Genomic DNA, 57671 nt, shown 5'->3' with positions numbered 1-57671 from the left:
GCGCGCGCCAACCTGGAAACGGAAAGTCGGTTACGCGCGCAGTCCGAGAATGCGCTGGTGCTGCTGGTGGGCGAGCCACTGCCGGATAACCTGCCGCCTGGCCTGCCGCTCAACAGCCAGGCCTTGCTGGCCGACATCCCGGCGGGCCTGCCGTCCGACCTGCTGACCCGGCGCCCGGACATCGCCGCCGCAGAGCAATCGCTGCGGGCAGCCAACGCCAACATCGGCGCGGCGCGCGCGGCGTTTTTCCCGCGGGTGACGCTCACCGGCAGCGCGGGCACGCTGTCGCCCACGCTGGGCGGCTTGTTCAAGCCGGGCTCAGGTGCCTGGTCGTTCGCGCCGCAGATCACCCTGCCGATCTTCCAGGGCGGCCAGAACATTGCCGCGCTGGACCTGGCGCAGGTGCAGAAACGCATTGAGATCTCCACCTACGAGAAGGCCATCCAGACTGCCTTTCGGGAGGTGTCCGATGGCCTGGCGGCGCGCGGCACCTATGACAACCAGATCAAGGCGCTTGAGCGCTTCACCGGCTCGCAAGAGCGGCGGCTGGTGCTGTCGGACCTGCGCTTTCGCAACGGGGTGGACAGCTACCTGAGCGTGCTGACCGCGCAGAACGACCTCTACAACGCGCAATTGCTGCTGATCAACGCCCGGCTGCAACGGCTGAGCAACCTGGTCGATCTCTACCAGTTCCTCGGCGGCGGCTGGATCGAGCGCGCCGGCGACACGCCCCGCCCCTCGGACGCGCCGGTCGACTACAGCGCGAACGCACCGGGCCCGGCGGGCGCGCCGTAGCGCGCCGCCGCTGCGGGTCCGCTGCGGGCCCGTCCGTTAGGCCAGCCGCTGGCAGCTATACGCCTCGGTCCGGTAGGGAAACGCCACGCTGGCCTTGCCGGCCAGCGCCGGGCTGCCGTCGATCACAGCCAGCAGCCGGGCGCGCACCGTATCCTGCTCCACGGCCGGCAGCGAGGCAATGAAGCTGACCGACATCACCCGGTCCACGATCACCTGCTGCGCGGGGCCAACGTGCTCGTAAGGCAGGCTGGCCAGCCCCAGCTCGCCGAAGCCGCTGKCCGGGAACACCTTCTTCCAGTCGCCCTTGTAGAAGCGCGGCGCGTCGCCCTCGAACGGAGTCATGATGGCGGTCAGCTGCGCCACCCAGTCGACCGATTCATCGCGCACGTTCCACACCAGGCCGAGCTTGCCGCCCGGGCGCAGCACACGGGCGATCTCGGCCATGGCCGCGGCGTTGGCAAACCAGTGGAACGCCTGCGCGCAGACCACCGCGTCGACGCTGGCGCCGGGCAGCGGGATGGCCTCGGCCGTGCCCGCCAGCGCCTGCACGGCGGGCACGGCGGCGCTTAGCTGGGCGCGCATGGCCGCCACGGGTTCCACCGCGATCACGCTGGCGCCGGTGGCCAGCAGCAGGCGGCTGAACTTGCCGGTGCCGGCGCCCAGGTCCAGCACCGTCTTGCCGGGCTGCAGGCCGAGCTCCGTCGTCAGCCAGGCGCCCAGCGCGCTCGGATAGTCGGGGCGCCCGCGGGCGTAGGTATCGGCCTGGCTGGAAAAGCCCTGGGCGGCGGCGTGGTGGATGTCGGTCATGGCTGCGCGTCTCTCGTCTCTCTCGTGCGTTGGACAAGCACTCCGGAGCCAGCCCGTTGCCGCAGCGGCCCTGGAAGTGGAGGAAGTGGAGGAAGTGGAGGAAGTGGAACTAGAACGAAGGCACCGGGTTCTCGCCCTGGCTGACCAGGTACTTGCCGTCCTGGAAGCGATAGCGCACCACCGCATCCAGCGATTTGCGCCGCGGCTTGGCCGCGCCTCCCGGTACTTTGACCTCCTGGCCCTGGAACGTCACGGTCAGGTCACCCGGCGTGTCCGCGCCAAGGGCAAATGCCGGTTTGCCCTCTACCGAATAGCAGACCTGCTCGCCGGCGTCCTGGCTATCCGTGCCGCGTTCCGCGAGCACGTCGGACTTGCCTGACAGCGCCTCGTCGCATGGCTCATGCGCGCCGGAATTCTCCGCGCTCATGGCCACGCCGCCCAGCAGGGTGGAGATCTGCCCCGGCGCCAGGCGATAGAACGACGCCCAGCTGCCGCAATAGCCTTGCCAGCAACTGCCCCAGGTCAGGATGAGCGCAAAGTCCGTGGCCGATATCTTTGCGACCGACGACTCGCCGAGCGAGCCTTGCCCGCCTGAGAAGTCGTAGCCGTCGACACGCCGGCTGAGCCGCCAGCCGCCATGGCTTTCGCCACTGGCCGTGGCATCGCGCGTAAAGAAGTACGCGCCCAGCCAGGCACCCGCCGCGTGGCTATTGTTGCGCGTGCCGCCTTCCTCCACCACCATGCCCTCGGTCAGCATCACCGCATGGGTGTCGTCCAGCCGGATCACCTGGATCGGCTTGATATCGATGGTGCCCTCCACCAGCGGCGCCTCGCCCGTGCCCTTGTAGTCCGGGTCCGGCAACGCGGCACGCACCACGCGGCCTTTGTCGTCGTCGCGCCAGGCGGGAAAGGCCAGCAGGATCAACGCCTCGCGCTTGAGGGTGTCGGCCTGCGCCACGGCGGCGRAGGCCGGCGCGGCCTGCGCGGACGAAGCGCCAGCCGCCGCGGGCGGGGTCTCATGCCGCGAGCAGGCAGACAAGCCGAGGCAAAGCGCCAGGGCCGGCGCCAGCATCCGCCTGGCAATACGTCGGGAATCCGCGGAAGAGGCACGAAGCGAGCAAAAGGTCATGTTGACGGCGGGCGCAAGGGCCGCAGCTGCACGGCCAGGAATAGGGAGGCAAAGCGAGAATCACGAACCGCAGGCACCGCGGGAACCGTGGGAACCATGGGAAATGGCCACGCGGATGCCGCGCACCGCACTATCCGCGAGCCGGCCCGCGCCGTCAAGGCGGGCCGGCTGCAATCCGCGCCCTCAAGCCGGGGCGCCGGGTGTAGAGGCGGAGCCCATGGAGGCCTCCAGCGCGGGCAGGTTGCCCTCGCCGAAGCCATGGTAGTTGTCGCGCTGGACGATTTCGAAGAAGAATTCGCCGGCCTCGCGGCGGGCAAAGGCTTGCAGGAAGGTCTCGCGCGTGCCGTCGGCGCGCAACGCGCCGTCCACCAGGATGCCGTAGCGCCGCAAGGCCGCCAGATCCAGCCCGTGGCCCGGCACGCGCGTGTCGACAGTGTCGTAGTAGGCCGCGGGCGGCTCGACAAAGCGCACGCCATTGCGCGCCAGGGCGGCGGCGCTGGCCACCAGGTCGTCGGTCGCCAGCGCAATGTGCTGGATGCCTTCGCCGTGATGCCCCGACAGGTAGTGCTCCATCTGGTCGTGGCGCTGCGTGCCTTTCTCGTAGATCGGGATGCGGATCAGGCCGCAGGGTGAGAGCAGCACGCGGGAATCGCTCGCGACATGCCACCCGGCATTGACCTCATGGATCTCGCGAAAGCCCAGCACCTTGCGATAGAAATCGAGCCACTCTTCCAGGTGCCCGGGGTCGACCGCCTGCGTCACGTGATCGACGCGGGCCAGGCCGGCGTCAGCGGTAGTGGCGGAAGTAGTGGCAGTGGCAGTGGCAGTGGCAGTGGCAGTGGCAGTAGCCGTGGCGGCATGCGCCAGCGCGCGGAAATCCACGTCGTAGATGGAGATGTCGCCCACGTCGCCGGGCCGCCCCTCCTTGCCGCGCCAGCGGTCGATAAAGTAGATGATGGAGCGGCCGATGCCCTGGATAGCCGGGATATTCAGCTCCATCGGCCCGACCGTGCCGGCCTCGAACGGCCATGCACCGGCATCGACCGCGCGCGCGAATGCCGTGGCGGCATCGTTCACGCGGATGCCGACCGCGCAGATCGAGAGGCCATATTCGGAGGCATAGCGGGTGGCGAAGGAATCCGGCTCCGCGTCAACGATGAAATTCATCTCACCCTGGCGGAACAGCTTCACGTTCTTGTGCCGGTGCTGGGCAATGGCATGAAAGCCGAAACGCTCGAAGGTACGCCCAAGCGCCGCGGGATCGGGGGACGCAAATTCGACGAACTCATAACCCATGATGCCCAGCGGATTCTCCCAAGGCTGGAAATCGTCGGCGCGCGGCGAAAAAACGTCTGCCGGTCGGCTCATGTCTGCTCCTTTTTATGTGGTCCGTGGTGGCTGCGGGTGTTAGCCATCATAGCAAGGGCCATGGCTTCGCTCTAGCCCRGGCGCCGTGCCCCGCCGTGGCGCCGTGCCGGGTTCGGCTAGCGGCAGCCGAAGCGTAGCGGGCGCCCCGCGCGCCAACAATGGGAGCGCCCCCGCCTGTCGCGCTATGCGTGCGCCGGCGTGCGATGAACGCACAAATAAAGGGTAAACCCTTAATTTCGATGCCATCCCCGCAATATGGTCTCATCCACCGGGGGCAAACCCGAATTTCGCCCCATAAGCGCGCACATACGTCCGTCTATCGCGCATAGTGCGCATTACACCTCTTGGTTCGCCTCATTTCACCCCTTAAGCTTGTGCTACCCACCTCGCTTCCGCCTTGCGGAACAAACTGCAACAGGCAACTGGCAACTGGCAACTGGCAACACGGACACCACCATGATCGACGGCAAGACCACCCTCATCGCGCACATCGGCTACCCCACCGAGTCCTTCAAGGCKCCGATGATCTACAACCCCTGGTTCGCGCAGCGCGGCATCAATGCCGTCGTGGTGCCCATGGGCCTGAAAGCCGAGCACTTCGCCGATGGCTTGCGCACGCTATTCCGGCTGACCAACCTGCGCGGCGCGCTCATCACCATGCCGCACAAGGTGTCCACCATGGAACTGGTGGACGCGCTCACCCCGACGGCCCGCATCGCGGGCGCCTGCAACGCAGTACTGCTGCGCGACGACGGCACCTTGCTCGGCGATCAGTTCGATGGCGCAGGCTTCGTGCGCGGCATCCAGCGCAAAGGCTGCCAGCTGCAGGGGGCCAGCGTGCTGGTGTCCGGCTGCGGCGGCGTGGGTTCGGCCATTGCCGCGTCGCTGGCCGGCGCCGGCGTGGCGCGGTTAGGCCTGTTCGATGCGCGCGACGCCTCGGCGCAGGCACTGGCCGCGCGGCTGCAGGCGCACTACCCGCAATTGCAGCTCGGCACGGGCTCGAACGATCCTGCCGGCTACCAGCTGGTGGTCAACGCCACGCCGCTGGGCATGAACGAGGCCGATCCCCTGCCCTTCGACGTCAGCCGCATCGACCCGCAAGCCTGGGTGGGCGAGGTCGTGATGAAGACGGAGTACACGCCTTTGCTGCGCGCGGCGCTGGAGCGCGGCTGCCAGGTCCAGGTGGGCACCGACATGTTGTTCGAGATGATTCCCGCCTATCTTGAATTCTTTGGTTTTGGCACGGCCACGCCCGAGGAGCTGCGCGCCGTCGCCAGGATCGCCTATTGAGTGTTTGCCATCCGAATGTTTGCCATTCGCGCGGTTTTCACTGGAAATTCAACGGCTTAACTGCTTAAAGTCAAAAGCAGTTTCACCACCCCTGCGGGGCGGCGACCTACTTTTTTGTCTTGCCAAAAAAGTAGGCAAAAAAGGCGCGCCGGATGGGGCGACTACCCCCTCGGGATTCGGCGAAAAGAGCGGCCGGAACCCAAACTCGCATCGCCTTAAGGCGATACTCAGACATGGGTCCCTCTTTTCCGCCCCATACGGCCTAGGTAAACCTTGACGGCTCGCTTCGCATCGCGTTGGGGTGTGGCCCGCCCTTTGGGCGCTTCACACGGCTACCACAATGGGCTGATCAGTTGAACGGTTGATCTTGCCGCTGGTTGGCTCCCCTCTCCCGCTTGCGGGAGAGCAACCGGGGGAGAGGGAGCAGACAGCCGTCGTCAAAGCGTATGGCTTTGGCCTGTTCGGCGGCTTCGGCTCGCGCATTGGATTTGTCAGGCCGGCGTGCCCGCCAGTTTCGCTGCGATGAACTGCAGCGCCAGCCCGTACCCCTGGGTGCCGAACCCCGCCATCACCGCCTCCGCGATATCCGACAGGTAGGAGTGGTGGCGGAACGCCTCGCGCTTGTGGACGTTCGAGATATGTACCTCGACGAAGGGGATCGCGACGCCGGCAAACGCGTCGCGGATCGCCACGCTGGTGTGGGTGAAGGCGCCTGGATTGATCAGGATAAAGCTGACACCCTCGGTGCGCGCCGCGTGGATGCGATCGACGATGGCGCCCTCATGGTTGCTCTGGAAGCAGGCCAAGGATAAACCCAGCTGGCCGGCCTGCTGGCGCAGGCTGGCCTCGACATCGGCTAGCGTGGTCGAGCCGTAGATCTGCGGCTCGCGCGTGCCCAGCAGGTTCAGGTTGGGCCCGTTCAGGACGAGTACGGATTTCATGGTGTTTCCTCTGGTTTCCTCTGATGGGTCTGGTTGATTGCCGCCAGCTTGAAGACGCCCGGCTCAGGCGTCCACCGTCTCGACAATGCGCCCGCTGCGCGCAGCTTCGGCGATGGCTTCGGTCACGCGCAGATTCTGCAGCCCGTCATGCACAGTGACAAGCGGCACGGCAGCGCCGCGGATCACGTCGCAGAAATGCGCAAGCTGGCGCGCGAGCGGATCCTCGCGCATGAGCTCGACCACGCTGGCCTGGAAGGGCTTGAACCACGAGCGGTCCTGGTCTTGCGCATAGATCTTGAGCCGCATGGTCGGCACCGCGAGCGAGCCGCGCGTGCCGGCGACCACATAGCAATCCTCGTCCGGATAGCTGGCATAGTCCGCATTCTCCCGCGAAGTCTGCTCCCAACTGCGCGCCGAAGCCGCGCTATCGGACAGCATGAACGTGCCGAGCGCGCCGTTGGCAAAGCGCAGGTTGATCGCCACCGTGTCCTCGACCGGAAATTGCCGCGCGGCGTTCGACGCCATCGCCTGCACCGCCACGATCTCGCCGCACAAGGCCCGCAGGTTGCCGATCTCGTGAATCATGTTGATCAGGATCGGCCCGCCGCCAGGCTGGCGGCGCCACGGCGCCGCCGCGAAGTAGTCATCGGGCTTGCAGAACATCGCCGAGCCAACCACCGCCACGGGCGTGCCCAGCACGCCTTCCTGCACGATCTCGCGTGCACGGGCCAGCAGCGGGCTGTGCGCGCGGTGATGGCCGACCAGCAGCTTTGCATTGGCCGCCTCGGCTGCCCGGCACAGGCGCATGCCCTCCTCCAGGCTGTGCGCCACGGGCTTTTCAATCAGCGCCGGAACGCCCGCACGCAAGCAGGCCAGCGCCTCTGCCACATGCAGCTTGTTTGGCGTGGCGAGGATCACGCCATCGAGCCGCTGCGCTGCAAGGAGTGCATCTAGCGAAGCGTACAAGGGCACGCCTGTGGCGCGCGCCACCTCGGCCGCGGCCGCTGCGGGGTCGGCAATGCCGGCCAGCTCGCAGGCCGGGCTGGCCTGCACCAGTTCCATATGGCGGCGGCCAATCAGGCCGGCGCCGGCAATTCCGATTCTGAGCTTTGTCATTTGCTGTGCTGGTGAGGGATGAGCGTGGGGTGAGCCCCGCATCCGGCCGCCTGGACAGGCGCCATCGGCACAGCGTACTGTTATGCGTCGATATGATAATCAGGCGTCATGGAAACTCACAATGTCCCATCAGCGAACAATGATCCCTTCCTCCGGGATCTACGCCTGTTCTGCACCGTGGCCCGGCGCGCCAGCTTTATCGCCGGCGCCAACGAGATGGGCCTGTCCGCCGCGCATGTGAGCAAGCGCATCGCCACCCTCGAGGCCATGCTCGGCGTCAAATTGTTCCACCGCACCACGCGCCGTGTCAGCGTGACCGCCGACGGTGAAGCGGCCTTCCTGTGGGCGCAGAAGATCCTGGACGACGTCGAGAGCATGCTGGAAGCGGTTGGCGGCGCAAGCGCAGAGCCACGGGGCCTGCTACGCATCAGCACCAGCTTGCGGCTCGGGCGCGACCACCTCTGCCCGGCGCTGTCCCTGCTGCGCCAGCGCCATCCCGCGCTCGAAGTCTGGCTGGAACTGCTGGACCGCCGCGTCGACCTGATCGCCGAGAACTTCGACCTCGACATCCGCGTGGGCGAAGTCCAGGAACCTCATCTGATTGCCCACAAGATCGCCTCGGGCAGCCGCATCCTGTGCGCCGCGCCCTCGTACCTGGCCCGGCACGGCCAGCCGCGGACCCTGGCGGAACTGGCGCAGCACGACTGCCTGCCCTTTCGGGACCGCGACCAGCGCTTCGGGGTATGGCGCATGACCGGGCCCAGCGGCATGGAAACCGTCAAGATCACCGGGCCCATGGYCTCYAACCACAGCGATATCGTGCGCCAGTGRGCACACGAAGGCTACGGCATCATCATGGCTTCGATATGGGACGTGGCCAACAGCATCCGCAGCGGCGCACTGGTGCGCGTGCTGCCCGCGTACCACCAGCCGGCCGACGTATGGGCGGTGACCACGGCACGCGCTTCAGGCTCCGCCAAGATGCGGGCTTGCATCGATTTCCTCAAAGCGCAGCTGACGCAAGGACCACACGCGCTGGCAACCACCCTGGGGGCCGAAGCAGAGTAGCGTGCCGCACGTTGGAAAGGGCGTGATCTGACACCAACGGGCGCCATATGCTACAAAAATCACTTTTCGGATGAGCAGACAACCCCAGCGAGGCTGCCACGCTCCTGAGACGGACGTGGGATCCGACCTCTCTTTGCAACGGCTTGGGGGGCCACCCCGCTGGTAGAAACCCGGCTTTTGGGCGCATATCGCGCAGTCTGCGCGAATAGCGCGCAAATTGTGAGAATTCGCCTTGTCCATGATCAAGGGATCGCTTAATTTCCAGCCAACAATGATTGGAGACGAAATTGGCTACTACCCTCAATGACCGTGACCTGCACGGCAAGCGCCAAACCAAGAAAGCAACCGCGAGCGGCTGGATCGGCTCGGCACTCGAGTACTACGATTTCTTCATCTATGCGACCGCGGCGTCGCTGATCTTCCCCCAGATTTTCTTCCCCTCGGGCAACCCCAAGGTCGCCATCGTTGCTTCGCTGGCAACCTACGGTGTCGGCTATATCGCCCGGCCCATCGGCGCCCTCTTCCTGGGCCACTGGGGCGACACCCACGGGCGCAAGAACGTGCTGGTGCTGTGCATGTTCCTGATGGGCTTCTCGACCGTGGCAGTCGGCCTGCTGCCGACCTACAGCCAGGTTGGCATGCTCGCCCCGGTGCTCCTGGTCATCCTTCGCCTGATCCAGGGCTTCGCGGTCGCCGGTGAAATCTCCGGCGCCAGCTCGATGATCCTGGAGCACGCGCCGTTCGGGCGCCGCGGCTACTACGCCAGCTTCACGCTCCAGGGCGTGCAGGCCGGCCAGATCCTGGCCGCCGCAGTCTTCCTGCCGCTTGCCTACTACATGCCCTCGGACGCGTTCAATGCCTGGGGCTGGCGCATTCCCTTCCTGCTGAGCGCCGTCGTGCTGGTGGCGGGCTTCATCATCCGCCGTGAAGTCTCCGAGACGCCGGCGTTTGCCAAGGAAGCCAAGGCTGGCGAAGTGGTGCGTTCGCCCATCATTGAAGCCTTCAAGTTCAGCTGGCGCGACATGATCCGCGTGGTGTGCATGGCCCTGATGAACGTGATCCCGGTGGTGGCCACGATCTTCGGCGCGGCCTATGCGGTGCAGCCGGCGTACGGCATCGGCTTCGACAAGAGCCTTTACCTGTGGATTCCGGTGGCAGGCAATATTCTCGCGGTGCTGGTCATTCCGATTGTCGGCAACCTGTCCGACAAGATCGGCCGCAAGCCGCCGATCGTCATTGGCGCGCTTAGCTCCGGGTTGCTTTCCTTTCTCTATCTCTATGCCATCAGCATCCATAACGTGCCGCTTGCCATCGTGGCATCGCTGCTGATGTGGGGCATCGTCTACCAGGGCTACAACGCGATTTTCCCGAGCTTCTTCCCCGAGTTGTTCCCGACACGCTCGCGCGTGTCGGCCATGGCCATCGCGCAGAATATCGGCACCGCCGTCACCGCCTTGCTTCCCGCGCTGTTCGCCACCGTAGCGCCTCCGGGATCGGCCAATATCCCGATGACGATCGGCGCGATTACCCTCGCCGTGACGATCGTTGCGGCCCTGGCGGCCCTGAGTGCCCGGGAAACCCACCGCATCCCCATGAGCGAGCTCGGCGAGCCCAACGCCGCTCCCATGGACAAGCAGGACTACGACCGGCTGCGCGCCGAGGCCATGGGCGAGACGAAGGTGGCCCGGGCAGCCGCCTGAGGGCACCACGGCCCTGCTTGAGAGCAAAGCGCGCCGGTCCGCCCCGGACCAGCGCGCTCTGAAGCCAGGCCCTACCTCCGCCGCCGTCACCGAGTTGCACTTGTTGGCGATATCGGCGATATCGCCGATATCACGGCCCTGTCACGCTCCTTTCACCTGATGCCGGTGCGATCGCAGGCACCCAAGGGGACCCGTTTTTCCGAAAGCGCTGAAACACAAACGCGCCATCGAATGAAATTTAATTAAATCGAATTACCAAGCCCACGTTTTAAAGAAATCAATATCAATATTGATATCCACATGAAAAATATCTGGAGGAGTATCGACATGAACAAGAAAGCCGCCGCCCTGCTCGTTCTGGGGAGCGCCGCCCTGCCCGCATTCGCGCAGCAATCCGGCGTCACCCTGTATGGTCTCGTCGACACCACTATCCGCTACTCCACCCACGCGAACGCCGCCGGCAACAGCAAGTGGGAAATGACCGATGGCGAACTCACCGGCAGCCGCTGGGGCCTGCGCGGCACCGAAGATCTCGGCAACAACCTGAAGGCCTTCTACATCCTCGAATCAGGTTTCAGCCCGGATACCGGCAGCAGCCAGCAAGGCGGCCGCCTGTTCGGGCGCACCGCGGTGATCGGCCTGGACGGCGATTTCGGCAAGCTTGCGCTGGGCCGGCAATATACGCTCGCCCACGAAATCCTGTCCTCCTACGAGGCCATGGCATTCGCCAACAACTCCATCGTCGGCTACCAGGGCGGCAACTACACCGGCTTGCGCTACGACAACACCATCAAGTACATCAAGTCCTTCGGCGGTTTGCAGGCCGCGGCGGCCTATACCTTCGGCGAGGTGCCGGGCAGCATCAAGGCCAGCAACGCGACGGCAGGCTCGCTGGTCTACAGCAGCGGCCCCATCGAAGTGGGCGCCGTCTACCAGGTCACGCACGATGTCTCCTCCGCCTTCTTCGGCGCCGTGCCGGCCGCGCAGGCCAGCAAGCAAACCGTGTGGGGCCTGGGGGGTACGTGGAAGGCTTCGCGCGCGCAGTATTACCTGGGCTATACCAACAACCGCCTGGATGTGGCCGACTATCGCAACAACGTAGGCTATATCGGCACGCGCGTGAATATCACCGAGGCCTTCAGCTTTATCGGCACGTTCCAGTACGACTGGCTCAAGCATGCCGGCGCGAGCGGCAAGCGCATGACCACCGCGGGCATGCTGGACTACAACTTCAGCAAGCGCACCGACGTCTACGTGGCAGTGGATTACACCCACCTGAGCGGCGCCTGGATCCCGCTGAACAGCTCGCCGAACTTCAACAACAGCGGCAACATGTTCGGCAACACGACCCGGCTGGGCTTCATGGCCGGCCTGCGCCATAAATTCTGAGGCGCGTAGCCGGACACAAGCTGACAAACATAAACCAACAAGAATACCGACAAGACTCGCATGCTCGATATCCTGGCGATCATCGCGCCGATCTACATCCTCATCCTGATCGGATTCACGACGACCCGCGCCGGGCTGTTTGCCAAGGCCGACATGCGCGTGTTCGGGAAGTTCGTGATCAACCTGGCATTGCCGGCGCTGCTATTCCGCGCGCTGTCGCAACGCCAGGTTGGCGAGATTCTCAATGTCAGCTACCTGCTCGCCTATAGCATCGGATCGTGGGCGGTGATCGGCCTGGGCTATGCCTGGTGCCGGCGCGTCAGCCGGCTGAATCCGGCCACCAGCGCGTTCTATGCGATGGGCATGTCATGTTCGAACAGTGGGTTCATCGGCTACCCCATCCTCCTGCTGACGCTGGCGCCGGTGGCGGGCGTTTCGCTCGCGCTCAACATGATGGTGGAAAACCTGCTGGTGATTCCCATCCTGCTCTTCATGGCGGAGCGCAAGCCGGGTGGCGCCGGCCGGTGGCAAGCGTTGGGCAAAGCGCTGGCCCGGCTGATCCGCAATCCGCTGATCCTTGGCTTGCTCGCGGGGCTGGCCGTGTCGGTGCTTGGCCTGACATTGCCCGCGCCGGTCACGCGTACCGTCGATACGCTGGCAACCGCCTGCAGCGCGCTCTCGCTGTTTGTCATCGGCGGAACGCTGGTCGGACTACCCATGGGCGGGCTCGGCTCGCGGATCGCGCCGATTGTCGTGGGCAAGCTGGCGCTGCATCCGTTGTGCGTTTTCCTGGCGGCCACGATGCTGCCGATGCTCGGGTTGCCCGAGATCGACCGCTCGCTTAGCGCAGCGGCCGTGCTGATGGCGGCGATGCCGATGATGGGTATCTACGCTACCCTGGGCCAGGCCTACGGGCAGGAGGATTTCAGCGCTGTGACCTTGCTGATCACAACCATCGCTTCCTTCTTCACGCTGAGCGCGTTGCTCTTTTTGCTTGGCGCATTTCACGCGCTCCCCTGACAGGCTTGCCGGGCGCGGCGCGTCTCACAACACCCGCATGATCGAGATCGCCGTATCCTGCAGCACCCGCAGCACCCGCTCCAGCGCCTGCTCCGCGCTCTCGTCCCCGATCTGCATATTCACGCTGAGCGCTGCGATCACCTTCCCATGGCGATCCCGCAGCGGCACCGCCACCCCCCGCACGCCGATCTGCAACTGCTGCTCGACCAAGGCATAACCTTGAGCGCCGGCACGGCGGATTTCCGCCATCAAGCGATCCTGCTGCATGATCGTGTACGGCGTGTAGGGCGTCAGCACGCAGCCTTCCAGCCAGGCCTTGACCTTATCCTCCGGCTCGGACGCCAGCATCATCACGCCGGACGACGCCAGCGGCGCGGGCACGCGCGCGCCTAGCACGAAGCCTGTGTTCATCACCCGGCTGGTGCCGGTGCGGCAGATAAACACCAGTTCCCAGTCGTCCAGTACGCTCAGGTAAGCCGGCTCGCCAACGGCGGCGGTGATCTGCTGCAGGAAGGGCTGCACGGTGCGCGGCAGGCGCGCGGAGTCGAAGTACGACCACCCGACCTTGAGCACGCGCGGGGTGAGGCTGAACAAGGTGCCATCGCTGGTGGTGTAGCCCAGATGCTCCAGGGTCAGCAGGTAGCGTCGCGCGGCGGTGCGCGTGAGGCCGGTGAGCTGGGCCGCCTGCGTGGGTGTCAGGCGCGGGTGGTCGTTGTCGAATGCCTCCAGGATGGCCAGGCCCTTCTCCAGCCCGGCAATCCAGTCCCGACGGCTCAATGGTTCTTTATCCATAGCGGAAACCCTAATTCCGAGCGCCAGTCGCTCGCATACGCGCGATTGTCGCACGTCTACGCGCGAATTGCGCTTGTTGCCTCCTACGATCAGTCTTAATCTTGCCTTACACGAAGCACGCAGGATCTGACATGGACACCACAATCTGGCGCCACCCGAAATCGATCGCCACCGTATCGCTCTCCGGCACGCTCCCTGAAAAACTCGAGGCCGCCGCCGCGGCCGGCTTCGATGGGGTCGAGATCTTCGAGAACGACCTGCTGAACTTCGACGGCTCGCCAGCCGACGTGCGCCGCATCGCGGCCGACCTCGGCCTGGCCATCATGCTGTACCAGCCCTTCCGCGATTTCGAGGCCATGCCGGATGCGATCCGCGAGCGCAACATGGCGCGAGCCGAGCGCAAGTTCGACGTGATGGAAGAGCTCGGTGCGCGCATGGTGCTGGTCTGCAGCAATGTGCAGGAGATCGCCATCGACGATCCTGCGCGCGCGGCGGCCGACCTGCGCGCCATGGCCAAAGCCGCGGCCAAACGCGGGCTGTCGGTAGGCTACGAGGCGCTGGCCTGGGGCCGCCACACGCGGCGCTGGCGCCAGGCGTGGGAAATCGTGCGGCAGGCTGACCACCCCGCGCTGGGCCTGGTGCTGGATAGCTTTCACACGCTCGCGCTTGGCGACACGCTCGAAGGCATCGGCGAGGTGCCAGCGCAAAAGCTCTTCTTCGTGCAACTGGCCGACGCGCCGCGGATGAGCATGGACGTGCTGTCGTGGAGCCGGCATTACCGCAATTTCCCCGGGCAGGGCGATCTGCCCGTCACCKAATTTGCGCGCGCGGCAATGGGCGCGGGCTATCGCGGGCCGCTCTCGCTGGAGATCTTCAACGACGAATTCCGCGCGGCACCCGCGCGCCTGACCGCGCTCGATGGGCTGCGCTCGCTGATCTGGCTCGAGTCCGAGGCGGGCGGCCCGCCCCTGCCGGCGCCACCGCGTTTCGGCGGCGTGGACTTCCTGGAGTTCGCGGTGGACTACGTGACCGGGCGCGAGCTGGGCGCGCGCCTGCGCTCGCTGGGCTTTAGCCACGCGGGCCGCCACCGCTCCAAGGCGGTGGAGCTGTACCGGCAGGGCGGCGTCAACATCATTCTCAATGCCGAGCAGGACAGCGCCGCGGCCGAGCATTTCCAGCTGCACGGCCCCTCCGTGTGCGCACTCGGCCTGAAGGTGGATGATGCACAACGCGCCGTCACGCGTGCCCGGGCCCTGCTGTGCAAGGAGTGGCGCGAGCGCATCGGCCCGCACGAGCGCCGCATTCCGGCATTGCGCGCGCCCGACGGCATGCTGTTCTACCTGATCGACGAACAGGGCTCGGACCGCAGCATCTACGAAAGCGACTTCGTGCTGGAACCCGGCGGCGCCGACAGCGCGGGCGCGGGGCTGATGGCCATCGACCATATCGCCCAGGCCCTGCCGCCGCACAGGCTCGACAGCTTCGTGCTGTTCTACAAGACGGTGTTCGGCCTGCAGGCGCAGGCGCTGCACGAAATCACCGATCCGTATGGACTGGTCAAGAGCCGCGCCATGGTCAGCGCGGAGCAGAGCCTGCGGATTGCGCTCAATGTCTCGGAGAGCAGCCGCACCGCAACCGGCAGGTTCATCACCGCCTACGCGGGCTCGGGCATCCACCACATCGCATTCCGTACGCCGGATCTGTGCGCGACGCTGACGCAGGCCGTGCCCGCCGAGGCCGCCATGCTCCACGTGCCGGACAACTACTACGACGATGTCGGCGCCCGGCTCGGGCTGGACGATGCCGCGCTGGAACGCCTGAGGCAACACCAGCTGCTATACGACAGGGATGCCGGTGGCGAATTCCTGCATGCGTACACCGAGCCCTTCCACGACCGCTTCTTCTTCGAGCTGGTGCAGCGCGACGGCTACCTCGGCTTCGGCGCGGCCAACGCCTCGCTGCGCATGGCCGCGCAAGCCCTGGCCTGCCGCAGCCGCCAAGCCCCCGCGGCCTGAAGCCGGCAGCCTCATCCCTTATTGGAGCCTCACATTGGAGCCTCACATGCAAGATCCCTGCATCATCTCAGTCGCCATCACGGGCTCGGTGCCCCGCAAGAAAGACAATCCCGCCATCCCGATCTCGGTGGCCGAGCAGATCGAGAGCACGCACCAGAGCTTCGAGGCAGGCGCCACGCTGGTGCATCTGCACGTGCGCGACGATGCAGGGAATTCCAGCTCGGACCCGGCGCGCTTCGCCGAGCTGCAGGAAGGCATCCGCAAGCATTGCCCGGGCATGATCGTGCAGTTCTCCACCGGCGGGCGCGGGCGCGCCATGGAGCAACGCGGCGCCATGCTCGACCTGCGCCCGGACATGGCCTCGCTGGCCACGGGCTCGGTCAACTTCCCCACCACCGTCTACGAGAACCCGCCCGACTTCGTGCGCGCGCTGGCCAAGGCCATGCGCGATTACCACATCAAGCCCGAGATCGAGATCTTCGACCTGGCGATGCTCTACAACACGGCGGACCTGGTCAGGGAAGGCTTGCTGCTGGCGCCGGTGCACGTGCAATTTGTGTTCGGCATCAAGAATGCGCTGCCGGCGCGCAAGGACATCCTCGAATTCCAGGTGGCGCAACTGGGCAAGGTACTGCCCGGCGCGACCTGGACCGCGGCGGGCATCGGCCGGCACCAGCTGGAGGTCAATCACTGGACGCTCCAGCTCGGCGGCCACTGCCGCACCGGCCTGGAAGACAATGTGCGCTGGGACAAGGACACGCTGGCCGCCAGCAACGCGCAGCTGGTGGGCCGGGTGGCGGCGCTGTGCGCGCAGTACGGCCGCGCCGTGGCCACGCCGCAAGAGGCGCGCCAGCTGCTCGGCCTGGCATGAGCGTCTTACCCACCCGTTTTGATTGCCACGCATCTCGTGCTACCGTAGAGAAGACCGGATCCGGAGCCGAAAACGGCTCAACGCAAACTTGGATTTCGATAACCTTTTCTTCGTTGGCTTCATGGGCGCTGGCAAGACCACCATCTGCAGGACGGTGGCGCGCCGGCTCGGGCTGCCTTTTTTCGATTCCGACCACGAAATCGAGGCGCGTTGCGGCGTGCGGATACCCACGATCTTCGAGCTGGAAGGCGAGGAAGGCTTTCGCGAGCGCGAAAGCCGGGTGCTGGATGAACTCAGCCAGCGCAACGGCATCGTGATGGCCACCGGCGGCGGCGCCGTGCTGCGCCCGGAAAACCGCGAGATGCTGCGCTCGCGCGGCTGCGTGATCTACCTGTGCGCCTCGCCCGCCGAGCTGTGGCACCGCACGCGGCGCAACCGCAACCGCCCGCTGCTGCAGGTCGCCAACCCGCGCGCCACGCTGGAAGCGCTGTTCCAGGTACGCGACCCGCTGTATCGCGAGACCGCGCACCTGATCATGCCCCCGCACGGTGACAGCGTGGCGAATGCCGCCGACCGCGTGCTGGAGCGCCTGGGCTTGAGCGAGCGGGTTCTGCCGCCTCCGGTCGACCCCTGAAGCCCCTGAAACCGCCTCGCCCAGGAGTGGCGCAACCATCACATTTCCCATCACCGCCAGCCTCAGTGCTGCATGCCCCAGCGGCGCACGGTGACACGCTCCAGCGTCCTGAACACCAGGTTCTCCACCAGTAGGCCGATCAGGATCACCATGGCCAGGCCGGCGAAGACGCGGTCGGTGTACAGCTCATTGCGGTTCTGGAAGATGTACCAGCCTAGCCCGCCCTTGCCCGACGACGCGCCAAACACCAGCTCCGCCGCGATCAGCGTGCGCCAGGCAAAGGCCCAGCCGATCTTCAGGCCTGAGAGGATGGCCGGCAGCGCGGCGGGCACCAGGATCAGCAGCACATAGCGCAGCCCGCGCAGGCCGTAGTTGCGCCCGGCCATGCGCAAGGTGGCCGGTACCCCGCGAAAGCCCGCATAGGTATTGAGCGCCAGCGGCCACAGCACCGAATGGATCAGCACGAACACCAGGCTCTTGCTGCCAAGGCCGAACCACAGCAGCGCCAGCGGCAGCAGCGCGATGGCCGGCAGCGGGTTGAACATGGCAGTCAACGTGTCCAGCACGTCGCGCCCCAGTTCGGTGGACACCGCCAGCGTGGTCAGCACGAACGCCAGCACAATGCCACCGGCATAGCCTTGCAGCAGCACCGACAGCGAGATGCCGGCCTTGGCCAGCAGCTCGCCGCTGCCGACGCCCTCGGCGAAGGCCCGCGCGGTGGCGAGGAAACTCGGGAACAGCAAATCGTTATCCTGCACGCGGGCAATGATTTCCCACAGGCAGGCCAGCGCCACCAGGATCAGCGTCTTGCGCAGCCAGCCGTGCTGCCACAGGCGCTGTGGCCAGGGCAAGGCGCGCGCGACCGGCAGCGCGGTGAAGGGTTCCAGTACGCGCTCGTACTCCGCGCGGACCACCGTGGTGGCGGAAAGAGAGGTTGTGCTCGTGCTTGTGTTTGTGCTCGTCATGGTCGATCCTGGCGGGCGTTCAGCGCGCCTGCGCGGTGCGTGCAGGCGACGGCGCCGGGTGCGGCGCCTCGTCGAACAGCAGATGGTGGATGCGTTGCGCGGTAGCCTGGAACTCCGCCCCGCCCTGGCTGGCCAGGTCGAACTGGTGGCTGTTGAGCTCGGCGCGCACGCGCCCCGGATGCGGCGACAGCAGCAAGATACGGCTGCCCACCACCAGCGCCTCTTCGATCGAGTGCGTGACAAACAGCAGCGTGAAGGCGGCGTCGTGCCACAGCGTCAGCAACTCCTCCTGCATGCGCCGGCGCGTGAGCGCGTCCAGCGCGGCGAAGGGCTCGTCCATCAGCAGCACCTTGGGGCGCATCGCCAGCGCGCGGGCAATCGCCACGCGCTGCTTCATGCCGCCCGACAGGGTATGTGGATAGGCATCGGCAAAGTTGGCCAGCCCCACCTTGTCGAGGAAATGCAGCGCGCATTCGGACGCCTCGCGGCGCGACATGCCGCGCGACTGCATGAGCGGGAACATCACGTTCTGCCGCACCGTCTTCCAGGGCGGCAACTGGTCGAACTCCTGGAACACCACGATGCGGTCGGGGCCGGGCGCACTGACGGGCGCACCCTCGATCCGGATCTCGCCCTCGCACGGCGCAACGAAGCCCGCCACGGCCTTGAGCAAGGTCGACTTGCCGCAGCCCGACGGGCCGAGCAGCACAAAGCGATCGGCTGCATGGACATCGAAGCTCACCTGATGGGTGGCGCGCACCACGCGCTCGGGAGTGCGGTATTCCAGCGAGACGCCGTCGACCTGCAACAGCGGCGCGGGGGCGGCGCGCGCGGAAACCACGCGTAGCGGGGAAGGTTGCGCGGTCATGTCAGCTACCCTGCGCGGTGACCGGATCCTGGAAGAAATAATCCTGCCAGGATTTCGGCTGGTTGCGGATGGCGCCCACCCGGTGCATGAACTCGGCCAGCGCAAAGGTGTTCTGCGGCGCGACCTTGAACTGMACCTGCGGGTTCTTCAGGATCTTGACCAGCAGCGCGCGATCGATCTTGGCCTTGTTGACGCGGATATAGAGGTCGGCGGCGGCTTCCGGGTTGGCGGTGGCGAACCTGGCCGCCTCGGCCAGCGCATCGACAAAGGCGCGATAGGTCTTGGGATTGTCGTTGCGGAATTTCTCGGTGGCATAGAGCACGGTGGCCGAGCTGGGGCCGCCCAGCACGTCATACGAATTCAGCACGATGCGCGCATTGGGATTGCCGGCCAGCTCCTGCTCCTGGAACGGCGGGTTGCCGAAATGGCCGCTGATCTCGGTACCGCCGGCGATGATGGCCGCGGCCGCATCGGGATGCGGCACCGCCACCGTCCACTTGTCCAGCCGGTTGAACTCCTTGTCGCCCCATTGCTTGGCCGCAGCCAGCTGCAGCACGCGCGACTGCACCGATACCGATACCGCGGGCAGCGCGATGCGGTCCTTGTCGGTGAAGTCGGCGATGGTCTTTACCTTGGGATTATTGCTGACCAGGTAGTAAGGGAAGTTGCCCAGCGATGCCACACCCTTCACGTTCTGCTTGCCGTGCKTGCGGTCCCACACCGTCAGCAAGGGGCCCACGCCCGCGCCGGCGATATCGATGGCGCCGGACAGCAGCGCATCGTTGACGGCGGCGCCACCTGACAGTTGAGTCCATTCCACCTTGACGTCCACGCCCTGCTGCTTGCCTTGCTTCTCGATCAGTTGCTGGTCGCGCGCCACGTTGAGCAGCAGGTAGACCACGCCGAACTGCTCGGCGATGCGGATCTTCCCTTCCGCGCGGGCCGCGCCCGTGGCCGCCATGCCAGCGGCAAGCGTTAGCGCGACGACGCCACGCGGCCAGCGGGCGGAGAAAAAACGGGAACGTAGCAGGGACATGCGGGACTCCGGTGGATATTGCGGATGCGGTGGATACCGTGGATACAGTGAATTCGGCAGAGCGCGGGAGACGGGCCGGGCCCGCCCTGCAGTGTGCGATGCGTGCCGCTCAGACGGGCAGATCGCCTTCGATGGTCGTGCGGTACATCACGCGGCGCATGGCCTGCGGGCAGCCTGCTGCCAGATGCAACAGCGAGCGGTTGTCCCAGAACACCAGGTCGTGCTCCTGCCAGGCGTGGCGGTAGATATGCTCGGGCTTSACGCTATGCGCGAACAGYTGCGCCAGCAGGTCRCGGCTTTCRTCYTCRGGCAGCCCGGCGATGCGCGTRGTGAAATGCTCGCTGACGAACARCGCGCGSCGSCCGGTCTCMGGRTGCGTGCGCACCACCGGCTGCAGCACCGGGGCCACCTGCGCGATCTGCTCGGGCGTCAGGTTGGGACGCCACGGGCTGCGCTGTTGCAGCTCGGCGTATTTGGCCAGGTAGGTGTGCTCTGCTTTCAGCCCGTCCACCTTCGCCTTGAGATGCGCGGGCAGCGTTTCCCAGGCCAGGTGCATGTTGGCGAACAACGTGTCGCCGCCTTCGGCCGGCAACGCCTGGGCGTGCAGCAGCGAGCCCAGGCTGGGTTTTTCCTTGTACGAGAGATCGGAATGCCAGAAATGCCCGGCATCGCCCAGCCCGATCGGCTTGCCGTCCTCGAGCACGTTGGAGACGATCAGGATCTCGGGGTGATTGGCAAGCTGGAACTGGTGCAGCACATGGATTTGCAGCGGGCCAAAGCGGCGGCTGAACGCGATCTGCTGCGCGGGCGTGATGCGCTGGCCACGGAAGACCACCACGTGGTAGTCGAGATGCGCGCGGTGGATGCGGGCGAAGTCTTCCGCGGACAGCGGCTCGGCGAGGTCCAGGCCAACGATCTCGGCGCCCAGCGGCGCATCGAAGGGACGGATCTCGAACCGGGCGCTGCCGGGGAATGCGCCGGGTGCAGCGGGTGCGGCGGGTGCGGCGGGTGCGGTGGCACGGGAAGTTGAGGCCGGGTGGGTTCCAATCGTCATGACAGGCTCTTAAGCGGGGGACCGAAAGTGCGTAGCGGAACGCGCGCGGCACCGCGCCTGGCTGCACAAGGCAATAGCCAGGCCCGCACCGCTTGTTCAAGCTTTGCACTGTAGTGAACCCGGACTGGAGCGGTCAACGAATGTAATCGCCGCCGCTTATTCGCTTATCGCATATGGGCGTCCCGCGTGATTGCAGCGTAGTCTCAACGCGCCGGTGCGCCGCAGCCGCGGCGGCAAGGCACGTTCGCCGTATCGGGCCGCGCGTCCGCGACGAAGCCATCGCGATTCGGCATGCGCACCTGCGGCAACGTGCGCGCGTCCAGCACGGCATCCGCCGGCACGATGCCGTTCAGGTGCAGCAGATACGCGGTGACCGCATAAACCTCATCCGCCTTGAGGCTCTGCGGCGCGTTGTATGGCATGGCCCGGTTGATGAAATCGAACACTGTCGTCGCATACGGCCAGAAGCTGCCGATGGTCTTCAACGGCGGCTTGCCATTCACGCCGCCGCCTTTCAGGCTGCCATGCCCGCCGACCAGCGCATCGGCCGGCTTCCCTTCGCCTTTCAAGCCGTGGCACGCGGCGCACTGGTTCTCGTAGACCTGCTTGCCAAGTGTCACGCTGCCGCTGCCTGGCGGCAGCCCGGCGCCATCCGGCGTGACATCGATGTTCCAGGCGGCGAGATCGCGCTCGCTGGCCAGCAAGCCAATGCCGTAGGTTTGCGCCTGTGCCTGCGCGCAGACCGCGGCCATCGCCAGCACAGCGGCGGCAACGTGGGTACGGTGGGATTCAAGCGCGCGCATTGGCAATGCTCCCGTCGGCGCTGACGCGCCAGGCTTGTATGGCGTTGTAGTGGTAGGTGGACTCATAGCCGCGCGCGGCCACCAGCTGGTCCGGCAAGGGCTGCACATTGCCCGCCTCGTCGATGGCGCGGCTTTGCAGCACGGCAGGGCCGCCCTCCCAGCGCCATGGCAGGCGAAAGCGCGTGAGCGCGCGGTCCAGCACGGGATCCTGCAACTGCGCCTCGCGCCAGTTGCGCCCGCCGTCCACCGACACTTCCACTCGCCGGATGCGGCCGTAGCCGGACCAGGCAAGGCCGGAGATTTCATAAAAACCTCTGTCGCGCAACCGGTGGTCCGGCGCGGGAAAGGTGATCACGGACTTCACATCCATCATGAAGGTGAACTGGCGCGCGCTGCCGTCCGGCAATGAGTCCGTGTACTTGGATGTCTCCTCGCGCGTCATGAAGGGCGCGCGGMCGAGCTTGAGCCGGCGCAGCCATTTGATGCTCATGTTGCCTTCGAAGCCCGGCAGGAACAGCCGCAGCGGGTAGCCGTGCTCGGGCCGCAGCATCTCGCCGTTCTGCGCGTAGACCAGCAGCGCGTCTTCCATCGCCTTGGCCATCGGCACGCTGCGCGTCATGGTGGCGGAGTCGGCGCCCTCGGCCAGCAGCCAGGCGGCCTCCGGGCGCACGCCCACTTCTTCCAGCACGACGGAGAGCGGCACGCCCGTCCATTCGCAGCATGACAGCAAGCCGTGGCTGATCTGCACGGAAGTGGCGCTGGGCGCGCGCCATTCGCGCCCGGTATTGCCCGAGCACTCCAGGAAATGGATGCGCGAAACCGATGGCAACCGCACCAGGTCGTCCATGGTGAAGATGCGCGGGCGGTCCACCAGGCCATGCACGGCAAGGCGGTGCTGCGCCGGATCAATCTGTGGGATGCCGGCGTGGTGGCGCTCGAACACCAGGCCCGTGGGCGTGATGATGCCGCGCAGGTCCTGCAGCGGCGTCATGGAGGAGTTCGCGCCGGGCATCGGCGCGGGGCCGCGGTTGCGCCGGATCACGTTCTTCTCGAATGCGGAGGGCTGGCCGTAGGCGTGCCACAGCACCGGCTCGCCCGGGGCCCGCGTCCATGGCGGCACCGTCAGCGTTTGCGCGCGCGCGGGCACGGCGCCCAGCGCCGCCGCAGCGCCCAGGCTCGYGCCCATGCCTGCCCCCTGATGCAGGAAGCGGCGCCGCCCGGCCTGCGGCAGCTTGCCTTTGTCGTCCTTGTTCGTCATTGCCTCACGCCTTGCCTTGTCCACTGCACACAAAGGGCGAACTATAGGACCGGCTCAGGAACGGAGGAACGAAGGAAAACGCATGCCGATATGATTTGCGCCCGCTGATTGACACCCGCTGATTGACACCCGCCTTGCCGGCTCAGTCCGGGCGCAGCGCTGCCGGGCCGGCGTGGCGCCGCAGGAACGCGACGACACGCGCCACCACGTCCGCATCCTTCAGGATGCGCCGGTGCCCGAGCCCCGCCGCCGGCACGAGTTCCGCCTGCGGCCAGGCGCGCGCCAGCGCGACGGATTCCGCATAAGGCATCTCGGCGTCGCTGGGGTCGTGCAGCAGCAGCGCCGGGTGGCGCAGGCCCGGCGCCAGCCGCGCCAGGTCCATCACCGTGGCCGGCTGCCCGAGATATAGCTCAAACCGCTCGCGCAGCAGCGGCCGCAGATCCTCGGGCAACCCCGCCGCGTGCGCCACATAGGCGAGCACGCGCACCAGCGACGACGGGCCGGCCAGATGCACGCTCGCACGCACGTCGAGCCCATGCGCAAAGGCATAAAGCGCCGCGGCCGAGCCCGCCGAATGCCCGATCGCCACGTCGAACGGGCCCAGCGCCAGCGCCACGCTGCCGATGGCGCGCCCGCATGCCACCACGTCGGAGCGCGTACCGGGCGAATCCCCATGCGCCGGCKCGTCGAAGGCACAGACGTCGAAGCCCGCCGCCGTCAGGGCCGGCACCCATGCCCCCCAGTGACTGGCGCGGCTTTCCCAGCCATGCACCAGCAGCACGCGCGGCGCCGGTGCCGTGCCCCGCGCAGCCGGCCAGGTCCAAGCGGCAAGCTCCACGCCCTCGTGCGCGACGCGCTGCGCTCGGCCGCTTTCCAGCCACTGGCGCTCGCCCTCGGCAAGCGGGAAGCGGCGCGGTTCGATGAACGCCTTGAGCGCCTGCGCCACACCGGCGGGCAATGGCGCTCCGGATGCGGCTACGTCGGTCTGTTCCATACGGGATCTCCTCGATATCGTGTGTCGTGTTCAACCCGGCTCAAAGCGCTTCGAGCACGGTGGCAATGCCTTGCCCGCCGCCAATACACTGCGTGGCCAGCGCATAGCGTCCCTGCTCACGCGCCAGCAGGGACGCCGCCTTGCCGGTGATGCGCGCGCCGGTGGCGCCCAGCGGGTGGCCCAGCGCCATGGCGCCGCCATCCAGGTTGACCGTGCCGGGGTCCAGGTCCAGTTCGCGGATGCAGGCCAACGCCTGCGAGGCAAAGGCTTCGTTGATCTCGACCACGTCGAGTTGCCGCACCGACAGCGCGGCACGCGCCAGCACCTTGCGCGTGGCGTGCACCGGGCCCATGCCCATCTCGGCCGGATCGCAGCCGATGGTGGCCATGGCGCGGATGCGCGCCAGCGGCTGCAAGCGGTGGCGCGCAACGAAGGCTTCGGTGGCGACCAGCACCACCGCTGCGCCATCGGTCAGCGGCGAGGCGGTGCCGGCCGTGACCACGCCCTCGGGGCCAAAGGCCGGACGCAACGCCGCCAGCGCTTCCAGCGAGGTTTGCGGGCGGATACAGCCGTCGGCGTCGATGCGCTCGCCATCGCCGCGCACCACCGGCACGATCTCGCCGGCCAGCCTGCCCTGCGCGCGCGCCTCGGCGGCCTTGTGGTGCGACGCCAGCGCCATCCGTTCCTGGTCCTGGCGCGACACGTGATAGCGGCGCGCCACGTTCTCGGCGGTCTGCCCCATGCTGATATAGGCATCGGGGTAGTCGCGCAGCAGGTCGGGACTGGGCGAGGCATTGAAACCACCTTGCGGCACCATGCTCATCGACTCCACCCCCACGCACAGGTAAGCCTCGCCGATGCCGGCCTCGATCTGCGCGGCGGCCATATGGATGGCGGACATGGACGAGCCGCAAAAGCGGTTGATCGTCATGCCCCCCACCTGCTGCGGCAAGCCGGCCAGGAAGCCGACGATGCGCGCCAGGTTGGATCCCTGCGGCCCTTCCGGATAGGCGCAGCCGAGAATCACATCCTCCAGCCCAGCAGGATCGAAGTCGGCGCGCTGCAGCAGCCCGCGCACGGCCTGGGCCGCCAGGGTGTCGGGCCGGACCTGGGCAAGGGCACCCTTGGCGGCGAAATGGAAGGGGGTACGGGCGTAGGCGGCAATGAGAGCTTGCATGACTGGGACTCCGTCTGGTTCAAGATGCGCGCGGGCGCTTGCGATGCCGTTGCGTTACCGCAACCTACCAACCATATGGTAGGGTAACGGTGCCAAAAAAAGGCACGCTTGCGGGCGTGCCTCGTTGCTTCAACATGCATCAGAGCGACAGCGCTTGCCTGGCGAAGGCGACCGCCTGATCGAAATCCTCCACCCGCCCGGTCATGCGCGCGGACAGCAATGCACCCTGGCAAGCCGCGAACAGCGCGGCGGCCGCCGGGCCGGCCTGCCGGCCCAGGCCCATCTCGCGCAGCACCCCTTCCAGCCAGTCAACCTGCGCGGCGCGCAAGCCGCGCACGGCTTGGCGCAGGGTCTCGTCGATGCAGTCCCAGCCGGGCGCCAGCGCGCCGGCGGGGCATACGCCGCTGCCCGCGTGCAGCGCCTCGCGGAACATCCGGCAATACGCCGCCACCTTCTGCGCGGGCCGGCCAGGCAAGGCTTCGGACCAGGCCCGGAACGCCGCCGTGGATTCCTGCAGGACTTCCACGCCGAGCGCTTCCTTGGTCGGGAAATGATGATAGAGGCTGGCCTTGCGGATGCCGACCTGGTCGGCGATGTCCTGGAAACTGAAGCCAAGGTAGGAGCGCGTCTGGATCAGGTCGCGCGCCACGCGCAGCACATGGGCGCGCGTGGTGTCCGTGGTGTGCGTGGTATTGGATCGGGCCGTTGCGGTGGGCATGGGTTCGGCTGGTACTGCGGCTAGGCTTATATCCTACCTACTATAAGGTAGGCTTTGGCCACCGTCAACCTGGTCCGCCAGCCAGTTGACGGCAGCCCCACCCCCGGCTTATGCAGGCAACCCATAACCAAAGCCAAAAACATTCGTTCTGTCGCGCCAAAGGCACCGCGTATCTTGAGAGCCGTTGATGACTTTCACTGCTCCGATAGGAAACCAGCCAAGATGGCAATCACGCGACGAACCCTCCTCAAACGCTTTGCCGTGTCCGGCCTGGGTGCCGCCGCATCCGCCAGCCCGCTGAGCGCATTCAGTGCCAACGGTGGCGCCAGGCCCGACGTGATCCGCATTGGCGTGGCGCAGCCGGCCACCGGCACGCCGCCCACTTTCGCGGGCAGCTCCATGGCCATCGCGCATGCGCGCGGCTGGCTGGAAGAAGCGTTCAAGCCGTCAGGCACGCGCATCGAATGGCTGTTCTTCAAGGGCGCGGGGCCAGCCGTGAACGAAGCCATCAGCACCAACCAGCTCGATTTTGCGATGCAGGGCGACCTGCCCGCCATCGTGGCGCGCGCCGCCGGCCTCAAGACGCGGCTGGTGCTGGCCACGGGCGTGCGCACCAATATCTACATCGGCGTGCMACCCGACTCCCCGCTCAAGACGGTGGCGGACCTGCGCGGCAAGCGCGTGTCGCTGTTCAAGGGCACCAATATGCATCTGCCGGCATTGCGCCTGCTTGAGGCCAACGGCCTGGCCGAGAAGGACCTGCGGTTGCTGAACCTGGACACCGCCGGCTACCTGGCCGCGCTCACCACACGGGATATCGACGGCGCCATCGGCGCCATGGATATCCTGCGCCTGCGCGACAAGGGCGCGGTGCGCATCCTGTACTCGAGCAAGAACCAGTCGCCGATCTACACGCGCCAGAGCCATGTGCTGGTGACCGACGCGTTCGCCAGCAAGTACCCCGAAGCCACCCAGCAACTGGTCAAGACCGCGGTGCAGGCCGCACGCTGGGCCTCTGACGAAAAAAACCGCGAAGACGTGCTGCGTACGTGGGCGCGCGCCGGCACGCCCTACGAGCACTGGAAAGAAGACTACGAAGGCGAACCGCTGCGCGTGCGGCTGAACCCGAACTTTGACCCCTTCCTGGTGAGCCGCTACAAGGACGCCACCGAGCAGGCGTACCGCCTGCGGCTCTCACGCGCGAAGTTCGACGTGGACCAGTGGATCGACCCGAGCTTCCTGAAGGCCGCGCTGAACGACCTGAGCCTGCAGAGCTATTGGCCGGTCTACCAGCCCAACGGCAAGATCCTCGGAGCCTGACGCGATGGCAGCCAACGAGACCCTGGCGCTGCCGGCCGTGGCGGGCAGCGCCCCCACACAAGGCGGCAAGCGGCTGCGCGGCTGGCGGCCCACCCGGCAGCATGCCGCGTGGCTGCTGGCCTGGCCGGTGCCGCTGACGCTGCTGCTGGTCTGGTACGTGGCGGCGCGCTTCGCGTGGATTCCGCCGCAGGTGCTGCCCGCCCCCGACACCGTCTGGCACACGCTTACCGAGCTGTACCAAAGCGGCGAGCTGCAGGCCAACCTGGCCGTCAGCGCATTGCGCGTGGCCGGCGGCTTTGCGCTGGGCCTGGCCGGCGGGCTGGCGCTGGGCGTGGCGATGGGCCTGTCGCCCAGCTTCCGCGATTACGTCTATCCCACCTTCAAAGCCTTCAGCCAGGTGCCCGTGCTGGGCTGGCTGCCGCTGCTGATGCTGCTGGTCGGCATTGACGAAGCGCTCAAGATCATCTTGATCGCCAAGGCCTCGCTGGTACCGATCGCGCTCAATACCTACAAGGGCATCCAGAACGTGCCCACGCGCTATATCGAGGTGGCGCGGGTGCTGCGTTTCACGCGCTGGCAACTGCTGTCGCGGGTGGTGTTTCCCGCCGCCGCCGCGCCGATCTGGAGCGGCATCCGCTACGGCCTGACGCACGCGTGGCTGGCGCTGGTGGTGGTGGAGCTGCTGGCCTCCTCCGAAGGGCTGGGCTACATGATCGTGTACGGCCGGCAGCTGTTCCAGCTCGACATGGTGATTGCCGCGGTGATCGTGGTGGGCGCGGTGGGATTCGCGCTGGACAAGGTGCTGGCACTGGCCGAGCGCGCGGTATTGCGCTGGCGCAAGCCGGGGCTCTGAGTTGCGGCGCAAGACAACAGCAAAGGAAAACAACATGGCCGATGCCTCCTCGACGCTGGTCGCGAAATCCGGCAACCCGCGTTCCCTGCGTATCCMGCGCGCGTTGCGCGGCTGGGTCCTTCCTATTGGCCTGATCGTCCTGTGGTGGGCCGCGGTGCGTTTTGGCTGGAGCACTTCGCCGCTGCTGGTGCCGGTGTCCAAGGTCTGGGCCACGGCGGTGGACCAGGTGCGCAGCGGCGCGCTCTTTGTCGCGCTGTCGGCCAGCCTGTGGCGCGACGTTGCCGGCTTCGCGCTGGGTGCCAGCGTGGGCCTGTTGTTCGGCACCGCGCTGGGGCTGTCGCGGCTGTTCGAGCAACTGGTGGGACCGACGTTCCACACCATCAAGCAGATCTCGCTGTTCGCCTGGATCCCGCTGATCTCGGTCTGGTTCGGGCTGGGCGATACCGCCAAGGTGGTGTTCCTGTCGCTCGCGGCCTTCTTCCCCGTGGTGCTCAACACCTTCGAAGGGATCCGCGCCGTGCCCGCCGATCTGCTGGAAGTGGCCAACGTGCTGAAGTATTCGCGCCGGCAGGTGCTGCTGCGCGTGGCGCTGCCGTCGGCCTCGCCGTCGATCTTCGCTGGCATCCACCTGGCCCTGATCTACGCCTGGCTGGCCACGCTGGGCGCCGAGTACATGCTGGTGTCCGGCAAGGGCATCGGCAACACCCTGACCGATGGCCGCGAGAATTTCTGGATGGACCTGGTGATCTTCGGCGTGATCGTGGTCGGGCTGGTCGGCTTTACGCTGAACTGGATCGCCAGCCGCATCGAGCGCCGCCTGCTAGCGTGGCGCGGGCGCTCGGTCGCCGCCTTCTGATCCTGAACCCATTGCTTCTGAACCCATCCCGGAGACCTGTCATGGCCCGAGCCGGCACGCTCGATATCGCGCACCTGCGCAAGCAATATGAAGTCAAGGGCGAGCCCCTGCCCGTCCTCGAAGACATCACGCTGTCCATCGCGCCCGGCGAGTTCGTCAGCATCGTCGGTGCCAGCGGTTGCGGCAAATCGACCTTGCTGCGGCTGGTGGTGGGGCTGGAGGAGGACTACAAGGGCGAGATCCTGCTCGACGGCAAGCGCGTGGTGGGCACCAGCCTGGACCGGGGCATCGTGTTCCAGGAGCACCGGCTGTTCCCGTGGCTGACGGTGGAGCAGAACATCCGCATGGCGCTGCTCAATGCCAACCTGACCGAGACCGAGAAGCGCCGCACGGTGCGCGAGCATATCGTTCTGGTGGGGCTGGCCGGCTTCGAGACCGCGTTTCCCCACCAGCTATCGGGTGGCATGTCCCAGCGCGTGGCCATTGCCCGCGCGCTGGTCACGCGCCCGGAGATCCTGCTGCTCGACGAGCCCTTCGGCGCGCTCGACGCCCTGACCCGCGCTTACCTGCAGCAGGAACTGCACCGCATCTGGCAGGCCGAGGGCATCACCATGATCCTGGTCACCCACGATGTCGAAGAAGCCATCTACCTGGGCGATCGCGTGGTGGTGATGGAGCCGCGCCCCGGGCGCATCCGGCGCATCCTGCCCGTGCCGCTGGCCCATCCGCGCGACCGCGCCGCGCTGGGCTTTGCGCGCGTCAAGGACGACGTGCTGCAGGAATTCACCCGGCGCCTGGCCGATCTCGCGGAGGCGCCCATCAAGCGCGAACCCGATCCCGAATACACCGACCGGCTGCCGCCCAACATCCAGTTCGCGATCTGAATCGCGCCCCTCGCCCACAGGAGAAGCCCAAATGACCCAGCAGCAATCCGCAGCACAAGTCACGCTAGACATCCACCCGGTAGCCGGGCGCATCGGCGCCGAGATCCGCGGCGTCAAGCTGGCGCCGGACCTCGATGCCACCACCTTCGGCGCCGTGCGCGCCGCGCTGCTGCGCCACAAGGTGCTGTTCTTCCGCGACCAGGATCACCTGGACGACAAAGCACAGGAGGGCTTTGCCAGCCTGTTCGGCAAGCCTGTGCCCCACCCCACCGTGCCCTCCCGCGACGGCACGCGGTTCCTGCTCGAGCTCGATTCCGAGCACGGCGGCCGTGCCAACTCCTGGCATACCGATGTGACCTTCGACCTGGCCTACCCGCAGGTGTCCGTGCTGCGCGGCGTGGTCATTCCCGCCGCCGGCGGCGACACCGTATGGGCCAATACGGCTGCGGCCTACCAGGATCTGCCCGAGGCGCTGCGCGAACTGGCCGACCGCCTGTGGGCGCTGCACACCAACGACTACGATTACGCCGCCACCCGCAACACGGTCAGCACCGAAGCCATCAAGCGCTACCGCGAGGTCTTCACCGCCGCCATTTACGAGACCGAGCATCCGGTGGTGCGCGTGCACCCGGAAACCGGCGAGCGCACGCTGGTGCTGGGGCACTTCGTGAAGAAGCTGCTTGGCTACTCGTCCTCCGACTCGCAGCATCTGGTCTCCGTACTGCAGGACCACGTCCATCGCCTTGAGAACACGGTGCGCTGGCGCTGGCGCGCCAACGACGTGGCGATCTGGGACAACCGCGCCACCCAGCACTACGCCATCAACGACTACGGCGATGCGAAACGCGTGGTGCGCCGCGTCACCATCGCGGGCGATGTGCCCGTCAGCGTGGACGGACGCCGCAGCGTATCGGTGAAGTCCGCCGCGCCCAAGCAAGCCGAGCCGGCCAACCACGCGGCGCCGGCGCGCGCCGCCGCATAAGGAAGCCACAGATGAGCCAACCCGCGCATCAGCGCCAGCTCAAGCTCGGCGCCTTCCTGCAAGCCACCGGCCACCATGTGGCCGGCTGGCGCCACCCCGGCGCACAGGCCGACGCCGGGCAAAATCTTGCGCACTACGTGCGGCTGGCGCAAAGCGCCGAGGCCGCGCAGTTCGATACGATCTTTCTCGCCGATGGCGTCGCAATCCGCGCGCTTGACGACGCCACCCTGCCCCGCACCGCGCGCGCAGCCAGCTTCGAGCCGCTGACGCTGCTCTCGGCACTGGCCGCGGTGACCGAGCGCATCGGCCTGGTGGCCACCGTCTCCACCACCTACAACGAGCCCTTCCACGTCGCACGCAAGTTCGCCTCGCTCGATCACCTCAGCGGCGGCCGCGCCGGCTGGAATGTGGTGACGTCGTGGTCCGACGCCGAGGCGCGCAACTTCAACCTGGACAAGCACCCCGAGCACGCCGACCGCTACGCGCGCGCCGAGGAATTCGTGGATGTGGTGACAGGGCTTTGGGACACCTGGGAAGACGACGCCTTCCTCTACGACAAGGAAAGCGGCCTGCATTTCGCGGCTGACAAGCTGCACGCACTGGATCACCACGGCAAGCATTTCCAGGTACGCGGGCCGCTCAACGTGTCACGCCCGCCGCAGGGCCATCCGGTCATCGTGCAGGCGGGCTCGTCCGAGGCCGGACAGGAATTGGCGGCGCGCACGGCGGAGGTCATCTTTACCGCGCAGCAGTCGCTGGAAGACGCCCAGGCCTTCTACCAGAGCCTGAAAGGCCGGCTGGCGCGCTATGGCCGCACGCCCGACCAGCTCAAGATCATGCCGGGCGTGTTCCCCGTGATCGGACGCAGCGAGGCCGAAGCGAAGGAGAAATTCGAGTCACTGCAAAGCCTGATCCATCCGGCCGTGGGGCTGGCCCTGCTGTCGCAGAACCTCGGCGGCGTGGATCTGTCCGGCTACCCGCTCGACGGGCCGCTGCCCCACGACCTGCCCGAGCCCAACGGCGCCAAGAGCCGTTTCCAGCTAGTGACCGGGCTAGCCCGGCGCGAGGCACTGACCATTCGCCAGCTCTACCTGCGCGTGGCTACCGCGCGTGGGCACTGGTCCATTCATGGCACCGCCGAGAGCATCGCCGATCAGTTGCAGGCGTGGTTCGAAGGCGGCGCCGCCGACGGCTTCAACATCATGCCGCCATGGCTGCCGGGCGGGCTCGACGACTTCATCGAACTGGTACTGCCGGAACTGCGCCGGCGCGGGCTGTTTCGCGAGCGCTACGAGGGCAACACCTTGCGCGAGCACCTGGGCCTGGCGCGCCCGGCGCATCCACGCGCGTTCGGCGGCGCGCGGCAGGTGGCCTGACGGGCCAGGCTGGCCAGACAACGAAGCCAGAAACGACAAAGGCGGCCCGAAGGCCGCCTTTGTCGTCAGCATTGAGGCTTAACGCTCAATGCACCATCATATTGGCGTTCATGTTATGCATGATCCACAGCGAGCCCGCTACCACGATCAGCAGGATCAGCGCGGTGAAGGCCAGGGCCATCACGTTCCAGCGCTGCTCCGACGAGCTGTCCAGGTGCAGGAAGTAGATCAGGTGCACGACGATCTGCACGACCGCCAGGCCCAGGATCACGGCCAGCGTGGTCGAGGCTTCCAGCGTGCCGCCCATCACCAGCTTGAACGGGATGACGGTCAGGATCACCGCCAGCACGAAGCCGATCACATACGACTTGACGCTGCCATGGCTGGCGCCTGCGGACGTGGTGCCGTGCGCGTCGTGAGCGCCGGCGGCAGAGACGTTGCTATGTTCCATTACATCGCTCCCATCAGGTAGACCACGGTGAACACGCCGATCCAGACGATGTCCAGAAAGTGCCAGAACAAGGCGAAGCAAGCCAGGCGCTTGGTCATGGTCGGGGTCAGGCCCTTGCGGGAGATCTGCCACATCAGCACGGCCATCCACAGCAGGCCGCTCGCCACGTGCAGCCCGTGGGTGCCGACCAGCGTGAAGAACGACGACAGGAAAGCGCTGCGCTCGGGGCCTGCGCCCTCGGCGATCATGTGATGGAACTCGTTGATTTCCATGCCGATGAACGCCACGCCCAGCAAGAACGTGATGCCGAGCCAGAACTGCAGGCGGGCACGCTGGCCGTTATGCAGCGAGATCATCGCCATGCCCGAGGTCAAGCTGCTGAACAACAGCAGGAAGGTCTCGACCAGGACGTAGTTCAGCTCGAACAACTCCTTGCCCGACGGGCCGCCTGCCACTTCGCCGCGCAACACCGCGAACGCGGCGAACAACCCGGCGAAGATGATGCAGTCGCTCATCAGGTACACCCAGAAACCAAACACCGTGTTGGCGCTGGTGTCGTGATGGGCGTGATCGTGCGAATGATCGTGCGAGTGGGCATGCGCCTCGGCGGCGCCATGCGCGGGATAACGCTGTAGGACTTCAGTCGTCATGGTTCAGGCCTGTGACGCAATGCGCTGGAAATGGCTCGTTTCGACCGCCTGGACTTCGTGCGCGGGCACGTAGTAGTCGATGTGGTCGTCGTTGCTGCGGAAGATAAAGCTGACGATCATGCCAACCAGGCCTACCGCCGCCAGCCACCAGATATGCCAGGTCAGGGCAAAGCCCAGCGCCAGGCTGAAGGCACCGATGTAGAAGCCGGCGCCGGTGTTCTTCGGCATGTGGATCTGCTCGTAGTGCGCTTGTTGCTGCGGCACTTCGCCACGCGCCTTCATGTCGGCGAACGCGTCCAGGTCACGCACCACCGGGGTGTGCGCGAAGTTGTAGAACGSSGGCGGCGACGAMGTKGCCCACTCCAGCGTACGGCCACCCCAGGGGTCGCCGGTCACGTCGAGGAGTTCCTTGCGGCGGCGCACGCTGACCACGATCTGCAGGATCTGGAACAGGATGCCCAGGCCGACAAACGCGGCGCCGAGCACGGCCACATACAGGTACGGGTTCCACGCCGGATTGTCGGTGTGGTTCAGGCGACGGGTCATGCCCATGAAGCCCAGCGCGTACAGCGGCATGAAGGCCAGGTAGAAACCGATGATCCAGCACCAGAACGCGTACTTGCCCAGGCGCTCGTCGAGCTTGAAGCCGAAGGCCTTCGGGAACCAGTAGGTAATGCCGGCAATGTAGCCGAACAGCACGCCACCGATGATCACGTTGTGGAAGTGGGCGATCAGGAACAGGCTGTTGTGCAGCACGAAGTCAGCCGCAGGCACTGCCATCAGCACGCCGGTCATGCCGCCGATCACGAAGGTGACCATGAAGCCCAGCGTCCACAGCACGGGCGTGGTCATCTGCACGCGGCCGCGGTACATCGTGAACAGCCAGTTGAAGATCTTCACCCCGGTCGGGATGGAAATGATCATCGTGGTGATGCCGAAGAACGCGTTCACGTTGGCGCCGGAGCCCATCGTGAAGAAGTGGTGCAGCCAGACCAGGAACGACAGCACCATGATGGCGCAGGTCGCGTAGACCATGCCCTTGTAGCCGAACAGCTTCTTGCCGGAGAACGTCGAGATGATTTCCGAGAAGATGCCGAATGCCGGCAGGATCAGGATGTACACCTCGGGGTGGCCCCAGATCCAGATCAGGTTCACGTACATCATGGCGTTGCCGCCCATTTCGTTCGTGAAGAAGTGCATGCCCAGGTAGCGGTCAAGGCCCAGCAGGCCCAGCGTGACGGTCAGCACCGGGAAAGCGGCGATGATCAGCACGTTGGTGCACAGCGCGGTCCAGGTGAACACCGGCATGCGCATCAGGGTCATGCCCGGGGCGCGCATCCTGAGAATGGTCACCAGGAAGTTGACGCCGGTCAGCAAGGTGCCCAGGCCCGAGATCTGCAAGCTCCAGAGGTAATAATCCACCCCCACGCCAGGGCTGTACGCAATGCCGGACAGCGGCGGATAGGCCAGCCAGCCGGTGCGCGCGAACTCGCCGACGCCCAGCGAGACGTTGACCAGCATCGCGCCGGCAACAAACAGCCAGAAGCTCAGCGTGTTGAGAAACGGGAAGGCCACGTCGCGCGCGCCGATCTGCAGCGGCACGACCAGGTTCATCAGGCCAGTCATCAGCGGCATCGCCACGAAGAAGATCATGATCACGCCGTGGGCGGTGAAGATCTGGTCGTAGTGCTCAGGCGGCAGGATGCCCGGCGAGCCGTTGGTGGACAGCGCCAGCTGGGTACGCATCATGATGGCGTCGGCAAAGCCGCGCAGCAGCATGATCAGCGCAACCACGGAATACATGATGCCGATCTTCTTGTGGTCGACCGAGGTGAACCAGTCGTTCCACAGCCATTTCCACTTGCCGAAATAGGTGATCAGCGCGCATAGCGCCACGCCACCCAGCGCCACCATCGTCAACGTGCCCATGATGATGGGCTCGTGGAACGGGATGGCATCCAAACTCAATTTGCCAAACATCTCTACTCCTAGGAATTCGAGCCCGGCGCCGGCGTAGCGGGCGCGGCCATGGACACCTGGCTCACGCCAAGGGTGTTGCGCGAGGTGCAGACGGGACCAAACGAGGTGCCGTTGCCGGCGATAGCGCCACCGGCGCCGTCCATGTACTTGTGCAGGATGCCGTGGTACAGCTGCGGATCGACCTTGGCGTACAGCGCCACGGGATTCGCCTCGCTGGGCTTGGCCAGCGCGCTGTAGTCAGCCAGGGTCAGCTGGCTCGACGAGGCGCGGACCTGCTTGACCCACGCCTCGAAGTCGAAGTTCGACACCGACTTGGCCTTGAATTTCATGCCCGAGAAGCCGCCGCCGCTGTAGTTGGCCGACATGCCGTCGAACGCGCCGGTCTCGCTGGCGATCAGGTGCAGCTTGGTCTCCATGCCCGCCATGGCGTACACCTGGCTGCCCAGTTGCGGGATGAAGAAGGAATTCATGATCGAATCCGACGTGATCTTGAAGTTCACGGGGGTGTTCACCGGGAACGCGATCTCGTTGACCGTGGCGATGCCCAGGTCCGGATAGATGAACAGCCATTTCCAATTCAGCGCAACCGCCTCGATGGTGATCGGCTTGACGTTGGATTCGATAGGCTTGTAGGGGTCCAGGTCGTGCGAGGACTTCCACGTGATGATGCCCAGCACCAGGATGATCAGGCAGGGAATCAGCCAGACCACGACTTCGATCCCGGTCGAATGGGACCAGTCCGGCTCGTAGCGGGCCGACTTGTTACTGGCGCGGTACTTCCACGCGAAGGTGAAGACCAGCACGATCACCGGCACCACGACGAGCAGCATCAACCAGGTCGCGATCAGGATGATGTTTTTGACGTCGGCGCCAATCTGGCCCTTCGGATCTAGCACGGCCATGTTGCATCCGGCCAGCAAGAGCAGGGCGGCGCAAGGCATTAGCCGCGTCCAACGCGGAAGTTTGGGTATCTTCATGTCACGACTGGTTGAGTTGGCCACGGCAGCGACGGCGCGGCGTGATTCTGCTGCCAGATGCAGGAGCAAGAGGCAGGCTTAAGGCTTGGGGGAAACTGGGTCAGATCCGGGTCAAGCGACCGGTGTGCCGGGGGACGCGCCGATCAGCGGCAGCCTGGCTTGGTCCTTGTGGGACGGATCAAAGTGGGACTGCGGCGGTCCACACAGGAGGACGTCGGCGTGGCGCGGCCCGGCGAGCTTGCCTGGTGGGCAAGCAGGGAATTCGGGTGAGGTTCGCGGTACGTCAGACATCGTGGCCGCGAATCTACCGCATCGCAGCATTGAGGGTAAACCCGTGATCTGGAACACACTGTCCGGAAAATCGGACAATGCAGCTTCTTCTGCCATCTCGCCGGCAACACCCAATTAAGCCGGGACATTTTTGACTGCGGCAAGGTGTCGCAGGGGTGCGCACCCTTGAAAGCAGCTGCACAAACCGCAACGCGCGTGCGGTGGGCAGCGGGGTGGCAATGGGGTGGGAAAGCAGGATGCCACGGACCGCCGAAACGTGCTTGCCACCGCGCGGCGCCCGCCGCGGTTCTATCCAAATGCAATAACCTTCGTTCCCCTCCTCGCGCGATTTCGCAACCATAGGGCCGCATCCCAACCTCAGACCCTTGCTACCGCATCGTCGACTTCGGAGAACATCGCAATGCATCCTTTCCGCCAATGGCTACCCGTCGTCGGCCGCGCCCTGGCCATCGCCGCGCTGTCCTGGTCCGCCGCCGKCCATGCCGCCGACGCGTCGGTCCGCGTGGGCTACCAGAAGGCCGGCCTGCTGGCCGTGCTCAAAGCGCAGGGCTCGCTGGAGAAAAAGCTCGCCCCGCTCGGCGTCAAGGTGGAGTGGAAGGAATTCCCCGCCGGCCCGCAGTTGCTGGAGGCGCTCAATGCCGGCGGCATCGACTTTGGCTACACCGGCGCGCCGCCGGCAGTGTTCGCCCAGGCGGCCCGCGCCAACTTTGTCTACGTGGGCGCAGAGCCCGGCGGCAAGACCAACGAGGCGCTGTTCGTGCTGGAGAAGTCGCCGATCCGCTCGGTGGCCGACCTGCGCGGCAAGCGCATCGCCTTGCAAAAAGGCTCCAGCTCCAACTACCTGCTGGTGCAGTTGCTCAAGAAGCATGGGCTGGCCCTGCAGGATATCCAGCCGATCTACCTGCCGCCCGCCGATGCACGCGCCGCCTTCGAGAGCGGCAACGTGGACGCCTGGGTGGTCTGGGACCCGTACTACGCGCTGGCGCAGAAGGCGCTGAAGGTGCGCACCATCGCCGACTATGAAGGCGTGCCCTCCCCCTTCAACTTCTATGAAGCCGCCAACGGCTTCGTCAAGGCGCAGCCGCAAGTGGTCAATGCCATCCTGGAGCAACTGCGCACGACCGGCCTGTGGGTGGTGAAGAACCCCGGCGAGACTGCCGCCCTGCTCGCGCCTGCCGTGGGCCTGGACGCGCAGGTCGTGGAGACCTGGCTCAAGCGCGTGCCGTACGGCGCCACCCCGGTAACGCCGGAGGTGATCGCCGCCCAGCAGCGGGTGGCCGACCTGTTCCACGAGCAGAAACTGATCCCCACCGCCGTCAAGGTCAAGGACAACGTCTGGCAGGCGAGCTTCCCCCTGGCCAGCCAGTAAAGGGGCCCATGCCCACATCCGGGGGCGGGCCCGCGCAGCCCCGCCCCCGGATGACACACGCGAACCACGGTTGCTACCATGCCCGTTCCTGAGCGTATTCATTCCAACAAGAAGACAACGACATCATGAAAATCGAGACAATTGCTGTTCACGGCGGCTACTCCCCGGACCCCACCACGCGTGCCGTGGCCGTACCGATCTACCAGACCGTTGCGTATGCGTTCGACAACGCGCAGCACGGCGCCGACCTGTTCGACCTCAAGGTGCCCGGCAATATCTACAGCCGCATCATGAACCCCACCAACGACGTGCTGGAGCAGCGGCTGGCCGCGCTCGAGGGCGGCGTGGGCGCGCTGGCGCTGGCGTCCGGCATGGCGGCCATCACCTATGCCATCCAGACCATCGCCGAGGCCGGCGACAACATCATCTCGGCCAGCCAGCTCTACGGCGGCACCTACAACCTGTTCGCGCACACGCTGCCGCTGTCCGGCATCGAGACCCGCTTTGCCGATGGCCGCAATCCGGCCGCCTTCGGCGACCTGGTGGATGCGCGCACCAAGGCGATCTTCGTGGAGTCGGTGGGCAACCCGCTGGGCAACATCGTCGATATCGAAGCGATCGCCAAGGTGGCGCACAGCCACGGCATCCCGCTGATCGTGGACAACACCGTGCCCTCGCCCTACCTGTGCCGTCCGTTCGAGCATGGCGCGGACATCGTCGTGCACTCGCTCACCAAATACCTGGGCGGCCACGGCAACAGCGTGGGCGGCGCCATCGTCGATAGCGGCAAGTTCCCGTGGGCCGAGCACAAGGCGCGCTTCAAGCGCCTGAACGAGCCGGATGTGTCGTACCACGGCGTGGTCTACACCGAAGCGCTCGGCGCCGCCGCCTATATCGGCCGCGCCCGCGTGGTGCCGCTGCGCAATACCGGCGCGGCGCTGTCGCCGTTCAATGCCTTCCTGATCCTGCAAGGCATCGAGACCCTGGCGCTGCGCCTGGACCGCATCACCGAGAACGCGCTGGCTGTCGCGCGCCACCTGAAGGCCAGCCCCAAGGTGGAGTGGGTCAACTTTGCCGGCCTGCCGGAGCACCCGGACCATGCGCTGGTGCAGCGCTACCTGGGCGGGCGCGGCCCCGGCATCCTGTCATTCGGCCTGAAGAGCGGCGGCCGCGAAGCCGGCGCGCGCTTCCTGGACGCGCTGCAACTGTTTACCCGCCTGGTCAACATCGGCGACGCCAAGTCGCTGGCGACCCATCCGGCCTCCACCACGCACCGCCAGCTCGACGCCACCGAGCTGAAGGCCGCCGGTGTCAGCGAAGACATGGTGCGCCTGTCGATCGGCATCGAGCACATCGACGACCTGCTGGAAGACCTGGAGCGCGCGCTGGCCGCGGCCTGAGGGGTGGCGGGGTAGCGCAGTAGCTGGCGTCGCAACGCGGCGCTCGCAACAAGAAGGGCCGGKGGCACATGGATGCCACCGGCCCTTCTTGTTTTCCGCCGCGCTGGCGACCGCTTAAGCCCGTTTGGCAAGCACAAATAAAAACGCCCACCAATGAGGCGGGCGCGAATCCAATTCCTTGGAGGGATTGGAGGAGACAGTTCTATCATAACCGCAATACGGGTTATCCCGCAACTACCCAATTGCCATATGCATATGCCGCCGAGCGAAACAGCCGTTAGCGTCACACGAGTGCCTGCAAACCTGCTTGCAGGCATATGCAAGTGCGTTATAAGACCATGCGTTTTTACTCGTTCCTTGAACGTATGCACTTCCCTACAATGGGCTTCCTTGCTTGCCGCCATCCCGGTAAGCCACGATGCACACAAACCACACAAACAATACGGGGAGCTTTAGATGAAACTGGGTTTCGGAATTCGACTGATTGCCGCGGTGCTCGCGCTCGGCGTGATCCAGACGGCCGGCGCGGCTGATCCGGACAAGAAGGAAATCCGCTTCGGCGCCACCGCTGGCCCCTACTCCGACCAGATCCGCTACGGCATCAAGCCCCTGCTGGAAAAAAAGGGCTACAAGGTCACTATCGTTGAGTTCAGCGACTACGTGCAGCCGAACCTGGCGCTGGCCGATGGCGCCATCGACGCCAATGCCTTCCAGCACGTGGCCTACCTGAAGAAGTTCTCCGGCGACCGCAAGCTGCAATTGTCCGACGTCATCCAGGTCCCCACCGCCCCGATCGGCATCTACAGCCGCAAGCACAAGTCGCTGACGGAAGTGAAGCCGGGCGCGTCGGTGTCGCTGCCTAACGATCCGTCCAACCTGGCACGCGCCATCGCCATGCTGCAGCAGATCGGCTGGATCACGCTCAAGGCCGGCACCGATCCGATCCGCGCCAGCGAGCGCGACATCGAAGGCAACCCGAACAAGCTCAAGCTGATCCAGCTCGAAGCCGCGCAACTGCCGCGCTCGCTCGACGACGTGGACTTCGCCTTCGTCAACGGCAACTTCGCGCTGTCCTCCGGCCTGAAGCTGACCGAAGCGCTGAGCCTGGAGAAGATTCCCGACTACTACATGAACCTGGTTGCCGTGCGCACCGCCGACACCGGCAAGCCGTTCGTCAAKGACATCCGCGAGGCTTACCAGTCGCCGGAATTCAAGGCGACCACGCAGCAACGCTTTGCCGGCTTCCTGCCGCCGGCCTACCAGCGCTGAGGCGCTCCTGCAGCGCGCCATCCGGCGCATAAGCAACTGCGGCATTCTTCGTTCCTTGCGGCATGGCTTTCGCCTACCCTCTTCCCCTTACAACTTGAAAGACAAGGGGGAGCGGCAATGACAAACGAACGCAACCAGCGGCGGCGGAGAATCGTTGTCAGCAGCATGCTGGCCGCCGGCGCGGCCTGCGCGCTTGGCACGGCGTTGCCGGCACGCGCGCAGGCGCCAAAGCACACGCTGCGCATCGGCTTCCAGAAATCGTCCACGTTGATGATCCTGCTGAAATCGCGCGAGACGCTGGAGAAGGCACTCGCACCGCTGGGCGCGTCGGTGCAATGGTATGAATTTACCTCGGGCCTGCCGCTACTGGAATCCCTCAATATCGGCAACCTCGACCTGAGCGCGGACGTGGCCGACGCGGTACCGCCCTTCGCGCTCGCGGCCGGCGCCAACCTGACCTACTACGCCATCGAGACGCCCTCGCCCGAAGCGCAGGCCATCGTGGTGCGGCAGGATTCGCCGATCAAGGAAATCGCCCAGCTCAAAGGCCAGCGCATCKCCTTTGCCAAGGGCGCGGGCGCGCACTACCTGCTGCTCGAAGCGCTGGCCAGCGCCGGGCTGTCGATCCGCGACATCGAGCCCGCCTACCTGAGCCCGGCCGACGCCCGCGCCGCCTTCGAGCGCGGCAGCGTGGCCGCCTGGGTGATCTGGGACCCGTTCCTGGCGGCAGTGCAACGCCAGGCCAACGCGCGCATCCTGCGCGATGGCAAGGGGCTCTCAAGCTACCGGCGCTTCTACCTCGCCGCCACGCCTTACGCGCAGAAGCATGCGGACGTGCTGGCCGTGGTCTATGAAGAACTGCGCCGCGCCGGCGAATGGATCAAGCAAAACCCCGCGGCCGCCGCGCAGTGGCATGCGCCGCTGATCGGCCTGGACGCGCCCACGGTGGAAGCCGCCAACCGCCGCCGGACCTACCAGGTGCAGACGGTGGATGCGGCCTCGCTCGATGAGCAGCAGCGCATYGCGGATGCCTTCACCAGCCAGAAGATCCTGCCGCGCAAGGTGGTGGTGGCKGAGTCSCCGGTGTGGCGGCGCGCTTGACCCTCGGGACCATTGGCTTGCCACCACGTTAACAGGTGGAGGTCCGTGCGCTCTGGCAGCGGAAAAGACACAGCGTTCTCACGCGCAAAACACGACCAGACAAAGACGAAAGGCCTCCACTTCGGAGGCCTTTCTTTTTTGCGCGAGGCAGGCTCCGCCCATGCCAACAGACGCACCACTTCGGTGCCAAATACGCAGAAAAAACCGAGCATCCGAATACCCGAACAACCAGATCGCGCTTTATCCGGATATCCGAATGGCGCTCTTCGCACTTTGAAAATTGGCTGCCCGGCCATCCTAAATTCGCCGCCAACAATGCCGTAAGAGCGAGCCAGGACCCTCCGCCCCCACCGCTCCGAGCGGCTATCCGCCCGACGAGCCAAACAAGAAAGATCCAACTATGCTGTCCTCCCTGCGCGCGCGCATCGTGGCCCTATCGGTGGCCATCGTCGTGGTGGCACTCATTGCCAACGCCGTTATCAATCACGTGGTGGCCAGTTCGTACAGCGACGACGCCATCGACAGCAACCTGGCCGCCGTGCAGAACGGCCACGTCGGCGCCATCGCCGACTGGGTGGCGAGCCACATGCAGATGATCGGCTCGCTGCAGGACGCGGCAACGCAGCCCGACACCAACGCCGCCATCGCCGCGCTCAAGCAGGTCGGCAGCGCCGGCGGCTTCGTCATGACCTACATCGGCTTTCCCGACAAGTCCCACCGGTTTTCCGATACCGAAGGCCTGCGGCCCGATTACGATCCCACGTCCCGTCCCTGGTACAAGCAGGCCGTGGCCGCCGGCAAGCCGGTGGTCACGCCGCCCTACGTGGCCGCCAGCAGCGGCAAGCTGGTCGTGACCTTCGCCGTGCCCATCCTGCGCGACGGCACGCTCAAAGGCGTGGTGGCCGGCGACGTGTCCATGGACAGTGTCATCGCCAACATCAAGGCCATCCACCCCACCCCTGCCAGCTTTGGCGTGCTGGCAACAAAGGACGGCAAGATCGTCGCCCACCAGGACGATAAGCTCACCCTCAAACCGCTGACCGATCTGATGCCTGCGCTTGCCGTCGACAAGCTCGCGGGGCTCGAAAGCGCCAAGGCGCCGCTGCAGGTCGATGTGGACAATGCACCCAAGCTGCTGCGGGCGCGCGGCGTGCCCGGCACGGACTGGATCGCTGTGATCGCGCTGGACAAAAGCGAGGCTACGGCGGGCATGCGCTCCATGCTGATGGCATCGGTGTTCGTGCTGATCGTGATCGCTGGCGTGGCTGCCGCCATCGTCGCCGGGGTGACAGCGGTCTCATTCCGAAGGCTGTCGGTGATTCGCGATGCCATGCGGGATATTGGCAGCGGGGATGGTGACCTGACGCGCCGCCTGCCAGCCGATGGCACCGATGAGGTGGCGCAGATTGCGCAGGCGTTCAACGCATTCGCCGAGAAGCTGGTCAGCGTGATGCGCCAGATCCGGGATGCCAGCGCGTCTGTACATGCCGCCGCTGACGAGATCGCGGCCGGAAACATCGACCTTTCGCGGCGCACTGAATCCGCCGCGGCGAGCCTGGAAGAGACGGCGGCGTCGATGGAACAGATCACCGCGACGGTGAGCCAGTCTGCCATGTCGGCCAGGCAGGCCGATGCGTCTGCGATCGCGGCCTCCCAGGTCGCTGGCAATGGCGGCGCCGCCATTGGCGAGGCCATTCAAACCATGAGCGAGATCGAGCGGGCTTCGGTCAAGGTGTCCGACATCATCGGCGTGATCGAAGGCATTGCGTTCCAGACCAACATCCTCGCGCTGAATGCTGCGGTGGAAGCAGCGCGCGCCGGTGAGCAGGGCCGTGGATTCGCCGTGGTTGCCGGTGAGGTGCGCGGGCTGGCGCAGCGCAGTTCGCAAGCCGCGAAGGAGATCAAGACACTGATAGAGACCACCGTCGACAGCGTGGTGTCCGGCTCCGGGCAGGTACGCCGCGCCGGAGACACGATGCATGCGATCGTCGGGAACGTGGACAAGGTGACCAACATCATTTCCGAGATCACGAGTGCTGCGCAGGAGCAGACCCGGGGCATCCAGGAGGTGAACCGGGCGGTTAGCCAGCTGGATCAGATGGTGCAGCAGAATGCGGCCTTGGTTGAGGAATCCACCGCGGCCGCCGAGGCGTTGCAGGGGCAGGCGGGCGCGTTGGCGGGGGTCGTGGGGCAGTTCAGGCTGGGGTGAGGTCCTGGGAGGAGCCCATGGCGGGCTCCCGCATCTCGGTGTTCCCCCTCCGCCTGAACGAGACCGCGTCTTTCAGGCGAGCCGGAAGCGCGCGGCCGGCACGCTGCGCGACAGGTTGGGCCCCAGCGCCGCGCGGGCGGCCTCGAAGGCATGCCAGTCGGCCACGTCCGGCAGCGACGGCAGCGTCACCACCTCACCCTGGTCCAGCCCGGACAGGGCCGCGTCGACCAGGTCGTCCGCGCTCATCACCCACTCCTGCGGCAGGTTGTCCACCGGCTGGCCGGCCACATCCCAGAACTCCGTACGGATCGCACCGGGCAGCACGGCCTGCACGCGCACGCCCTTGTCCGCCAGTTCATGCTGCAGCGATTGCGTAAAGGCCAGCACGAAGGCCTTCGACCCGCCGTAGACGCCGTTGAGCAATTCCGGGGCGAGCGCCACGATCGAGGCAATGTTGATGATCGTCCCCTTGCCACGCGCCACCAGGCCGTGCGCGGCGGCGTAGGTCAGCCGGGTCAGCGCGGTAACGTTGAGCGCGATCATCGCAGCCATCTTGTCGGCATCGGACTGGAGCAGCGGCCCCGCCGCGCCGATGCCCGCGTTGTTGACCAGCATGGTGATGCTGGCGTCGGTGCGCAGCAGCGTCTCCAGGCGGCGGACATCGGCATCGGCGCCAAGATCCGCGGTCACGATCTCCACGCAGCGGCCCGTCTCGCTGGTCAGGCGTTCTGCCAGCGTGGCCAGCCTGCCGCGGTTACGGGCGACCACGATCAGGTCGTAGCCGCGCCGGGCGAGCCGGTCCGCGTAGACGGCGCCGATCCCTGAGGACGCGCCGGTAATCAGGGCGGTGCCTTGGTGCGAATTGATTCCCGAGCTTGCCGAGGTTCCCGAGGTTGCTGTCGATGCGGTCATGTCCGTTCTCCGATTTCGTTGTTGCCGGCCCGTTGCCGGCCACCACGGAACGAAGATTAGGTGCATAATCCGATGGCAACAATGTCATAGATGCCACCTTTTATGCCATCGGTGGGAGTTCACCATGCTGCGTGTCGGAATCGTCCTTTACCCCGGCTTCCAGGTCATGAACCTGGGCGTCACCACTGTCCTTGAGTTCGCCAATCGCACCGCGGCCAAACCGCTCTACGCGGTCCACCTGCTGTCCGAGCAAGGCGGGCCGGTGCCGACCTCGGCAGGCTTTTGCGTCACCACGGAGGCATTCGACGACCGCGCGTTCGACACGCTGCTGGTGGTGGGCGACAACGATATCCAGCCGGCGTCGCCCGGTCTGGTCGCCTTCCTGCAAAAGGCGGCGCCCTCCACACGGCGCATCGGCGCCACCTGCACGGGCGCCTTCAACCTCGCCGAGGCTGGGCTGCTGGACGGCCGCCGGGCCACCACCCACTGGTTTTACGCGGCCCGGTTCCGGCGCACGTATCCCGCGGTCAGCGTCGAGGAAGACCGCATCTTCATCATCGACGGACCGGTCTGGACCTCCGCCGGCATGACCGCCTGCATCGACCTGGCCTTGGCGCTGGTCGAGAAAGACGCCGGCGCCGAAACCGCGCGCACTGTCGCGCGCAAGCTTGTTGTCTATCACCGCCGTGCCGGCGGGCAATCGCAGTTCTCGGCGCTGCTCGAGCTTGAGCCCAAGTCCGATCGCATCCAGGCCGCGCTCGCCTTTGCCCGTCTGAACCTGCACGCCGAATTGTCGGTCGACCAACTGGCGCAAGCGGCGCACCTCAGCCCGCGCCAGTTCAGCCGCTCCTTCCGCGAAGAAACGGGACAAACCCCGGCCAAGGCGGTGGAGCACCTGCGCATCGAGGCCGCGCGGCTGATGATGGAGTCCGGGCGGCATCCGATCGATGTGGTGGCCAAGGAGACCGGCTTTGGCGACCGCGAGCGCATGCGCCGCGCGTTCCTGCGGGCGTTCGGGCAACCGCCGCAGGCGATCCGGCGCATGGCGCGCGGGGAAGAGGAGCCGATGGCGGCTTGAGTGCTGGCGCCCCTATCGGACGGCCGCCCTTCGGCCGGGCGGAGCTTACGCCGTGATCCGCGCCTGCCCGGCCTCGCGCCGCGCCACCAGGTCCAGCGCCACGTCGACGATCATGTCTTCCTGCCCGCCCACCATGCGGCGCTGGCCTAGTTCCACCAGGATATCCACGGTCTTCAGCGCATAGCGCCCGGCGGCTGCCTCCGCGTGGCGCAGGAAGCTGGAATAGACGCCCGCATAGCCAAGCGCGAGGGTCTCGCGGTCCACGCGCACCGGGCGGTCCTGCAGCGGCCGCACGATCTCGTCGGCGGCGTCCATCAGCGTGTAGAGATCGCAGCCGTGGTTCCACCCGAGCCGGCTGGCGGCGGCGATGAACACCTCCAGCGGCGCGTTGCCGGCGCCGGCGCCCATGCCGGCCAGGCTGGCGTCGATGCGGTCGCAGCCCGCTTCCACCGCCACGATGGAATTGGCCACGCCCAGGCTCAGGTTATGGTGCGCATGCATGCCGGTCTGGGTTTCCGGCTTCAGCACGTCCTTGAAGGCGCGGAAGCGGTCGCGCACGTCGTTCATGTTGAGCGCGCCGCCGGAATCCACCACGTAGACGGTCTCGGCGCCGTAGCTTTCCATCAGCCTGGCCTGCTGCGCCAGCGCGGCGGGCGTGGTCATGTGGCTCATCATCAGGAAGCCCACCGTGTCCATGCCCAGGTTGCGCGCGTACTCGATATGCTGGCGCGAGACATCCGCCTCGGTGCAGTGCGTGGCCACGCGGACCACGCGCGCGCCAGCGTCGAACGCGGCGCGCAGGTCATGCACGGTGCCCACGCCGGGCAGCAGCAAGGTGGCTACCTTGGCATGGCGGACGGTCTCGGCCGCCGCCGCGATCCACTCAAGGTCCGTATGCGCGCCGAACCCGTAGTTGAAGCTGGAGCCGGCGAGCCCGTCGCCATGCGCGACTTCGATCGAGTCCACCTTGGCGGCATCCAGCGCCGCGGCGATGCGGCGCACGTCGTCCAGGCTGTATTGATGGCGGATGGCGTGGCTGCCGTCGCGCAGCGTGACATCCGAGATATAGAGTTTCTTCTGCGTGGCTTGCTGGGTCATGTCTTGTCTCCGTGCGCCCGCCGCTTACGCGGCCAGCCGCGTTTGCGCCAGGCGCTCGGCGCAGGCTAGCGCAGCGCTGGTCATGATGTCGAGGTTGCCGGCATAAGCCGGCAGGTAATGGGCGGCGCCTTCCACTTCGAGGAAGATCGATGTCTTTAGCCCGCTCATCCGCCCCAGCCCCGGGATGTTCAACGGCGCTGACGGATCGATGCGCTCGAACTGCACCCGCTGCTTGAGGCGGTAGCCGGGCACATAGGCCTGCACTGCCTTCGCCATGGCTTGCACGCTGGCCTCTATCGCCGCCTCGTCGGCGTCCTCGGACAGCGTGAACACCGTGTCGCGCATCATCAGCGGCGGCTCGGCCGGATTCAGCACGATGATGGCCTTGCCGCGCGCCGCGCCGCCCACGGAGCAGATCGCCTGGCTGGTGGTCTCGGTAAATTCATCGATATTGGCGCGCGTGCCCGGCCCGGCGGACTTGCTGGAGATCGAGGCCACGATCTCCGCGTAATGCACCTCGGCCACGCGAGACACCGCCGCCACCATCGGGATGGTGGCCTGGCCGCCGCAGGTCACCATGTTGATATTGCTGGCACCGAGCTGCTGGTCCAGGTTGACCACCGGCACCACGTACGGCCCGATCGCGGCCGGGGTCAGGTCGATTACCTGGATGCCGTGCTGCTGCAGGATCTTGTTGTGATGCGCGTGGGCGCCGGCCGAGGTGGCGTCGAAGGCGATGCGGATATCGCCAAAGCCGGCCATCCTCACCAGGCCTTCGATGCCCTCGGCCGTGGTGGGCACGCCCAGCCGCGCGGCCCGGGCCAGGCCGTCGGAGGTGGCGTCGATGCCGACCATCGCGCCCATCTCCAGATGCCGGCCGTGGCGCATTACCTTGATCATCAGGTCGGTGCCGATATTGCCCGAGCCGATGATGGCTACCTTGTGCTTGCCGGGCGGATGGCTGCCGCCGGCGCCTGCTTTCATGTCCATGTTGTCTCCGTGCCCGGGCGGTCCAGGTCCAGTGCCGCCAGGCATTCCGTATGCCGCTCCCTCAGCGGCCGAGTTCCTTCGCTGTCTTGCCCGCGATGCCAAACTGCGTCTTGGGCACCTCGGTAATCATCACGCGCACGCTCTCGATCGGCGCGCCGATCGATTCCACGGCGGCGTCCGTCAGCGCGCTGATCAGGCGAGCCTTTTGTTCTTCGGTCCGGCCTTCGATCAGAAACACTTGCATGATGGGCATGGCTTTTCTCCTGCGGGATGGGTTGAGTCGGTGGCATCGTACCGCGCCACCAGCACGCTCGCCGGGCGCATCAAACGAAGCATCAAACGAAGCGCATCGATACGGTGCCGAGATGCTGGTAGCGCACCGTGATGCTATCGCCGGCTGCTACCGCAATGGCCTCGGTCACGCCGCCGGTCATGATGAAAGTGCCCGCCGGCAGCTCGCGCCCACGCGCGCCAAGCATGTTCGCCAGCATGGCCACGCTGCTAGCCGGGTGGCCGAGCACGGCGGCGCCGGCGGCGGTGGCGACCACCTCACCGTTCTTCTCCAGCACCACGCCGAGGTTCTTCAGGTCGATCCCCTCGGCGCTGCGATGCGTGCCGCCAACGACAAAGCGTGCCGACGACGTGTTGTCGGCGATCACGCTCTTGAGGTCGAAGCGGAAGTGTTCATAGCGCGAGTCGATCACCTCCACCGCCGGCAGCACGAAATCGGTGGCGGCCAGCACGTCGCCGATATGGCAGCCCGGTCCCTTGAGCGGATGCTTGAGCACGAAGGCGATCTCGGCCTCCACCTTGGGATGGATCAGCGATGCGGTATCGATGGTGCCACCGTCCATGCAGGCGCCGTAGTCGGTCAGGAAGCCATAGACCGGATCGGTCACGCCCATCTGGCGCATCTTGGCGAACGAGGTCAGCCCCATTTTCAGGCCGGCGATGCGGGTGCCGCGCGCTTCCTTGCGCGCCCGGATCGCGTCCTGGATGGCGTAGGCGTCATCCCAGTCCATATCGGGGTGGGTGTCGGTAATCTTGCGCACCGGCTCGCGCCTGAGCTCGGCGTTTTCCAGGTGCTCGGCGAGTTGCCGGATGGTGTCTTGGGTGAGGTTCATGGCGTTGTCCTGGGCTGCTATGTGGAATCCGATCAAACGAAGCGCACGCCGGCGGAGCCGATGCCGCCCAGGCTGATGCGAAGCTGGTCGCCGGCCTGGACAGGCACCATCGCGGCCAGCGAGCCTGACAGGATCACCTCACCCTTCTTCAGCCCGATGCCGAGACGCCCCAGCGTATTGGCCAGCCACGCCACGGCGTTGGCCGGGTGGCCGAGCGCGGCGGCGCCCGCGCCGGTGGCGACGATCTCGCCGTTCTTCTCCAGCGTCATGCCAACGGTGCCGAGGTCAAGGCCGCGCGGGTCCACCGCGGCGTCGCCCAGCACGAACACACCGGACGATGCGTTGTCCGCCACGGTGTCCTGGATCCGGATCTTCCAGTCGCGGATGCGCGAGTCGACGATCTCGAAGCACGGCAGCACGTAGGCGGTGGCGCGCAGCACATCGGCATTGGTCATGCCCGGGCCTTCCAGGTCTTCCTTGAGCACGAAGGCGATTTCCCCTTCGGCCTTGGGCGCGATCAGCGTATCGGCGGCAATGGCAGCACCATCGCCATGGACCATGCCGGACAGCAGGTGGCCAAAATCCGGCTGGCGCACGTCGAGCATGTCCATCACCACCCGGCTGGTCACGCCGATCTTCTTGCCGATCACGCGCTCGCCGGCGTCCAGGCGGTGCTGCACCATGGCCAGCTGGATGCGGTAGGCATCGTCGATGGACAGTTCGGGGTAGCGCTCGGTCAGCGGGGCGATGGCCCGGCGTTTATCCAGTGCCTGATGCAGGCTCGCGCCGATCTCGAGAATGTCTTCGGGTCTCATGGCCTGCCTCACAGTTTCACGCACACGTTGCGCAACTCGGTATAGAACTCCAGCGAATGCACCCCGCCCTCGCGGCCGATGCCGGATTGCTTGGCGCCGCCGAAGGCGGTGCGCAGGTCGCGCAGGAACCACGCGTTGATCCAGCAGATGCCCACCTCCAGCGCGCTGCCCATGCGGTGCGCGGTGCCCAGGTCGGACGTCCATACGGTGGCGGCCAGCCCGTAAGGCGTGTCGTTGGCCAGGCGGATGGCGTCTTCCTCGGTATCGAACGGCGCGATGTGGCAGCAGGGGCCGAAGATCTCCTCGCGGATCACCGCCGAGTCCTCCGGCAGGCCGGTCCAGATGGTGGGATGCACCCAGGCGCCTTCGGCCAGCGCACCGGGCATCTCGGGCACACCGCCGCCGGTGACCACGGTAGCGCCCGCATCCGCCGCCTTGCGGTAGTAGGACAGCACCTTGTCGCGGTGCTCCAGCGACACCAGCGGGCCCATGTTGACACCCTCATCGTTCGGCCGGCCGATGCGCAAGCCCTCGGCCCTGGCCTTGAGCGCCGCGACGAAGCGCGCGAAGATGGGCCGCTGCACGTAGACGCGCTCCGTGCCCAGGCAGACCTGGCCGCTGTTCTCGAAGGCCGAGCGGGTGATGCCGGCCACCGCCTTGTCGAAATCCGCGTCGGCGAACACGATGCCGGCATTCTTGCCGCCCAGCTCGAACGAAACCGGGCGCACGCCATTGGCAGCCGCCTTCATGATGGCCTCGCCAGTACGCGTCTCGCCGGTGAAGGTGATGCCGTTCACATCCGGGTGCGCGGTCAGGAAGGCGCCGGCGGAATCCGGGCCAAAGCCGTGCACCACGTTATAGACGCCCGGCGGCACGCCGGCCTCGTTCATGACCTCCCCGAGCAGCGTGGCGGTTGCAGGCGTTTCCTCCGATGGCTTGACCACTACCGTGTTGCCGCACGCCAGCGCGGGGCCGACCTTCCAGGTCATCAGCAGCAGCGGCAGGTTCCACGGGCACACTACGCCGATCACACCGCGCGGCGAGCGCACCGCGTAGTTGATGGCCTCGCCGCCATCCGGCGTGGCCATGGCGAAGCTCTCGGCCGGCACGTTCTTGATCAGGTCGGCGAACACCTTGAAATTGGCGGCGCCGCGCGGGATGTCGATATGGCTGGCAAGCGAGTGCGGTTTGCCGGTGTCGGCGATCTCCGCTTGCAGGAAGTCATCGAAGCGGCGGTTGATGCCGTCGGCCACCGCATGCAGCAGCTCCACGCGTTGCGCCACGGTCATCTGGCCCCACGGGCCTTTCAGCGCTTGCTTTGCCGCTGCGACGGCGGCATCGACCTCGGGCTTCCCGGCTTCGTGCACTCGGGCGATCAGGCTGTTGTCGACCGGGTTGCGGTCGTCGAACTGGCGATGGGTGGCCACCCATTCGCCGTTGATGAAGTTCTTGAACTCTTTCATGTTGTCTCGCTTGGTGCGGCGGGGTGCGCCGCTTTGCCTTGCTGTCTTTCGCCTTGCTACGCCTCTGCCGTGCTTTGCTCCCCTCTCCCGCAAGCGGGAGAGGGGAGCAAACACGTGGCGCCTGACGTCTCGTTTCACCACGCCTCTGCCCCGCCTTGCTCCGCTGGGAGAGGGGGGCAAGCATCTGGCATCGGAGAAGTCGTCGCGCCGGGGATCAGGTCAGTACATTCAGGAACGCATCGTTCAGCTTGCGGTCGTGATAGAAGATCGCGCGGCCCAGTTCGTTGTCGGTCCACGTGATGGTCGGCTTGTCGGGATAGTGGATATAACCGCCAGAGAAGACCTCATTCCGGTTGCCCGAAGGATCGAAGAAATAGATCGTCGCGCCGCGGGTAATGCCATGGCGCGTCGGCCCGATATCGAGCGACACGTCCTTCTTGGAAATAATGTCGGCGGCCTTCAGCACTTCGCCCCAGTTGTCCAGGTTGAACGAGGCGTGATGGAACTTGTTCTTCTCCGCATGCCGGATGAAGGCGATGTCATGCGCCTTGTTGGAGCACGTCAGGAAGGCGCCGATCATCATCTTGTCAGGGCCGGCGACCACTTCCTCGGCCAGCGTGAAGCCGAGCACGTCGCGGAACAGCTTGACCGTGCCATCCAGGTCGTCGCCATAGAGCAGGCAATGATCGAAGCGGCTGGGCGCCATGCCGCGCAGGTCGTCCGGCCACGGGTCGGGATTGCTGTCGCCGGTCAGGCAGCCCAGCTTGTCCTTGTCGGCGAAGAGTTCGATGGCATGTCCCGTGGGAATGGTGAAGCGAAAGCGCACGCCGGTACGCGGATGCTCGCCGGCGGGAATCCACTGGAAGTCCGACGCGAGTCCGGACTGCTCCACTTCCTGTGCAAGCCGCTCCAGCGTGCGGCTGCTATCCACGCGAAAGCCCATGTAGTCCATGCCCGGGCTGTCGGCCTCGCGCAGGACCACGCTGTGGTGATCGTGCTCGTCCCAGGCCTTCAGGTAGACGCGGCCCTTGTCGTCGCGCGCGGTTTCGATCAGTCCGAGTACCTCGGTGTAGTGCTTGAGCGCCGGTTCGAGTTCCAGCACGCGCAGTGCCACGTGCCCCGGGCGCAATACGCCTGTCAATGCCATGACTGTCTCCTTGATGATGGGGTTATTGGTCCAGCTTTTATTGCTGCGTTCATTGCTGCGTTCATTGCCGCATCTATGGCTGCTTGTTCAACTGCTCCTGCGCTGCGTCCTGCCGCGCCCGCTGCTTGTCCAGGCAGCGCTGCAGCAATGCCACCGGCTGCAGGCGGATATCGCTGTCGGGGAAGGCCTTGCAGGCGAGCACAAACCCACTCCCCTCCTCCGCCTCCGACAGGCAGGCGCGGCTCATCTTGCCGGTACGGTAGCGGCCAGCCTCGATGCGCACCTTGCACACCCCGCAGCCACCGCCCCGGCAGCCCGCGGGAATGCCACGCTTGCCCAGGGCTTCCATGGCGCGCAGCAGGTTCTGCTCCGGCGCGCAGGGGTAGCACTGGCCGCTTCCCGCAATCTCGACGGTATGCATGCCGCGCCCTCCATCAGATCTTGAACAGCGGGCTGCGCGCGCTGTTCTGTGCGTCGCCGGCCGAGATGAACTTCTCGGTGTGGATGTCCTCCTCGAACAGCCGGCCCTGCATCAACGTACGGATGCAGGCTTCGATCATCGGCGGTGGGCCGCACAGGTAGGCCTTGTGGCCACGGAAGTCGGCGGTAGCGCCATTGGCGTAAAGGCCGTGCAGGACGTCATGCACATAGCCGCGCGCGCCATCCCAGCCACTGTCCGCCGGTTCGTCGGAGAGCGCGGGCACATAGCGGAAGTTGGGATGCGCGCCGGCCAGTGCACGGAACGCCTCGTCGTAGTACAGCTCCGTGCGGTTGCGCGCGCCCTGCACCAGCGTGATCGGCAGGGTCTCGCCGGCGGCCAGCATGTCCAGGATCATGGCGCGCGGGCTGGACAAGCCCGAGCCGCCCGCCAGGAACAGCATGGGCTTTTGCGCCGACTTGCGCACGAAGAAGCGGCCGTAAGGCGCGGAAAATCCGAGTTCATCACCCACCGACAACCGATCGTGCAGGTAGCTGGTGGCCTGCCCGCCTTCCACCCGCCGCACATGCAGCTCCACCAGGTCGTCGCCGGGACGGTTAGCCAGCGAGAACGCACGCGGCTGGTCGCAGCCCGGCACGCGCAGGTTGAGGTACTGGCCGGCCTGGAAAGCTGCCGCGGCGCCCCCCTTCACGCGCAGCCAGATGCCGCGGATGGTGGGGGTCAGCGCGCGGGCCTCCACCACCTCGGCACGATAGTCGGCCAGCGGCAAGCCGAGCGAGTCGGCGTCTTCCTCGATATCGGCCTCGATCACCATGTCGGACTGCGCGGTGGCGCAGCAGGCCAGGCACTGCCCGCTGTCACGCTCGAAATCCATCAGCGCGAAGCTGGAGGCCTCTCCATGCTCGAACTCGCCCTGCACCACCTGCACCTTGCAGGTGGCGCACAGCCCGTGGCAGCAGGCGTGCGGCAGCCACACGCCGTTGCGCAGGCAGGCATCCAGCACGGTCTGGCCCGGTGCGATGGGAATGGTCTGCCCGATCGGTTCAATGGTCAGGGAATACATCTTGTGTCTCCTGCCTTAGCTGCCACTGCCGCCAATGCCATCCAGCCCCGGCGTGCGGAACCGGATCACCGCCTTGTGGCCCAGGCCGTTCTCTTCCAGCGTGCGGTCGAGGCCTGGCTGCCAGGGCTCGCTGCCGCGCAGCCATTCCACGCGGCGCCAGTCGATGCGGGCAAAGTCGGGGTGATAGCCGTAGACGCCCGGCAGCACGGTCTCCACGACATCGCGCAGGCGCATCGACGGCGGCAAGGGAAGGCAATGCGGCGCACAGAACAGCAGGTGGCGGTCCCAGCCGATATAGAGCAGGCGGTTGCCGTGGAACACCGCTTCGCGGTCGGCGGGCTCGAACGCGTAGGGGCCAATGGATACGACGGACATGGTGGTCTCCTTATCTCTTGTATGCCGGCTGCTCAGGCAGCCGTGCCCGGCACGCCTTTCCAGGCGTTCCAGTTCTTCTGATCCTGCGAACCTTCGAAATCCAGGTTGTCGGCGCCAGGGTTGATGCGGTACCACTTGAGCACGTCGTCCAGCGATCCACCGCCGCAGTTGCCCTGGTAGATCTGGTGCACAGGCAACCAGGCCTGCGCGTACTTCTGCGGCTCGCCGTCGAAGATGTCCTTGCAGCCGTCCGAGCAGAAGTGGAACCGCATGCCGTGGTAGCTGCTCTCCCGGTAGCAGGTCTGGGTGGGGTCGTCCGGCTCCGAGAACACCATCGGGATCTGGCAGGTCTGGCACAGCATCGGCAGCGTGGCGTTGTAAAAGCGCTCCCCTTGCTGCTGGCGTTCCTGCCAGTAATCGAGGCGCGGCTTGTAGTAACGCGCGAAGGTGTCGGGATATTTCTCCGTCAGCCATGCCATTTCGTCCTGCTTGGGCACCCAGGTATGGAAGCCGGCCGCGGCGGCGTAGTTGTAGAAGGTGCCCCAGGCCTCGTGGGTGATGCGGTCCTTGGTCTTGGTGGCCACCTCGTGGTACTTGGGCATGCGCAGGCCGTAGCGCTCCAGGTCCTTGAACAGCGCACCGCCGGCCTGCTCGAAGTACATCTCCCAGGCTTCCGCCCACGACATCACGCGCTTGGGCAGCATGTAGTCCATCATCATGCCGACCAGCGTGAGCAGGCGAAAGCCRCGCCAGAACCATTTGTCCAGCCACTTCTGCAGGATGGGGATATTGTCCGGGTCCTGCTGGCACAGGAACTTCACCACTTCCAGGCCCAGCGTCATATGGCGCGATTCGTCGGACTGTGCCGAGAAGCCGAAGGTCACCGTGGCCATGTCGCCGTTGTAGGCCGCACCCGACATGAAGGGCATGAACAGCAGGTTGGTCAGCACATACTCGAAGGAGAACGAAATCGCGGTGATGAACTCGAACGGCCCCGCGCTCATGGCGTCTTCGAAGTAGGACTTGGGCACGGACAGGTACCAGACCCGGTCATGCATGTGCTGCCATTCGCCGAAGCCGTTGAAGTACTTGTTGTAGACCGACAGCGTGTGCATCTGGGTCTGCGCGTGGCGCAGCTCGTCGATCGACTGCATCTGCGCCGCCACCCGCGCGCCGGCGCCGCGAAAGTGCCGCCCGAGGTGGGCATAGCCACGGTGCGCCGCGTACTCCAGCGGCGTTACGCCGGTCAGGAACAGGCGCAGCGCGTTCAGGTAGCGCGGGTCCGAGACGTTGAGGTGGCCGTTGTTCTGCACGAACGAATCGATGATCGCGTACAGCTTGCGCTCTTTCTCCGACTGGTACTTCCAGTAGGCGTCCATGGTCATGCGGAACGGGTCTTCCCATTTGTCCCAGTCATGGATCTTGATGCCTTCGTACTTGTCGTAGGGAAAGACCTTGTCCATCGGCTCGTAGGTGGTTTCCCAGCCGAGGTCGCGCGTCATCGTCGCGTATTTTTCCCGCAGGTTCAGCTTCTTGCGTGCGTCCATGATGTTCTGTCTCCGTTTGTCTTTGCTGTGGGCGGGCCACTTCAGGCGTTCCAGTGCAGGGTGAAGGCGTCGTCGTCTTCGTCGATGTTTCCCGACAGCGAAATCAGGTTCAGGTGGATCTCCTGCAGGTCCCATTCGCGGCCGAGTTTTTCCGACACCAGTTCGCGCACGATGGTCAGATGGCCCGGCGCATCGATCTTCACCATCGCGGGAAACTGCGACACCACGGCGTGCGGGTTGGCCTCGGTGATGGCGTCGATGATGGGGCGGGTGTCGTCATTACTTTGCAGCGCGATATAAACGTTGGCGGTCATGGCGGGCTCCTCAGGCGGCAAGGCCAAGCTTGTTAAGACGCACGTCGAACTGCTCCACGCACAGCGCCACCACCCGCTCGCCGCCCTCGCCCAGCAAGGTGTCAGCCACCGGCACCAACGCTTCGGCCGCTTGCGCGCGTGCGGCGCGGGCCCAGCCGGACARCAGCACGCGATTGGCGTCGGATTCGGCCGCTGCGGTCTGCACCACCGAGTCGACCCAGCGTGCGTGTTCTTCGCGCCAGTCGTTCATGAACTCGGTCAGCACCGCCAGCCCGGTGCCGCAGGCGCGGACGATGGCGGCGTCGGCGTGCTGGTACACCATCGGGTAAAGCAGGCCGTCGAGCACCAGGTTCTGGGTGACGAAGGTCTCGAACCAGTCCTCGATCACGAAGCTGCGCTCGATCAGCCGGCGCATCGGCTGCCACGCGGCGCTCTCCATCCAGGCCACCTTGGCGCGCTCCAGCGCCACGCCGGTGTTGCCGTCCAGCAGCATGCCGATGCGCGACAGGTACTGGGCAATGCCGAGGCGATCCATCGCACAGTAGGTGCAGGCCTGGGTGATGGCCGTGCCCCAGCCATAGTCGGCGCAATAGAAGTTGTTCATGTTGGCGCCCCACTCCACGTGGCGCAGCGGCAGCAAGCCGTCTGCCAGGCGGTCCTGCCATTCGGCGGGCAGTGCCTGCAGCAGCCCGCGCTTTTCCACGAAGGCGAAGCTCTTCTCGGTGGCGTCCTGCTGGCGGCCGCGCGCCGTCACGTAGGCGCCGTAGAAGTACTGACGCGGGTCCTTGAGCGCGTACCAGTCCGCCATCACGATCGCGGTACGGCGCTTGTCGTAGATCTCGTGTTGCGAGTCCCAGGTCGGGCGGTAGTGGAAATTGACTTCCGACTGCACGTCGTAGGTGGCCTCCTGGTAGCGCGAGGCGGGCTTGTCGCCAAAGCGGCGCGCCACATGGCCGTAGGTCTGGCGCAGCGGCTGGATCTGCTGGGTCTTGATATCGACTTGCATCGCTTGGTCTCCTGGGTCTTGCTGTTTTTATGGGGGTGGTTCGGTGCGTGGGGGCCGGCCGTGCTCAGTCGTCCCGATCGGGCGCCGGGAGCTCCGGCGGCAGGAAGCGCACGTGGTTGACGCTGCAGAAGGCTTCGAACATCGGCTCGGGCATGATCAGCTCGACATTGAGCTCGGGGTCCGCCACGCTGAACGCGAACTGCACGAAGCCCTCTGGCGTGCGGCCGTCAATGCGCACGAACCGGGGCGAGGCTTCAAACAAGGGGACCGACTGGTTGATCATGGCGCTGCTCCTTCGCGTGGGCTGTATGGCCTCTATTGCGAAGAGCGTGCCAGCTGACGCAAACGACGGCGCCACAAGGCGCGTCGGGATTCGGGCCGCGCTGGATTTGGCGTTTACCCTGAATTGCGCATGCGCCGCGGCTCAATCAATTGATGAAGTGCAAGGTGGGATTTGACCAAATGATGAAATGCCGCGCTGGGTGGTGGTTTGCGGGGAGCTTATTGCCTTTGCGCAAGGCTGC

The 57671-nt window shown here is 66.1% G+C and carries 55 protein-coding genes (1 of these 55 running past the window's edge); 21 read left to right on the top strand and 34 right to left on the bottom strand.

Annotated elements, in window-relative coordinates:
• Positions 1-795 carry the 3' portion of an efflux transporter outer membrane subunit gene (locus AC1DS3_RS01505; protein WP_477109691.1) on the top strand. Its footprint begins 699 nt before the window's first position, so only the last 795 of its 1494 coding nucleotides appear in the window; its start codon lies beyond the left edge, outside the window; it ends in the stop codon at positions 793-795.
• A 36-nt stretch (positions 796-831) separates the two neighbouring features.
• On the opposite strand, the gene AC1DS3_RS01500 is transcribed toward AC1DS3_RS01505, so the two are convergent.
• From AC1DS3_RS01500 to AC1DS3_RS01490, 3 genes are all read right to left on the bottom strand, one after another.
• Positions 832-1602, bottom strand: coding sequence for a class I SAM-dependent methyltransferase (locus tag AC1DS3_RS01500; RefSeq protein WP_477126571.1), 771 nt, complete (start codon positions 1600-1602; stop codon positions 832-834).
• Between the two features lie 109 nt (positions 1603-1711).
• Positions 1712-2674: a hypothetical protein gene (locus AC1DS3_RS01495; protein WP_477126570.1), complete on the bottom strand. Its 963-nt coding sequence runs from the start codon at positions 2672-2674 to the stop codon at positions 1712-1714.
• A gap of 240 nt (positions 2675-2914) precedes the next feature.
• Entirely contained in the window at positions 2915-4099 is a 1185-nt protein-coding gene (locus AC1DS3_RS01490) for a 4-hydroxyphenylpyruvate dioxygenase family protein (RefSeq protein ID WP_477126569.1), read from the bottom strand.
• Positions 4100-4555: 456 nt separating this feature from the next.
• Here AC1DS3_RS01490 and AC1DS3_RS01485 point away from each other — a divergent pair, with 456 nt between their 5' ends.
• A complete protein-coding gene (locus AC1DS3_RS01485) occupies positions 4556-5389 on the top strand; it encodes a shikimate dehydrogenase family protein (RefSeq protein ID WP_477109690.1) in 834 nt (277 codons plus the stop codon).
• A 491-nt stretch (positions 5390-5880) separates the two neighbouring features.
• Here AC1DS3_RS01485 and aroQ read toward each other — a convergent pair whose 3' ends face one another.
• Both aroQ and AC1DS3_RS01475 read right to left on the bottom strand, forming a co-directional pair.
• Positions 5881-6330 carry a type II 3-dehydroquinate dehydratase gene (aroQ, locus tag AC1DS3_RS01480; RefSeq protein WP_150987230.1) on the bottom strand — a complete coding sequence of 150 codons (450 nt, stop codon included), beginning with the start codon at positions 6328-6330 and terminating at the stop codon, positions 5881-5883.
• 63 nt (positions 6331-6393) lie between these two features.
• On the bottom strand, positions 6394-7446 hold the full coding sequence (locus tag AC1DS3_RS01475; RefSeq protein WP_441638197.1) for a Gfo/Idh/MocA family protein: 1053 nt from the start codon (positions 7444-7446) through the stop codon (positions 6394-6396).
• A 108-nt stretch (positions 7447-7554) separates the two neighbouring features.
• Between AC1DS3_RS01475 and AC1DS3_RS01470 the strand changes: the two genes are divergently transcribed.
• The 4 genes from AC1DS3_RS01470 (at position 7555) to AC1DS3_RS01455 (ending at position 12623) form a co-directional block, all read left to right on the top strand.
• The gene (locus AC1DS3_RS01470; RefSeq protein ID WP_477126568.1) at positions 7555-8514 is read left to right on the top strand and encodes a LysR family transcriptional regulator; all 960 of its coding nucleotides are present in this window, start codon (positions 7555-7557) and stop codon (positions 8512-8514) included.
• A gap of 287 nt (positions 8515-8801) precedes the next feature.
• Positions 8802-10214, top strand: a complete 1413-nt coding sequence (locus AC1DS3_RS01465; protein WP_441638193.1) for an MFS transporter — start codon at positions 8802-8804, stop codon at positions 10212-10214.
• Positions 10215-10541: 327 nt separating this feature from the next.
• Positions 10542-11603, top strand: a complete 1062-nt coding sequence (locus AC1DS3_RS01460) for a porin (RefSeq protein WP_441638191.1) — start codon at positions 10542-10544, stop codon at positions 11601-11603.
• Positions 11604-11663: 60 nt separating this feature from the next.
• The gene (locus tag AC1DS3_RS01455) at positions 11664-12623 is read left to right on the top strand and encodes an AEC family transporter (protein ID WP_441638189.1); all 960 of its coding nucleotides are present in this window, start codon (positions 11664-11666) and stop codon (positions 12621-12623) included.
• Between the two features lie 24 nt (positions 12624-12647).
• Here AC1DS3_RS01455 and AC1DS3_RS01450 read toward each other — a convergent pair whose 3' ends face one another.
• Positions 12648-13415, bottom strand: a complete 768-nt coding sequence (locus AC1DS3_RS01450; RefSeq protein ID WP_441638187.1) for an IclR family transcriptional regulator domain-containing protein — start codon at positions 13413-13415, stop codon at positions 12648-12650.
• 131 nt (positions 13416-13546) lie between these two features.
• On the opposite strand from AC1DS3_RS01450, the gene AC1DS3_RS01445 reads away from it, so the two are divergent.
• From AC1DS3_RS01445 to AC1DS3_RS01435, 3 genes are all read left to right on the top strand, one after another.
• The gene (locus AC1DS3_RS01445) at positions 13547-15430 is read left to right on the top strand and encodes a bifunctional sugar phosphate isomerase/epimerase/4-hydroxyphenylpyruvate dioxygenase family protein (protein WP_477126567.1); all 1884 of its coding nucleotides are present in this window, start codon (positions 13547-13549) and stop codon (positions 15428-15430) included.
• Positions 15431-15476: 46 nt separating this feature from the next.
• On the top strand, positions 15477-16301 hold the full coding sequence (locus tag AC1DS3_RS01440) for a 3-oxoadipate:acetyl-CoA acetyltransferase (protein WP_441638183.1): 825 nt from the start codon (positions 15477-15479) through the stop codon (positions 16299-16301).
• An 88-nt stretch (positions 16302-16389) separates the two neighbouring features.
• Positions 16390-16935, top strand: coding sequence for a shikimate kinase (locus tag AC1DS3_RS01435; RefSeq protein WP_477126566.1), 546 nt, complete (start codon positions 16390-16392; stop codon positions 16933-16935).
• 62 nt (positions 16936-16997) lie between these two features.
• On the opposite strand, the gene AC1DS3_RS01430 is transcribed toward AC1DS3_RS01435, so the two are convergent.
• From AC1DS3_RS01430 to AC1DS3_RS01390, 9 genes are all read right to left on the bottom strand, one after another.
• On the bottom strand, positions 16998-17900 hold the full coding sequence (locus AC1DS3_RS01430) for an ABC transporter permease (RefSeq protein ID WP_441638179.1): 903 nt from the start codon (positions 17898-17900) through the stop codon (positions 16998-17000).
• A 19-nt stretch (positions 17901-17919) separates the two neighbouring features.
• Entirely contained in the window at positions 17920-18768 is an 849-nt protein-coding gene (locus AC1DS3_RS01425; RefSeq protein WP_441638177.1) for an ABC transporter ATP-binding protein, read from the bottom strand.
• 1 nt (position 18769) lies between these two features.
• Positions 18770-19804, bottom strand: a complete 1035-nt coding sequence (locus tag AC1DS3_RS01420; protein ID WP_477126565.1) for an ABC transporter substrate-binding protein — start codon at positions 19802-19804, stop codon at positions 18770-18772.
• Between the two features lie 109 nt (positions 19805-19913).
• Entirely contained in the window at positions 19914-20858 is a 945-nt protein-coding gene (locus AC1DS3_RS01415) for a TauD/TfdA dioxygenase family protein (RefSeq protein WP_441638173.1), read from the bottom strand.
• A 203-nt stretch (positions 20859-21061) separates the two neighbouring features.
• The gene (locus AC1DS3_RS01410) at positions 21062-21661 is read right to left on the bottom strand and encodes a c-type cytochrome (RefSeq protein WP_441638171.1); all 600 of its coding nucleotides are present in this window, start codon (positions 21659-21661) and stop codon (positions 21062-21064) included.
• Positions 21648-22919: a sulfite dehydrogenase gene (soxC, locus tag AC1DS3_RS01405; RefSeq protein ID WP_477126564.1), complete on the bottom strand. Its 1272-nt coding sequence runs from the start codon at positions 22917-22919 to the stop codon at positions 21648-21650. Before soxC ends, AC1DS3_RS01410 begins: the two co-directional genes overlap by 14 nt.
• Positions 22920-23061: 142 nt before the next feature.
• Positions 23062-23913 carry an alpha/beta hydrolase family protein gene (locus AC1DS3_RS01400; RefSeq protein ID WP_477126563.1) on the bottom strand — a complete coding sequence of 284 codons (852 nt, stop codon included), beginning with the start codon at positions 23911-23913 and terminating at the stop codon, positions 23062-23064.
• A gap of 40 nt (positions 23914-23953) precedes the next feature.
• Positions 23954-25090, bottom strand: a complete 1137-nt coding sequence (locus AC1DS3_RS01395; RefSeq protein ID WP_441638165.1) for a thiolase family protein — start codon at positions 25088-25090, stop codon at positions 23954-23956.
• A gap of 139 nt (positions 25091-25229) precedes the next feature.
• Positions 25230-25808: a TetR/AcrR family transcriptional regulator gene (locus AC1DS3_RS01390; protein WP_441638163.1), complete on the bottom strand. Its 579-nt coding sequence runs from the start codon at positions 25806-25808 to the stop codon at positions 25230-25232.
• A 222-nt stretch (positions 25809-26030) separates the two neighbouring features.
• Here AC1DS3_RS01390 and AC1DS3_RS01385 point away from each other — a divergent pair, with 222 nt between their 5' ends.
• Genes AC1DS3_RS01385 through AC1DS3_RS01360 form a run of 6 tightly spaced genes read left to right on the top strand, consistent with a single transcriptional unit; the run spans position 26031 to position 32079 of the window.
• A complete protein-coding gene (locus AC1DS3_RS01385; RefSeq protein ID WP_477126562.1) occupies positions 26031-27128 on the top strand; it encodes an ABC transporter substrate-binding protein in 1098 nt (365 codons plus the stop codon).
• Positions 27129-27132: 4 nt separating this feature from the next.
• A complete protein-coding gene (locus AC1DS3_RS01380) occupies positions 27133-27981 on the top strand; it encodes an ABC transporter permease (protein ID WP_441638159.1) in 849 nt (282 codons plus the stop codon).
• Between the two features lie 34 nt (positions 27982-28015).
• Positions 28016-28837: an ABC transporter permease gene (locus AC1DS3_RS01375; protein WP_477126561.1), complete on the top strand. Its 822-nt coding sequence runs from the start codon at positions 28016-28018 to the stop codon at positions 28835-28837.
• Between the two features lie 41 nt (positions 28838-28878).
• Positions 28879-29721: an ABC transporter ATP-binding protein gene (locus AC1DS3_RS01370; protein ID WP_441638155.1), complete on the top strand. Its 843-nt coding sequence runs from the start codon at positions 28879-28881 to the stop codon at positions 29719-29721.
• A gap of 31 nt (positions 29722-29752) precedes the next feature.
• Positions 29753-30703 (top strand): TauD/TfdA dioxygenase family protein, encoded by a 951-nt coding sequence (locus AC1DS3_RS01365; protein ID WP_441638153.1) that lies wholly within the window; start codon positions 29753-29755, stop codon positions 30701-30703.
• An 11-nt stretch (positions 30704-30714) separates the two neighbouring features.
• The gene (locus tag AC1DS3_RS01360; protein WP_441638151.1) at positions 30715-32079 is read left to right on the top strand and encodes an LLM class flavin-dependent oxidoreductase; all 1365 of its coding nucleotides are present in this window, start codon (positions 30715-30717) and stop codon (positions 32077-32079) included.
• Positions 32080-32164: 85 nt separating this feature from the next.
• Here the strand turns inward: AC1DS3_RS01360 and AC1DS3_RS01355 are convergent, their stop codons facing one another.
• From AC1DS3_RS01355 to cyoA, 4 genes are read right to left on the bottom strand one after another with little or no spacing between them, the layout of a single operon-like run.
• Entirely contained in the window at positions 32165-32530 is a 366-nt protein-coding gene (locus tag AC1DS3_RS01355) for a cytochrome o ubiquinol oxidase subunit IV (protein WP_183031587.1), read from the bottom strand.
• Positions 32530-33180 carry a cytochrome o ubiquinol oxidase subunit III gene (cyoC, locus tag AC1DS3_RS01350; RefSeq protein ID WP_441638148.1) on the bottom strand — a complete coding sequence of 217 codons (651 nt, stop codon included), beginning with the start codon at positions 33178-33180 and terminating at the stop codon, positions 32530-32532. The genes AC1DS3_RS01355 and cyoC overlap by 1 nt, the downstream gene beginning before the upstream one ends.
• Before the next feature lie 3 nt (positions 33181-33183).
• Complete coding sequence (gene cyoB, locus AC1DS3_RS01345) at positions 33184-35160, bottom strand: cytochrome o ubiquinol oxidase subunit I (RefSeq protein ID WP_477126560.1); 1977 nt, start codon at positions 35158-35160, stop codon at positions 33184-33186.
• Positions 35161-35168: 8 nt separating this feature from the next.
• Positions 35169-36137: a ubiquinol oxidase subunit II gene (cyoA, locus tag AC1DS3_RS01340; RefSeq protein WP_441638144.1), complete on the bottom strand. Its 969-nt coding sequence runs from the start codon at positions 36135-36137 to the stop codon at positions 35169-35171.
• Between the two features lie 691 nt (positions 36138-36828).
• On the opposite strand from cyoA, the gene AC1DS3_RS01335 reads away from it, so the two are divergent.
• From AC1DS3_RS01335 to AC1DS3_RS01315, 5 genes are all read left to right on the top strand, one after another.
• Complete coding sequence (locus tag AC1DS3_RS01335; RefSeq protein WP_477126559.1) at positions 36829-37797, top strand: sulfonate ABC transporter substrate-binding protein; 969 nt, start codon at positions 36829-36831, stop codon at positions 37795-37797.
• Positions 37798-37922: 125 nt separating this feature from the next.
• Positions 37923-39197 carry an O-acetylhomoserine aminocarboxypropyltransferase/cysteine synthase family protein gene (locus AC1DS3_RS01330; RefSeq protein ID WP_441638140.1) on the top strand — a complete coding sequence of 425 codons (1275 nt, stop codon included), beginning with the start codon at positions 37923-37925 and terminating at the stop codon, positions 39195-39197.
• A gap of 456 nt (positions 39198-39653) precedes the next feature.
• Positions 39654-40466, top strand: coding sequence for a MetQ/NlpA family ABC transporter substrate-binding protein (locus AC1DS3_RS01325; protein WP_477126558.1), 813 nt, complete (start codon positions 39654-39656; stop codon positions 40464-40466).
• 117 nt (positions 40467-40583) lie between these two features.
• Complete coding sequence (locus tag AC1DS3_RS01320; protein WP_477126557.1) at positions 40584-41567, top strand: aliphatic sulfonate ABC transporter substrate-binding protein; 984 nt, start codon at positions 40584-40586, stop codon at positions 41565-41567.
• A 400-nt stretch (positions 41568-41967) separates the two neighbouring features.
• A complete protein-coding gene (locus AC1DS3_RS01315; RefSeq protein WP_477109365.1) occupies positions 41968-43776 on the top strand; it encodes a methyl-accepting chemotaxis protein in 1809 nt (602 codons plus the stop codon).
• A gap of 72 nt (positions 43777-43848) precedes the next feature.
• Here AC1DS3_RS01315 and AC1DS3_RS01310 read toward each other — a convergent pair whose 3' ends face one another.
• Positions 43849-44688, bottom strand: coding sequence for an SDR family NAD(P)-dependent oxidoreductase (locus tag AC1DS3_RS01310; RefSeq protein ID WP_441638132.1), 840 nt, complete (start codon positions 44686-44688; stop codon positions 43849-43851).
• A gap of 124 nt (positions 44689-44812) precedes the next feature.
• Here AC1DS3_RS01310 and AC1DS3_RS01305 point away from each other — a divergent pair, with 124 nt between their 5' ends.
• Positions 44813-45766: a GlxA family transcriptional regulator gene (locus tag AC1DS3_RS01305; RefSeq protein ID WP_477109366.1), complete on the top strand. Its 954-nt coding sequence runs from the start codon at positions 44813-44815 to the stop codon at positions 45764-45766.
• A gap of 45 nt (positions 45767-45811) precedes the next feature.
• Here AC1DS3_RS01305 and dmpG read toward each other — a convergent pair whose 3' ends face one another.
• The 14 genes from dmpG to AC1DS3_RS01235 all read right to left on the bottom strand — a co-directional run bounded on the left by dmpG (position 45812) and on the right by AC1DS3_RS01235 (position 57430).
• Positions 45812-46864, bottom strand: coding sequence for a 4-hydroxy-2-oxovalerate aldolase (gene dmpG, locus AC1DS3_RS01300; protein ID WP_441638128.1), 1053 nt, complete (start codon positions 46862-46864; stop codon positions 45812-45814).
• 24 nt (positions 46865-46888) lie between these two features.
• Positions 46889-47854: an acetaldehyde dehydrogenase (acetylating) gene (locus AC1DS3_RS01295; RefSeq protein WP_441638126.1), complete on the bottom strand. Its 966-nt coding sequence runs from the start codon at positions 47852-47854 to the stop codon at positions 46889-46891.
• Positions 47855-47915: 61 nt separating this feature from the next.
• Positions 47916-48221: a 2-hydroxymuconate tautomerase gene (locus AC1DS3_RS01290; protein WP_441638357.1), complete on the bottom strand. Its 306-nt coding sequence runs from the start codon at positions 48219-48221 to the stop codon at positions 47916-47918.
• Positions 48190-48978: a 2-oxo-3-hexenedioate decarboxylase gene (dmpH, locus tag AC1DS3_RS01285; RefSeq protein WP_441638124.1), complete on the bottom strand. Its 789-nt coding sequence runs from the start codon at positions 48976-48978 to the stop codon at positions 48190-48192. The genes AC1DS3_RS01290 and dmpH overlap by 32 nt, the downstream gene beginning before the upstream one ends.
• 32 nt (positions 48979-49010) lie before the next feature.
• On the bottom strand, positions 49011-49793 hold the full coding sequence (gene dmpE, locus AC1DS3_RS01280; protein ID WP_441638122.1) for a 2-oxopent-4-enoate hydratase: 783 nt from the start codon (positions 49791-49793) through the stop codon (positions 49011-49013).
• Positions 49794-49801: 8 nt separating this feature from the next.
• Positions 49802-51256: a 2-hydroxymuconic semialdehyde dehydrogenase gene (locus tag AC1DS3_RS01275; RefSeq protein ID WP_441638120.1), complete on the bottom strand. Its 1455-nt coding sequence runs from the start codon at positions 51254-51256 to the stop codon at positions 49802-49804.
• 214 nt (positions 51257-51470) lie between these two features.
• Entirely contained in the window at positions 51471-52403 is a 933-nt protein-coding gene (locus AC1DS3_RS01270; protein WP_477109367.1) for a catechol 2,3-dioxygenase, read from the bottom strand.
• 73 nt (positions 52404-52476) lie between these two features.
• Positions 52477-52824 (bottom strand): 2Fe-2S iron-sulfur cluster binding domain-containing protein, encoded by a 348-nt coding sequence (locus AC1DS3_RS01265; RefSeq protein ID WP_441638116.1) that lies wholly within the window; start codon positions 52822-52824, stop codon positions 52477-52479.
• Positions 52825-52837: 13 nt separating this feature from the next.
• On the bottom strand, positions 52838-53905 hold the full coding sequence (locus AC1DS3_RS01260; RefSeq protein ID WP_441638114.1) for an NADH:ubiquinone reductase (Na(+)-transporting) subunit F: 1068 nt from the start codon (positions 53903-53905) through the stop codon (positions 52838-52840).
• A gap of 15 nt (positions 53906-53920) precedes the next feature.
• The gene (locus AC1DS3_RS01255) at positions 53921-54280 is read right to left on the bottom strand and encodes a phenol hydroxylase subunit P4 (RefSeq protein WP_441638112.1); all 360 of its coding nucleotides are present in this window, start codon (positions 54278-54280) and stop codon (positions 53921-53923) included.
• A gap of 32 nt (positions 54281-54312) precedes the next feature.
• Positions 54313-55827, bottom strand: coding sequence for an aromatic/alkene/methane monooxygenase hydroxylase/oxygenase subunit alpha (locus tag AC1DS3_RS01250; protein ID WP_150987097.1), 1515 nt, complete (start codon positions 55825-55827; stop codon positions 54313-54315).
• A 41-nt stretch (positions 55828-55868) separates the two neighbouring features.
• Entirely contained in the window at positions 55869-56141 is a 273-nt protein-coding gene (locus AC1DS3_RS01245) for an MmoB/DmpM family protein (protein ID WP_441638110.1), read from the bottom strand.
• Between the two features lie 10 nt (positions 56142-56151).
• Positions 56152-57147 (bottom strand): aromatic/alkene monooxygenase hydroxylase subunit beta, encoded by a 996-nt coding sequence (locus tag AC1DS3_RS01240; protein WP_441638108.1) that lies wholly within the window; start codon positions 57145-57147, stop codon positions 56152-56154.
• Positions 57148-57211: 64 nt separating this feature from the next.
• Positions 57212-57430, bottom strand: coding sequence for a phenol hydroxylase subunit (locus AC1DS3_RS01235; protein WP_441638106.1), 219 nt, complete (start codon positions 57428-57430; stop codon positions 57212-57214).
• Between the last annotated feature and the right edge of the window lie 241 nt (positions 57431-57671).

Source organism: Cupriavidus sp. 01L46, assembly GCF_056399905.1.
Note: the sequence above shows the minus strand (reverse complement) of the source record. Positions and strands in the feature narration are given on the sequence as shown.

Coding starts and splice junctions, on each gene's coding strand:
- AC1DS3_RS01475 (WP_441638197.1), bottom strand. CDS start 7,446: ATGACAAAGCTCAGAATCGGAATTGCCGGCGCCGGCCTGATTGGCCGC.
- AC1DS3_RS01365 (WP_441638153.1), top strand. CDS start 29,753: ATGACCCAGCAGCAATCCGCAGCACAAGTCACGCTAGACATCCACCCG.
- AC1DS3_RS01305 (WP_477109366.1), top strand. CDS start 44,813: ATGCTGCGTGTCGGAATCGTCCTTTACCCCGGCTTCCAGGTCATGAAC.
- AC1DS3_RS01295 (WP_441638126.1), bottom strand. CDS start 47,854: ATGGACATGAAAGCAGGCGCCGGCGGCAGCCATCCGCCCGGCAAGCAC.
- AC1DS3_RS01360 (WP_441638151.1), top strand. CDS start 30,715: ATGAGCCAACCCGCGCATCAGCGCCAGCTCAAGCTCGGCGCCTTCCTG.
- AC1DS3_RS01275 (WP_441638120.1), bottom strand. CDS start 51,256: ATGAAAGAGTTCAAGAACTTCATCAACGGCGAATGGGTGGCCACCCAT.
- dmpE (WP_441638122.1), bottom strand. CDS start 49,793: ATGAGACCCGAAGACATTCTCGAGATCGGCGCGAGCCTGCATCAGGCA.
- AC1DS3_RS01310 (WP_441638132.1), bottom strand. CDS start 44,688: ATGACCGCATCGACAGCAACCTCGGGAACCTCGGCAAGCTCGGGAATC.
- AC1DS3_RS01265 (WP_441638116.1), bottom strand. CDS start 52,824: ATGCATACCGTCGAGATTGCGGGAAGCGGCCAGTGCTACCCCTGCGCG.
- AC1DS3_RS01245 (WP_441638110.1), bottom strand. CDS start 56,141: ATGACCGCCAACGTTTATATCGCGCTGCAAAGTAATGACGACACCCGC.
- cyoA (WP_441638144.1), bottom strand. CDS start 36,137: ATGAAGATACCCAAACTTCCGCGTTGGACGCGGCTAATGCCTTGCGCC.
- AC1DS3_RS01440 (WP_441638183.1), top strand. CDS start 15,477: ATGCAAGATCCCTGCATCATCTCAGTCGCCATCACGGGCTCGGTGCCC.
- dmpG (WP_441638128.1), bottom strand. CDS start 46,864: ATGACCCAGCAAGCCACGCAGAAGAAACTCTATATCTCGGATGTCACG.
- AC1DS3_RS01395 (WP_441638165.1), bottom strand. CDS start 25,090: ATGCAAGCTCTCATTGCCGCCTACGCCCGTACCCCCTTCCATTTCGCC.
- AC1DS3_RS01270 (WP_477109367.1), bottom strand. CDS start 52,403: ATGGCATTGACAGGCGTATTGCGCCCGGGGCACGTGGCACTGCGCGTG.
- AC1DS3_RS01390 (WP_441638163.1), bottom strand. CDS start 25,808: ATGCCCACCGCAACGGCCCGATCCAATACCACGCACACCACGGACACC.
- AC1DS3_RS01260 (WP_441638114.1), bottom strand. CDS start 53,905: ATGTATTCCCTGACCATTGAACCGATCGGGCAGACCATTCCCATCGCA.
- AC1DS3_RS01410 (WP_441638171.1), bottom strand. CDS start 21,661: ATGCGCGCGCTTGAATCCCACCGTACCCACGTTGCCGCCGCTGTGCTG.
- AC1DS3_RS01460 (WP_441638191.1), top strand. CDS start 10,542: ATGAACAAGAAAGCCGCCGCCCTGCTCGTTCTGGGGAGCGCCGCCCTG.
- AC1DS3_RS01370 (WP_441638155.1), top strand. CDS start 28,879: ATGGCCCGAGCCGGCACGCTCGATATCGCGCACCTGCGCAAGCAATAT.
- AC1DS3_RS01330 (WP_441638140.1), top strand. CDS start 37,923: ATGAAAATCGAGACAATTGCTGTTCACGGCGGCTACTCCCCGGACCCC.
- AC1DS3_RS01490 (WP_477126569.1), bottom strand. CDS start 4,099: ATGAGCCGACCGGCAGACGTTTTTTCGCCGCGCGCCGACGATTTCCAG.
- aroQ (WP_150987230.1), bottom strand. CDS start 6,330: ATGAAATCCGTACTCGTCCTGAACGGGCCCAACCTGAACCTGCTGGGC.
- AC1DS3_RS01450 (WP_441638187.1), bottom strand. CDS start 13,415: ATGGATAAAGAACCATTGAGCCGTCGGGACTGGATTGCCGGGCTGGAG.
- AC1DS3_RS01430 (WP_441638179.1), bottom strand. CDS start 17,900: ATGACGAGCACAAACACAAGCACGAGCACAACCTCTCTTTCCGCCACC.
- cyoC (WP_441638148.1), bottom strand. CDS start 33,180: ATGACGACTGAAGTCCTACAGCGTTATCCCGCGCATGGCGCCGCCGAG.
- AC1DS3_RS01380 (WP_441638159.1), top strand. CDS start 27,133: ATGGCAGCCAACGAGACCCTGGCGCTGCCGGCCGTGGCGGGCAGCGCC.
- AC1DS3_RS01355 (WP_183031587.1), bottom strand. CDS start 32,530: ATGGAACATAGCAACGTCTCTGCCGCCGGCGCTCACGACGCGCACGGC.
- AC1DS3_RS01255 (WP_441638112.1), bottom strand. CDS start 54,280: ATGTCCGTCGTATCCATTGGCCCCTACGCGTTCGAGCCCGCCGACCGC.
- AC1DS3_RS01425 (WP_441638177.1), bottom strand. CDS start 18,768: ATGACCGCGCAACCTTCCCCGCTACGCGTGGTTTCCGCGCGCGCCGCC.
- AC1DS3_RS01455 (WP_441638189.1), top strand. CDS start 11,664: ATGCTCGATATCCTGGCGATCATCGCGCCGATCTACATCCTCATCCTG.
- AC1DS3_RS01315 (WP_477109365.1), top strand. CDS start 41,968: ATGCTGTCCTCCCTGCGCGCGCGCATCGTGGCCCTATCGGTGGCCATC.
- AC1DS3_RS01235 (WP_441638106.1), bottom strand. CDS start 57,430: ATGATCAACCAGTCGGTCCCCTTGTTTGAAGCCTCGCCCCGGTTCGTG.
- dmpH (WP_441638124.1), bottom strand. CDS start 48,978: ATGAACCTCACCCAAGACACCATCCGGCAACTCGCCGAGCACCTGGAA.